The organism is Rahnella sp. AA, assembly GCF_002834385.1.
Lineage (GTDB): Bacteria > Pseudomonadota > Gammaproteobacteria > Enterobacterales > Enterobacteriaceae > Rahnella.
Window position 1 is genome coordinate 173,015 of sequence record NZ_PITQ01000003.1, and the last position, 57,671, is coordinate 230,685.

Sequence of the window (57,671 nt, forward strand, 5' to 3'; positions counted from 1 at the left end):
AGCGTAAGGAAGGCCCGGTCAGCAGGCCAGGCCTTGTACTTCCGTGGGTAAAATTACTTAATCTTACGGGCGTTGTCTGCCTTCCATTCCTCATAGCTTGCTTCGAGGATCCATAAGCAGGTTGCGCCCTTGTCCGTCCCCAGCAGGGCCAGGCGGGTGTGCTGATAAAAATCCTCAACCACCGGAGCTGTTTGCTCAGCCGGAACGCCGCAAACAATATCCGTCCCTATCATATGAGGCCATGTTTTAGCGTCAATGATACCGAGCATGTCCAGAACGCCCGGGGCGTTTTTCGATAGCGCCCTGGCCAGTGCATCCTCCAGACTGATGGCCTGCTTAACGTCCGCCGTGGCCGCCAGTTCCGGGACTTTATCAAGCCAGGTTTGCTCGCCCGACCCGATACCTTTCAGCGAAGCTGACCAGTCGGTGGCATTTCCCCCGGCCCAGACCAGCCAAGGGAACAGCCCCAAAAGTATGAGCGGCTTCATCGGACTACCTCAAGTGTCCCACCTTCACGCAGAACACGTCGCCGGGTTGCCTGGGACATAATAATACAGCCCTCAGACGCGAAGCCCGCAGGCTTGTTGACCCTTTCCCCATGAATGCGGAACGCCGAACGGCCAAAAGAGTCCCCGGATGTCTGCTCCAGGATAATGGTCACCGGGCCTTTTGATATTGAGTGCCCCGCAATTCTGTACGTTCCCCGGGGAAGCGGCCCCAGCCCTTTGACCTGCTGGCGGTCGGGGTTGTTTTTGTTGGTCAGGCTCCGGCCTGCAACATCGACAGAGCCGTAGATATCCGCGTCACCGTCGTCTTTGAGCCATAGATAAGCTGGAATAGCCATAGTTTTAAACTCCATTTTAAAAAGGGAGCCAGCTCGAAGCCTGCTGGCTAACCTGCTGTTTCGCAGTGGAATCAAACTACCCCTAAGCCAAATTATCGTCAATTTTTGTACAGTCTGAAAATCACGCCACCCGGGGCGCAGGCCGCGCCCCGGGTGGGAACCTAACTGAACAGACGGTTTTCCAGCGGATTGATTTTCCCCAGCCGGCGCGCCAGCCACGGCGGCATGTTGCCGGTCAGCATGTTTTGCAATGCGGCAAGCTGCGATTCAATACTGACACCGGGCACCACTTTGACGGGATGAATATTGTGACGGATGATCCGCGCGGCCGCCGGGCCGCCAATGGCTTCGCAGAACAGCAAATGACAGTCATTGATCAGACGGGCACGAGTTTCATTCGATTCTTCACCGTCCTGAGAGGCCGGTGTACGGCGCAGTGCCATCAGGTACGGCCCGTCGCTGTCAAAGGCATAGATGAAAAACAGATGTGACTGACCAAAATGACCGTTTACCGTGATGCCATCCAGAGACGAAAATGCCACCCTTAACTGCTGTGGCTGGCGGCGATTTTCCGTGAGGGTCAGATGCGGCGGTAATTCGCCTTGCAGGCAACTCATCAGCGACTGCCACCGGTTGAGCGTGATGGTGGCGCTGTCTCCGGGAAATGTGGCCTCGAGTTCTTCCAGACTCAGAGACTGCAAATGCGCCAGCCCGATCGTTTCATCATATTCCCGCCCACCCCGGGTGAGCCAGGTGAGCACATCAGGCGGTGGAATTTCGGGAAACACTTGCACCACGGCGAATAAACGCCAGAACAGCAGATCGTCTTTTGACATCGGATTCACTCCTCTCAGAGTTCTGAACGGGTTGCCCGCAGGCTGATGGGAAAGGTCGGCACCGCAGGCTGAGGTTCAACATAATAGGTTTTTCCGCCTTCAAGGCAGACGCGTCCCCCCCACCGCTGCGGGTGGTTGTGCTCCAGTTCTGTCACTTTGGCTTCCATATCCTGTTTGGCGATATAGCAATAAAGACTGTCATTACGCAGTCGGAAAATAACCATCGGCACAGGCACCTCCTGGCGTCTCGCGCCCCATCGGTAAAGGGAAAAACCCCGGAGCGCGAAAGCACCGGGGTCAGGGGGAGTTAGCGGATCAGGTCGAAGTTGTAGTCGGTTTTACCCAGCTTCATGGTTTCGCGATCCAGCTGCTCCAGCACGGCGTTCACCAGTTGGGTCAGCACGCTCATTGCGCCTTCGTATCCCCAGGTCGTCTGACGGTGCAGATGATGCCGGTCGAAAATCGGGAAACCGATGCGGATAAGCGGAACTTCAAACTGTTCACCCTTCGCCAGCGTGTCACGCTGAATGAATTTCCCGTACGAGTTGCCGATCATGAAATCCGGTTTGCGCGTGAACATCAGCGAACGGAAATGCCACAGATCACAGTTCACGTACACTTCGCTGTCCTGCCCGTAAGGTGAATCCGCCAGCATTTTCTTCATCGCTTTCTGCCAGCGTTTGTTGCCGTTATGGCTCAGGATCGTGGTCGGTTCACACCCCAGTTCCAGCAGGAACGCAGTCATGCCCATCACGAAATCCGGATCGCCGTACAGGCCAAAACGCTTGCCGTGCAGCCAGGTGTGCGAGTCAAGCATCATATCGACCAGGCGGCCACGCTCGGTTGCCAGGGCATCAGCAATCGGTTTGCCGGTCAGTTCGCTCACCGCCATCAGCAAGGCATCGGTGGCGGCCAGGCCGATAGGCACGCTGACTTCCGTCGCGGGTTGATTCCAGTCCCCCTGCACCAGTTTTTTGGTTTTCTGCAACTGCCACGGCTGCAACAACAATGTGTCGATAGCATCGGGCGCATCACGCATTTCATCTTGCGTGGTACCGCCTGCGTACATGCGGTAATGACCATCTGCCGGGGTATCAAGAACTTCGGACGGATCAGACAATACGCTACATTCAACGCCCATCTGTTCCATCATCCGGTGGATCACCCGGTAATTGCCCAGATAGGTTTCAAACCCGGTGACGACGTTGAGTTTAGCCAGTTTGCCAGGCTGATATTCACGCGCAGCATCGGTGGTAAATGTGCGGGCAAAACCTTCAAACATGTTGTCCCAGCCGGTCACATGGCTGCCCAGGAAGCTCGGCGTGTGGGCATACGGGACAGGCATACTGGCATCAACAAAACCGTCTTTCTTGGCGTTGGCAATAAAAGCCTGCAAGTCATCACCAATAACTTCGGCCATACAGGTCGTCGATACGGCAATAATGTCCGGTTTGTATAACGCGCTGGCGTTTTGCAGACCGGTGTTCATGTTGTTATTGCCCCCGAAAACGGCGGCGTCTTCGGTCATTGAGTCGGAAACACAGGCCACCGGCTCTTTGAAATGACGGTTAAAATAGGTGCGGAAATACGCCACACACCCTTGTGAACCGTGAACATACGGCAGCGTGTTGGCAAAGCCCAGCGCGCAAAGCACTGCGCCCAAAGGCTGGCAGGCTTTGGCGGGATCGACTGTCAGCGCTTCGCGCGTAAAGTTGAGATCCTGATACTCCTGCGTGGTCGTCCATTCGAAAACTTCACGGACTTTCGCGTCGCCGTAGGCTTCTTCAAGCGCACGCTTCTGGGTAAACATACTCTGATATTCATCCTGCTCGAACAGCGGGAAACAGGATTTTGGGGTGCCAAGATCTTGACTCATGTCTCTCTCCTTCCGCGCCACAAATCTGTGAACTGACGGAATCTCTGCGGCCTGAATCAGGCCGATTTCAACCAGGGGGCGGTCAGCTGGCTCCAGCCCGGATTGTTCAGGGTCATATCCATGTCACGCGCGAAAATACCAAAGCCGTCGTAACCATGATAAGGGCCGGAATAATCCCAGGAGTGCATCTGACGGAACGGCACACCCATTTTCTGGAAGATGTATTTTTCTTTGATGCCTGACCCGACCAGATCGGGTTTCAGCGCTTTCACAAAAGCTTCCAGCTCATAGCTGCTCAGATCATCGAACAGTAATGTGCCTTCTTTAAGCATCGGCAAAGTGCGGTCATAGTCATCGTTATGGCCAAATTCATAACCAGTACCGATGATCTCCATCCCCAGATCTTCATACGCCCCGATGATGTGACGCGGGCGCAGACCACCGAGGTACAGCAGCACTTTTTTGCCTTCCAGACGCGGACGGTATTTGTCGATAACGGCCTGAGTTTGCGCCTGATATTTTTCAATGACGGCCTCAGCGTTTTTCTGGATGGTTTCGTCAAAACGGGCAGCGATTTCGCGCAGGGATTCGGCAATTTTGGTCGGGCCAAAAAAGTTATATTCCATCCACGGAATGCCGTGTTTTTCTTCCATATGGCGGGAGATATAGTTCATCGAGCGGTAACAGTGCACCAGATTCAGCGCCACCTTTGGGGTGTTTTCCATCTCAACCAACGTACCGTCACCGGACCACTGTGCCACCACGCGCAGCCCCATTTCTTCGAGCAAAATACGCGATGCCCAGGCGTCACCGCCGATGTTGTAGTCACCGATAATGGCAACGTCATACGGCGTGGTTTCAAAGGTGTTGCCTTCGCGGTTATCCAGCACCCAGTCGCGGATCACGTCGTTAGCAATATGGTGGCCGAGGGACTGCGAGACACCACGGAACCCTTCACAGCGCACCGGCACAACCGGCTTACCGATTTTGGCACTGCTGGCTTTCGCCACCGCAGAGATATCATCCCCGATCAGCCCCACCGGGCATTCGGACTGCACCGAGATCCCTTTGGTGAGCGGGAATAACATCTCCAGTTCGTCGATCAGTTTGTCGAGCTTTTTATCGCCGCCAAACACGATGTCACGTTCCTGAAAATCACTGGTGAAGTTGAGGGTGCCAAAGCTGTTAACGCCGCTCCAGCCGGTGTAATAGTTGCGACGACCGGCGCGGGAATATTGACCACAGCCAATCGGGCCGTGAGAAATGTGCGCCATATCTTTGATCGGGCCAAAGACCACGCCTTTCGAACCGGCATACGCACAGCCGCGCACGGTCATGACGCCCGGCTGAGATTTGCGGTTAGAGACGATACACTTACCGACGCTTTCCATCGCCGGATCGGTGGTCATCATGTGTTTCTTACGATCTTTGAGCGCTTTCTCGGGGAAGATCTCCAGCACTTCCTGGATCAGCGCCTCATTGCGTTCGCGTGTTTCACTGGTCATAAAGACTCCACTGATTGCCTGAGAAGATGCACATTCCCTGCGGTTTGTGCATCTGCGGTTAAAGGGGAAGCACTCACGCCTCTTCGGCAGCGGTACGACCGACGATAGTCAGGTCTTCTTCTTCCATAATGCCGAATTCCATTAACAGGGCTTCCAGCTCGTCCATGGTGACCGGTGTCGGTACAACCATTTTGGTGTTGTTGACGATTTTGTTCGCCAGCGTGCGGTACTGATCGGCCTGCGCGCAGGTCGGGTCATATTCGATGACCGTCATGCGGCGTATTTCAGCCCGCTGTACGATGTTGTCGCGTGGAACGAAGTGAATCATCTGCGTGCCCAGTTTTTCAGCCAGCGCGATGATCAGTTCATCTTCGCGGTCTGTCTGACGGGAGTTACAAATCAACCCGGCCAGGCGCACTTTGCCTGATTTGGCATATTTCACGATGCCTTTGGAAATGTTGTTGGCGGCGTACATCGCCATCATTTCACCGGAGCAAACGATGTAAATTTCCTGCGCTTTGTTTTCGCGAATCGGCATTGCGAACCCGCCACACACCACGTCACCCAGTACGTCGTAAAACACGAAGTCCAGATCCGGCACATACGCGCCTTCTTCTTCCAGGAAGTTGATGGCGGTGATAACACCACGACCAGCACAACCCACACCCGGCTCAGGGCCGCCGGATTCGGCACAGCGAACGCCGCCGTAGCCGATTTGCATCACATCTTCCAGCTCCAGATCTTCCACAGAGCCCACTTCAGCCGCCATTTCCATAATGGTATTCTGTGCTTTCGCATGCAGAATCAGGCGGGTTGAGTCAGCTTTAGGGTCACAGCCGACAATCATGACTTTCTTCTTCATTTCGGCCAGAGCCGCTACAAGGTTCTGGGTGGTGGTGGATTTCCCAATACCCCCTTTCCCGTAGATTGCACATTGACGCATTGCCATCGTTTTCTCTCCTGTAGTGTCCAGTTGACGTACAGGTATGTGCAGTGTTTGTACCAATGTGCCCAACGTGTGTTGCCATTGAAAAACAAGGGGTTTTATTTGCCACCGCCGACAGGCTTAGAGGCAGAGAGAACAATCTGCGTACAGTTTGTTGTAAAGCGGACAAGTGAGATGGGTTTAGCCCGGGCAACGCCTCCCTGGTGAAGGGAGGCGTTGGGTTGACGTATAAAGGTAAAATCAGAAAGTTGAAGCATGCCCTGACAGAGGTTTAGTCTCTGACTCTGTTCCCTGCTCTGGCGCCTGAAAGGCTTCGCCTGATTTGCGGCGTTGTTCCAAAATTGCCAACACTTCAGCATGTTTATCTTCAGTAAAATCAAAGAACCACATGAAGCCGATACGAATTAATGAGCCGATTGCAGGCAACAGGCTGATACCAAAGAACAGCCCGTTGAGCACGTTTTCCGTTTGAAGTGCAGCCTGAGGGACGTAATGAATCGCGGTGAGAAATATCCCCACCAGCCCGCCACCGACGGCAACAGACATTTTACCGGTGAACGTCTGACCGGAAAACGTAATGGCCGCACAACGTTTGTTGGTTTTGTATTCGGCATATTCGATGGTGTCGACGATCATGGCCGACGTGAACAGATTGCTCATCATCACAAATACCGTGCTCAGCCCCAGCAGAATAAACAGCCAGGTCATGTTGTGGTATCCGCTGAACCACAAGACAATGCGTACCACAATATCCAGTGCGCAAAGCACAATAAACAGGGTGCGTTTTTTATAACGGCGCGTTAATAACGGTGCGGTCAGACAGGCAATCGCCGCTAATATTCCCATCACGCCAATTGCCGCCTGCAATGCCCCATCGCCCATATTATAAATAAAGAAATAGATGTAAATGCCGTTAGCGATATTGTGCAGGACGCAGAAAAAGAATGCCGCCAGAACAAAAAACAGTGGCCGGTTATTTTTCAGGTTATGGAACGTATCGCGCATGGTGACTTTTTCACTGCTGGGCGGCACCCGTTCTTTGATATTCCAGAACCCGTTGATCATCAGCAGCAACCCGATCACCATCATCACCACGGTCGCCATAAAGTAACCGTGGTCACCGGAGCCCGGCGCGAAAAACGCCGTCAGCCGGGGGAAGAAGATCGACGCACACGCGATACCGGCATTCACACCCAGTACGGCGGCGGTGACCGCTTTGGTGCGTTCTTTCGGCTCTGAGCTCATCACCGAACTCATCGACCAGAACGGAATATCCGAAATGGCATACAGCGTGCCCCACAATATATAGGTCGCACCGGCATAAAGAATTTTCGTTCCCATCGGCGCATCAATATTATAAAACGACGCCAGCGTGACCAGCGTAATCAGGAAAGGCGCCAGCAACATAAAATGGCGGAATTTCCCGAAGCGGGTCTGGATGGTATCCATGACGCTGGCAAACAGCGGATCATGAATCGCATCCCATGCACGGGCGACCAGAAATATGGTACTGGCCGCCAGCGCGGAAATACCCAGCACGTCGGTATAAAAATAGTTAATAAACGAACCTACTAACCCGAAACTGAAGCATTGCCCCAGCCCGTAACCAAAATAAGACCACAATTCCCTGGACGGGATTTTCATTGAAATCGTCATTTTTATTCAGCCTCGCACTTCCCTGTGCAGCATGTTGAAGGGTTATTTCATACGCGTTAAACGGCGGACCAGATCCATTTCAGCGCGGCGGAACGGAATACCGTATTCGTCCAGCACATCGTGGAACCACAAATGGGCGTAGTCGTGATTGCCCTTGCGCACTACCGGCCACGGCAGCGTGGTCTGGGTTTTTCCGCGCACCAGCCCCCACTGATAACACCCGGCGTTGAAGGCGCTGAACAACGGCAGTTGCTCTTCGATAACGCTGCCAACGTGGCGCGCCAGCCATTCTGTGCACAGCATCGGGCGGTTGAATTCTTGCCAGAAACGCAGCGCCTGCAAAAGTTTTGGCGTGGCGACGTAGGCGTGAAAACTGATGACATCAGAGAGTTTTGCCGCTGCTACATCAATCGGATGCGTGAAAAACTCGCTTTCCGGCTGATCCGGATCCTGCGAGAAATGCCACGCACCGACGGTCAGCGGTTGCTGCGGGTCTTCCTCACGTGCCCAGATAAACGCCTTTTGCATCAGTTCCAGCGCGAAAACTTCCAGCTTTTCGTCATACAACACTTCTTCCAGTCCGGTCGCAAACGTGCCGCGATTCCCCGGTTCGTTGTACAAATCCCAGATAGCGATGCGGGCGTCAGTGCGGAAATGGCGGATTATGTCGCGCACGTAATCCTCAACCTGCGGCCACATTTCGCGGTTACACACCACGTCGCGCCCCGGACTTGCCGCCGCCTGGCTGTTGTGTTTTCCCGGTTCCGGCGCTTTTTGCGGCCCGAGATACGGCTCGTCACCGGAAAAACCGCAATCGTCCATCAGCGTCAGCATCACTTTTATCCGGTGACGCGCAGCGATATCCAGAAACTGATCGATGCGCGCCAGCAAACCGTCGCGGTCATCCTGCCAGACGATAAACGGCAAATTGATGCGCAGCTGGTTGTAACCCGCGTCGTGCGCCCAGCCCAGTTCCTGATTGATCGTCACCGCATCAAAGGTTTCGCGTTGCCAGAGTTCCGTCCAGTTCACCGCTGTACGCGGTAAATAGTTGAATCCGCAAATCCATCCCTGCTGCTTGCTCCACTGCGCCGCCTGCTGTTCATTCCATTGCTCTTTCATCGCTCTTTCCTCGCGTTATCACTCATTGACTAATATTATTAGCTAATGTTTATTACCTGACTGACATTGCTGCAAATCCGTCATGCGGGTTCTGCAATTGAGATCACACTCTTTTTAGCCAGACTGCGTGGCGGTCGGGCAAAAAAGACCGCTGTGATATAGTGAAAAAGGAGAAATAAATGGCAGACGGGAAAAGGGAAATGGAGAAGAAAAACAAAGTCACGATGAGTGATATTGCGCGTGAAGCCGGGGTTTCGCAGGCCACCGTCTCGCTGATTTTAAACAATTCACGCTCGGTCAAACTCAGCGAAGAAACACGCCAGCGGGTGTTCAATACCGCACTTTCGCTGGGTTATAAAAAAATGCCCGCGCCACACAACGACAACGGACAGGAAGAAATTGCGCTGCTGATCAACGCGATGCCAGGTTATGACCCGTTTGTTGATGCGCTGAGCGAAGCCCGTGAGGCCGCCTGGCGGCAGAATACGCTGCTCACCGTTTATGATTACGGCGATGATGCTGAACTCGCGGTGCGGATTATTTCTCAACTGAACCAGCGCCGCTGTGTCGGGATTATCATCGCCTCTCCGGTGACTCAGGCGATTGATTTCTCACCCTTTGTTAACCAGACGGCGCTGCCTGTCGTTCTGCTGAATGTCTATGATCGCACGTACCCGCTGCTGCCCACTTTCCTGCCGGACGACCGCGCAAACGCATTGCAAATTACCCGCCATCTTATCGATCAGGGTGCCACGCGGATTGCGCACATCATGGGCGATAACTGGATGGAAGCGTGCGAAAAGCGTCTCGAAGGTTACCGTGAAGCCCTGACGCAGGCGGGAATGACGCCCGACGACCGGCTGGTGCAGGCCACCAACTGGTCACTGAATGAAACTTATCGCGCCACGTTACAGCTGATGGATCAGCCCGAACCGCCGGATGCAATTTTCTGCTCCAGCGACTGGATGACCATCGGCTGTTATCAGGCGCTGACCGAGCTGCATCTGCGGATCCCGCAGGACATTCTGATCGCCGGATACGACGACCAGCGCATCGCCGACCAGATGACGCCAAAACTCACCAGCGTCCAGTTGCCCTATAACGAATTAGGCCGGATGGCGGTGGAATATTTGTGCTCCGGCGAAGACGCCGCCACGCGCGTCATTATGGCGGGGAAATTAAAGGTGCGGGCGAGCACGGCGGCAATATAAACTGAAAATCAGACCGGTTTGATGGAAATAAATGCGTCTGATTTTGTTTCAGATCCCGACCTGCAACGATATCAGGGTGTAGTGATTTTATTTATTTCAAACAAACAGATAGCGTTCACATCCATCTCAACGCTCACTTTCCAGCATGCCGCAATATCCTCATCATACAGATGAAGATCGGGCGCGGAATGTACGTCGATAAAAGCCATAACCTCACTGTCGCGCCCAAAGCGCGTTGGCTGGCATTCAAACTGATGACAGAGCGCACCATGTTTCTGGTCAAAAAGGTGCCTCTTGATCTGATAACTGCCCTGTTCCATACCGGTTACGGCCACGTTTATCTGTTTGCGAAAGCCGGTCATCAGATGATTTTGCAACGACAGGCTGGGGTTGAAACTGACACTATGGGTGAGTAATACCCGATATCCCTGCGCTTTGCGCGTCACGATGTAGTTGTCACCCCGCGCTAAAACGACACCGTTTAGCCGCTCACGGAGCCGCAAGACATGAAACATCGGCCTGCGGGTGCTGCCCATATAAAATAATGACAAGCTGCTGGTATCGATTCGTTTATCTTCCCGCGTTTCCTTTTGTACTTCTGAATTGATCCAGAACCCCACAAACGCTATCGGTAAAGGCAGTGAGAGAAGCGTATCCATCAGCAATGCACCACGAAAAAATGAACCATTGGTGAGACGTGTATCGCCGGTTAATGTGTTCCAGGTTTGTAAAAACAGCGGGACAGAAAGATCGTGTTTCTTCAACTGCCCGAGAATATTTCTGGCATGTTGCTCAACAAAAAATTCAGCACCAGCGATATCTTCTTTAGCAAACCCGTCATGGCTGACCTTGTCATTTGCGTTCGCAGAAAATCCTAAAAAATCGATGTTCCTGATGAGGTGGCTGGTGAATAACGGCACCTGAGCCATTGCTTCTTTTTCTAACGGGAAAGGATAAAACACCCCGGTTTTCATCCGCGGCAATATCGCTTTAATCTTGCTACGCAAGCGCAAAAAACGGGCTTCAGAATCGGCGAAAAAATCAACGTTCGGGTGATAACTGAATGCCCATGAGCTGACATAATCATCGCCAAACTGCGTGATGTTATGCGCGACAAAATCAAGAAAGCGGAGAGTGCAACTGCGCATGTCTTCTTCAGACAGTTGAAAATGAATACTGATCAGCAGCGCAATCCCCTGCTTTTTGAGGAATTCAACGGCCATATCGGCGTTGGCATAATGTGAAAAGGAAGGGCATATTTCATCGGTTGGGAACCCCTCGGGCAGCGTGTTTTCCGAAATGATATGTTCAACGTGAATGTATTGCAGCGACATCTGTTCCCGCGCAGTCATAACCTGCTGTTGCACAGGCGCTTTCAGGAGTTCTTCGAGCCTGCCAATGCTTACGATATAGCCCGGATGCGGCAATTCCAGGGACACATCATCAGATGCAGGAAGTTCAATCATCCATTTTTCCGTGGACAGGGGTTCCAGCTCCGCCATTTGTTCATGCGCAGTCAAACTATTGCCCAGAAGTGCCAAAAGCTCTGAGGGGCGGATTTCCCCAAAACGTGCAGGACGTTCAGGCGGAGTCCTCACGGGGAACTCAAACCCTCCGGTCACCGGGGATTTTCCCTCGCGATAGAGCGAGCGATATTTGTTTGGCGTCATCGCGTATCGGGTTTTAAAAAGCGCAGTGAAATTGCGCGTATCGTAAAACCCGTTCTCTTCCACAATTTGATAAAGTGGCTTGTCTGTTTTTTCCAGTGCGTCTATACAGCACATAAAACGAAGTTGTGTCAGGTAGGTTTTAAAGCTGATGCCGACTTCCTGAGAAAATAACCGGGAGAAATAAGCCGGAGAGGTATGGCTAATTTTTGCCAGAAGTGAAAGCGACAGCGGTTTATTGTAATTATCTTGCAGGTAATCGAGCGTGTTCTTAATTCTTACTGAATGCGTTTTTTGCTGAGATTCCGCGATGTGTGTCCTGCTTTGCTTGAAATACATAATCAGCAGGCTCAGTAAATTTGACAGAAGAGCGTTGACCTCAAGCAGACCGGTTTCTTTATTGCTTTGTAATTTACTTATAGCGAGACGCATTATTATTTCGCGTAACAAACCACGATGTTCGTGGCCTTCCTCAACGTCAAGGCAAAAACGGGCCGCCGCATAATTTGTATAATAACGAGAGAAGTATCGATGTGAAATATTCACTTTAATGATGATATTTCCCGTTTCACTGTTGATCTGGTAGCGTTCATATTGGTTAACGACCACCATTTCCTGCTGCCGCAGCGATAATTCTGCGCCCTGCAACACTACCGCTGCCTCTCCTTGCAAAATACAGAAAAGCGTGACGCCATCATACCCCTGGCTCTCTTCCTCGAAAATATTCACAATATCGACAGAATAATTTTTAAATGTTTTCTGATGCATGCTTATCCCTCTGCGTTTATTTCACCCTGCAGGAAAAGACACGCCAACAAATGGTGCATCATTTTTCTACATTCCCGCATATGGCACTGTAAAGTGCGCAAAATTTGCTGCCTATTGGGAAAGTAACCGCCTGTTCCCATTTTCAGGCCGCTTTATAATGCAGGGAGTCCATAAATAAAAGTGAAGGAAAAAATGCTATGTCCAACATCAGGGAAATACTCGAGAAAAACAAAGAAAATTATGTGACATTAAGACACCAATTACATAGTCAACCGGAAACCGGTCTTGACGAATTTTATACCAGTAATGTCGTTGCCGAAAAGCTGGCAACCTGGGGATATGAGGTTCACCGGGGCATGGCTCAGACCGGTGTTGTCGGCACGCTGCGCGCAGGCAATGGCAAAAAAGTGCTGGGGCTACGGGCTGATATGGATGCTTTGCCCATGCAAGAGCACAGCGGCAAAGCCTGGGCCAGCCGTGTTGATGGAAAATTCCATGGTTGCGGGCACGACGGACACACCACCATTTTGCTATTTGCGGCAGAGTATCTCGCTAAAACGCGCAATTTTAACGGTACCCTGAACGTTATTTTCCAGCCGGGTGAAGAATTGCTATACGGCGGGAAAATAATGCTACAGGACGGCTTATTTACGCAATTTCCCTGTGATGCGATCTTTGCTTTACATAATATGCCTGGTTTGAAAAAAGGCACATTTCATTTCAGAAAAGGCGCGATGATGGCCTCTTCCGATACTATTGAAATTGAAGTGACTGGCGTCGGGGGGCACGGTGCATATCCGGAGAAAACCACGGATGCGGCAATGATTGCCTGCCACATCGTTGTCGCGCTGCAAACTATTGTGTCGCGTAATCTTATCCCATTTGAACCTGGTGTTGTTACGGTAGGCAGTATTCAATCCGGGCAGGCACCCAATATTATTAATGCCAGCGCACGTTTACAACTTTCAGTCAGAGCGCTGAACGGAAAGGTGCGCAATTTACTGGTGAAACGCATCACCGAAATTGCAGAAGGACAAGCGAAAAGCTTTGGCGCAACGGTTAAAATACTCCACATAAACAGCTGCCCGGAATTAGTTAACGGCTGCGATGCCACTGATTTCGCCATCAGCGTGGCAAAAGAGTTAATGGACTCCGCCATGATTTGCGAAAACACGCACCCCATGATGGGCAGTGAAGACTTTGCTTTCATGCTGGAAGAAAACCCCAACGGCAGCTATTTAATGATAGGTGCAGGTGATGAACCAGAATGCTGCCCTGTGCATAATCCCGGTTATGATTTTAATGATGACCTGATTATTCCTGGCGCGACCTACTGGTGTTCATTAACCGAAAAATTCCTTAAGTAATAAAATACCGGAGAATGACTCCCTGTTAATTAAGGGCGGGGAGCTTTTGCCATGTACTCAGTGAACATGGCTATTTTTATATTTAATGAAGAGGCCTCTCTATGTCACCCACAAGACTCAATAAATATCATACGCCATTTAAAGGCGGTGACAGGTTAACGTTTGGCATCGTTCTGGGCGTATTAACCTTCTGGCTTTTTGCTCAGTCGATGATGAATATTGTCCCGGCCATTCAGGAAGACATCGATATCCCTTCTGCTTCACTTAATCTTTCTATCAGCCTCACTGCTTTATTTTCCGGTTGCTTTATTGTGGTGGCCGGTGGCGTGGCAGATAAAATTGGCCGCGTTAAAATGACCTACATAGGTTTTATCTTAAGCATTGTCGGCTGCCTGCTAATAATATTCGCCGATAATACCCTGCTCTTTGCCGCCGGCCGTATCGTTCAGGGGCTCTCTGGCGCTTGTATAATGCCCGCGACGCTTGCGCTGATGAAAACGTACTACGAGGGGAAAGATCGTCAGCGGGCATTAAGTTTCTGGTCGATTGGCTCATGGGGAGGTTCCGGCGTTTGCTCGCTTTTTGGTGGTGCGGTCGCCACCACCATGGGCTGGAAGTGGATATTCATCTTTTCAATATTTTGCGCATTATTAGGCATGCTGCTTATTCGCGGCACGCCGGAAAGTAAAGTCGCCGGGAAGAATCAGCCCCGTTTTGACTATTTCGGCCTGTGCGCATTTGTAATCATGCTCATCTCGCTGAATCTGCTGATCACGAAAGGCAGTTCGCTGGGGTGGGTAAGCCAGCCTATGGTCATTCTTTTCGCGGTATTCATTGTTTCCGGCATCGTATTTTTCAAACACAGCTTTGCCAAACAACAAGCCAGTTTCATCGATTTTTCGTTATTCAAAAATAAGCCCTATGCTGCCGCAACTTTCTCAAACTTCATGCTCAATGCTGCGGCCGGAACATTATTAGTCGCCAGTTTGTACGTGCAGCAGATTCGTGGGTTCAACGCGTTCCAATCAGGAATGCTGACAATTGGTTATCTGATTGCCGTGCTTGCCATGATCAGGGTTGGCGAGAAATTACTGCAAAAAATCGGCGCCAAAACTCCCATGATGTTAGGCACCTTTATGACGGGGGTTGGGATCGCATTGATGGCGCTGACATTTTTATCTAACACGTATTATGTCGTCGTCGTATTAATTGGTTATATCCTGTTTGGCCTCGGCCTTGGGTTCTACGCCACGCCTTCGACAGATACCGCCATTTCCAGCGCGCCCGCGGATAAAATAGGGATAGCTTCGGGTATCTATAAAATGGCGAGTTCATTAGGGGGAGCCTTCGGTGTCGCCATTTCAGCGTCGGTTTACACCGCATTACAATACGCTGGCGGCGCGGTTGCTGCGACGGCGGGTTTACTGGTTAACGTATTGTTTTGCCTGCTTTCGCTTATCGCAATTATTGTTATGGTTCCCAAAGAACGCGGGAAATAAACGCCGTGTATCCCGCGTTCATAAACTGTGCTGCGCTTTCGTCAGGGCAGCACAGTTTTTGATTTACCCCAAATCCGCCCCGTTGCTCGCAATCACTTTCTTGTACCAGTAAAACGATTTCTTACGGGTTCTTGCCAGCGTGCCGTTGCCGCTGTCGTCGCGGTCGACGTAGACGAAGCCGTAGCGTTTGCTCATTTCGCCGGTGGAGGCGGAAACCAGATCGATGCAGCCCCACGAGGTGTAGCCGATGACCGGAATGCCGTCGGCGATGGCCTCCCCCATCGCATTGATGTGTTCGCGCAAATAGCTGATGCGGTAGTCATCGATGATTTCGCCCTGCGCGTTGATTTCATCTTTTGCGCCGAGGCCGTTTTCCACCAGGAATAACGGTTTCTGGTAACGGTCGTACATCATATTCATGGTGATGCGCAACCCGAGCGGGTCAATGCCCCATCCCCATTCGCTGGCCTCAATGTGCGGGTTTTTCAGTGATTTTACGATGTTTGCGGCGCTGCTGTTGTTGTCGTTCATGTCAGCGGACGCACAGCGCGAGGCGTAATAACTGAAGGAGACAAAATCGACGGTGTTTTTGAGGATATCGACGTCGCCCGGCTGCTTATCGATAACGATGCCTTTTTCAGCGAACACGCGGCGGGTGTAAGACGGGTAAGCGCCGCGCGCCTGAACATCGATAAAGAACAGGTTTTCACGGTCTTTTTGCAGCGCCGCCCAGACATCTTCCGGCTTGCAGGTGCGCGGATAGAAATTCCCGCCCGCCAGCATGCAGCCGACCTGATTTTCCGGGTTCACTTCATGAGCGATTTTCGTCGCCAGTGCGCTGGCAATCAGCTCATGGTGCGCGGCCTGATATTTAACCTGCTCCTGATTTTCGCCCTCTTCGAACACTAAACCCGCCCCTGAGAACGGGCTGTGCAGCAGGATATTGATCTCGTTAAACGTCAGCCAGTATTTCACCAGCCCGTCGAACGCTTCAAAACAGGTGCGCGCATAACGGGCGAAAAACTCGACCATTTTGCGGTTACGCCACGAACCGTACTCAATCACCAGATGCATCGGCACATCAAAATGGCACAGCGTGACCAGCGGTTCGATGCCGTATTTTTTGCACTCGGCAAAAACGTCGCGGTAGAACGCGATGCCTTCCGCATTTGGCGTTAACTCATCGCCGTTGGGGTACAGACGGCTCCAGGCGATTGAGGTGCGGAATACGCTGAACCCCATTTCGGCCATCAGCGCGATGTCTTCTTTATAGCGATGATAGAAATCAATCGCCTGATGGCTCGGGTAAAACTCTGTCGAGTCCAGACGGAAGCGCTTTTCCTGACCGGTTTTTACCGCCAGACGGTGTGCACCGTGCGGGATCATGTCTACCGTCGTCAGGCCTTTCCCGCCTTCAAAACTGGCACCTTCGGCCTGGTTGGCGGCAATCGCGCCGCCCCATAAAAAGCCGTCAGGAAATAAAGATGCTGTCATGAATTACTTCTCCTTTAATGTGAACGCGCTGCGTTGGGTGCCACCGGCAACGGCGCAGGCGTGGTGGTCTCTGCCGCTTTGCTTTCTTTCGGCGTCACGGTTTCCACGGGAATATCTTCAAATCCGAGTAACAGGGTGATGACAAACGAGAGCACCACCGCGAGGATCATGACGCCCGCCACCCAGACAAGGGTCATCGGATTGGACGGGTCGAAGAACTGGACGCTGGTAAACAGCCCCGGCGACGCCATCGAATGGCTGGCGAGGCCGCCTAAACCGGCAATGCCGCCGCAGATAAAACCGCTGATTAAGCAGGCGATGAGCGGACGTTTAAGCCGCAGCGCCACGCCGTAAAGCGCAGGTTCTGAAATCCCGGCCACAATCGCAGAAGCCGCCGCCGCCAGCGCGGTCTGACGCAGTTCCGGGTTTTTCGTCCGCCACGCCACCGCCAGCGATGAACCGCCCAGCGACAGGTTTGCGCCGATTTCTGACGGCATGACCATGCCTTCTTTTCCGGTTTCCGCAATGGTCTGAATAATGGTTGGCGTGAACACGCGGTGCATGCCGGTCATCACCAGCAGCGGCCAGGCCGCGCCCATAATCGCCACCGACAGCCAGCCGAGATAGCTGTGAACGGTGTACACCACCGCCGAAATACCGGTACCAATCCAGATGCCCAGCGGCCCGATCAGCACGATGGCGATCGGGGCGGCAATCAGCATAATCAGCATCGGTTTCAGGAAGTTTTTGGTGACGACCGGCGTAATGCGGTCTACCCATTTTTCGATGTAAGACAGCAGCCACGTCATGCACAGCGCGGGGATCACTGTGTAGGTGTATTTCACCGCCGTGACGGAAATGCCGATGAATTCGACTTTCTGCCCCTGCGCGGCTTTTGCCATCAGGTCGATAAACGCCGGATGTACCAGGATCCCGGCAATCGCAATCGCCAGCGACATGTTGGTTTTGAATTTCACCGCCGCCGACGCAGCCACCATCACCGGCAGGAAGAAGAACGCACCGTCGCCGATGGTATTGAGGATCACCAGCGTCGACGCGCCCTTTTCAAACACGCCGGTCATATCCAGAATCATCGCCAGCAGTTTCACCATCGAACCGCCGATAATCGCCGGGATCAGCGGTGACATGGTGCCGATCAGTGCATCCAGGATCCCTGCGCCAATCCGTCTGAACGTAATCTTGTTTCTGACAGGCGCATCACTGGCCGCAGAAAACCCCTCCGGCAACAGTTTCAGCACTTCGGCGTAAGCCTGTGACACGTTATTGCCGATGATCACCTGGCACTGTTTTTCATTGCGCACTACGCCCATCACGCCGGTGATGGATTTTAGCGTCGCCGCATCCACGGCAGATTCGTCATTGAGCACAAAGCGCAGCCGCGTCATACAGTGCGTAACCGCTGCCACATTCCCTGCACCGCCGATTGCCGTGACAATCGATTGTGATATTGCTGCAAAATTCTTAGCCATGAGCGATAACTCTCTCAGATTCATAGGGTTATGAATAATCTTCTTTCCGGAAAACCTTTTTTATGAAACGCCGGGGTTCTTTTCCGAAACAGTAGGTAACCGGTTTCACATGAGAATGTTCAGTTCCTCTCCTGACTTCAACAAAAAATGATAACGCTGTTTCATTTTTGTGATGGTGATCTCCCGCCTGACCTCCTCTGCGCCAAAAACGTCGCAAAACGCGTGGAATGTGTAGAATGACAAATCATTTTTCTCTTTCAGGTGTGCCTGATGTCGACAATGCAGGAAGTGGCAAATAAAGCGGGCGTATCAAAAGCCACCGTTTCCCGTGTGCTTTCCGGTAAAGGCTATGTAAGCCAGGAAACTAAAGATCAGGTGTTTAAAGCCATTGAAGAGGCCGGATACCGCCCTAATTTACTGGCAAGAAATCTGGCGACCAGCAAATCAATGTGTATCGGTCTGGTTGTCACAAACACGTTGTACAACGGCAATTACTTCAGTGAGTTAATTTCCCAGGCGGCCAAAAAGCTTGATGCGAATGGCCGTCAGCTTATTCTGGTGGATGGCAAGCACAGCGCTGAAGAAGAACGGGAAGCCATTCAATTTCTGCACGATTTACGCTGCGACGGCATTATTATTTACCCGCGTTTTTTATCGGTCGATGAAATGGATGAAATTATCGATAAATATAAAAAACCGGTCATGGTGGTTAACCGTAAATTACGCAAACATCAGAGCCACTGTATTTATTGTGACCACAAAGGTTCTGGTTTTCAGGCTACGCAGGCGCTGATTGAACGCGGTCATCGCAATATTGCATTTATTACCGGCTCAATGGATTCCCCGACTGCGATTGAACGCCTTTCCGGTTATAAAGAGGCCCTCACCGCAGCGGGTTTACCGGTACGGGATTCGCTGATTGTTCAGGGGAAATGGTCTGCCTCCAGCGGCGCGGCGGCCACAGAGACTTTGCTGGCGGCGGGTGACTCTTTCAGCGCTATCATCGCCAGCAATGACGAAATGGCGATTGGCGCGATGAAAAGGTTAAACGACGCCGGAATGGCAGTCCCGGCACAAGTTTCGGTGATCGGGTTTGATAATATTCCGACCGCACCGTTTCTTATTCCGGCGCTGTCAAGCGTGAGAGATCCGGTGAGCGATATGATAAGCGAAGTCATCAGCCAGATGATTTCAATGCTCGATGGCGGCTATTTGTCTGAGCAGAATAAGTTCTCCTCCGTGCTTATTTTTCGGGATTCCGTGGCTGACGGGCCGTTTTCTGTCAAAAAATGAGCGCCTCGTAAACCCGCCCCTTTATACGCTGCGGGTTTACGGACTTCGCCTTTTTCAGGCTTTTACAGCGCTGACCGGCTCCGCATGCAGCGCCGGAGGCTTATCGTGCAATGAGTAATTTCGCAGAATAAAAATCAGGCTGAGGATCAGCAGCGCCGGGATCACCGTAAATATCAGGCGAATAACCAGCACGGCATCGTCGGCCTGATGCGGGGCTTTCCCGACGTATCCGCCCCAGGTCAGCATCCAGCCGATGGTCGCGCCGCCAATGGCAATACCCACTTTGATGGCAAATAAGTTGGTGGAAAACACCAGCCCGCTGAGGCTGCGGCCCATACGTTTTTCAAGGTCGTCGATAATATCGCTGAGCATACTCCACTGTAACGGCGTTGCGCTGGAGTTAATCAGATGGATCACGCCAATCAGCAGGCAAATTACCCAGACATGCTGCGCCCCGACGAAAAATAAGCCGATCATAATGATAGCCTGTATACACATCGCCAGTTTATAAGCAAAAACGCGATCCAGTTTTTTATAGACTACCGGGGTAAGCAGCGAGCCAATAAATTTCGCCCCCAGAATTATGGTTAATATGACACTCACGAGATCAGGGCGGTTAATATAATAATTCACAAAATAAATAGCCCCGCCGGTTTTTAATATCCCCGCGACCAGATTGACCACATTTAATGTAAACAGGCTCAGCCAGTTTTTATCTTTCGCCAGAACACCCAGATCACTCATGACACTTTTCATCGAACTGGCTTGCATATCCACCGGCGGAATCCGGGTTTCGCGCGTCATAAAGAAACACATCAGAAACAGAACAGTGCTGATGGACCCCATAATGATCATGGCGTAAAAATAGCCCCGTTGCAGATTGTCACCGCCCAAAATATGCGTGAGCGGCATCGCAACCGACGAAACAACCACCCCGCCCAGCGCGGCGCAGGCGAAACGATAGGATTGCATGGATACCCGTTCCACCGGATCGCCCGAGAGATTATTGATCATCGCGCAATAGGGTACGTTAACCAGCGTGTATAACATTGACAACGCGGTATACGAAACCCAGGCATAAATAATTTTCCCGGTATCACCGATTGCGGGCGTATAAAACGTTAATGCGCCACAAATTCCAAAAGGCAACGCGAACAATAATAAATAAGGCCTGAACTGACCGAGACGATGGCGGGTGCGATCTGCCAGTGAGCCAATAAATATATCAAACAACGCATCAAACACCCTGACAAATAGAAACATGGTTCCCATATGAAATGCATCCAGCCCGTACACATCTGTGTAAAAATAGGCCATGAATAACATAATCGTTTGCCAGATAATATTACTGGCACCGTCACCCAGGCCATACCCCACCTTGCCAGGAATTGACAATTTTTGCGTAGTCATACGAACCTCAATAAAAGAGCAGGCATTGGCTGCCGGATGATAGTTCCGGCAGAGGGAATTTATTTATTCTGAAATAATAAACGTATTCACTGACTGTGGTTTTAACCCGACCATGTAATGACGACCTGCCAGTGCAAAGACCAGTTCGCGTTCTGTCTGACGCGGATTATTGACCACGATTACCGTCTCATTCTGTGGATTGCGGTAGCAGACCGCGTTAGCGCTGTGGCGTCCCGTCACATTCACCCGTTTTGCGCCCGGTTTAATAAAATGAGAAAAATGGCGCATGACGTAATATTCAGGGTTATAAGTCACCGTTTTATTTTCTGTATCAATGGAAATCATACTGTTTTGCTTCCAGCCCCAGGTACTTTCGCCGCCCTGCGCCAGCACCATATTCCAGTACACATAGCTGTCAGCACCGGCTGTCAGATAATGGCGCAGCAACTCAAAAACGTAGTGCGCATGCTCCCAGCTGTTATCGCCAGTTCCGCACTCATTTTCGGTTTGCATATAGCGCAGCTCAGGGTAGCAATCCACATTGCGTGCAATCGCATTTTTGCCAGCCCACTGATAACCGACACCCGCAACGTAATGGTATGTTTCGGCATCTGACAACACAAAACCGGCGTAATCATCATAGTCCTGCCCGACTTCTTTCTTGAAATTCGGTGCGTTAATGGTGCCCAGCCAGATTTCGGCTGGCACATGATGCTGATGAAAGCGCGGCCCGAGGTAATCGCGTATAAATATCTGGAGTTGTTCACCACTCCACAGACAGGTTGGATAAACCGCCGCGGCTACCACTTCGTTCTGAATGTGCACCTGCCGGATCTTGACCCCCTCATGCGCGTAAGCGGTGACAAATTTCTCAAAATACAGCGCATAGGCTGAGAGTGTTTTGGCATCGTCTTTGAGCTTTCCGCCGTTATAGCGTTGTGGTGTTTTCATCCAGACGGGCGGGCTCCAGGGAGAGGCGAATAACGTCAGCGCCGGGTTGTACTGTAGTGCGTGCGTGATGTAGGGAAGCAGACAGCCTTTATCACGCTCAATGGAGAAATGCTCCATGGCGTAGTCCCCTTCAGTTTCGTTAAAGCTGTACCAGGCCCGGGCATAGTCGCTGGCTCCCATCGGAACACGCCCGTGAGTGAAACAGCACTCGCCCTGCGGGTCAAACAGCGCCGCCAGGATCGTATCCCGTTGTGCGTCATCCAGCGTGCCGAGGGCGTCCCACCCCAGCTCATTAAAACATCCACCAAAACCCTCATGAACCCGCGATGACAAATCTGTTATAACCAAGGTCGCCTCTGAACTGGCTGGCCGGAGTTCGGTGCCCGTCCCCCATGCCTCATCGGGTGTGGTGAAAATATGCTTTATTTTCAATTCTCTGGTCATTTATTTCTCCATTACGCTTTTATATTTTGACGGGTAACAAAACCTGAGTCACAACAACTCAGATGCCATACCGATAAAATTAAGCGCAATGGCAGATTAAAAATGTATAAATCCCCTTTCTCTGTATAAGAAAATTGCTCGCTATGTGGAATCAGGATCACTTTTTCGAAAAAATCGATAATCTGGAACGCGATGGTTTTATGTTACGCGACGGTGAAGGCGTGCCGGAGAATGGGGTATTTATCCGCCCGCACATGCATCTGCAATATGAAATTATGTGGTTCCGGCAGGCGAGCGGCGCGTATACCCTCGGCAATGAGAAATTTCCGCTGCGCGATAACACGCTGGTAGTGGTTGCCCCGCTGACCTTGCATGATATGGAACTGAATTACAGCGACGGCCATGAGCGCTTTTTATTGCAGTATGACGCAAGCCTGCTCAACCATCTCAAAGTGCCTGGCGCTCGCCGTTTTACCAGCCACAGCGGCGTCATCCCGTTATCTGATGTCGACGCCAGCCGGGTGCAGATGTTGTTTAGCTGGTTGTCCGAGCAGGTTCACCGTGGCGTGCCGCAGGAAAGTATCGCTCCCCTGCTGAACCTGCTTTTTTCAACGATCTACCAGCACGCTGCGCAGGCTGTCTTTGCCGTGCTGCCCTCAGGGGCGGAAAGTACCTTTGATAAGATCATCCGTTTCGTCGGTCACCTCGAAACCTTGCCTACAAACATATTCTCGCTTTCAGAAGCCGCGCATCACTGCGACCTGTCGGTGTTTCATTTTTCGCGCAGCTTTAAAGCCATCATGCATGTGAATTTCAAAGATTATCTGCTGCGCCGGAAAATCGCCCGGGCTGTCCATCTGCTCACCCAAACTGACATGGCCGTGACTGAGATTGCCTACCGCTGCGAATTTACCGACAGCGCCTATTTTTGCCTGAAATTTCGCCTGATTGTCGGCGTGACGCCTAAAACCTATCGCCAGAACAGCCGCACCACGAAACAGCTTTCCTCGCGGCACGATAAGCCAACACGTTAGATAACGTCACGTCCCGGATATCCATCAGCTTTGCGTAAACAAGGTATAAATTTTCCGTTAAACACAATGAATTAAGCCTTCTCCTGATTGTCGTTTCCATTTCTGCCCTGCACAGTGCGCGTGAACAAGAACCACCGTTATTACGGGACAGAGGAAATAAAATGAAGACGTCAGGAATCATCACGCTTTGCGCACTGCTGTTAACCGCCAGTCTGACTGCTCGTGCTGAAGACCCTCACCATGAGCCAGTTAAAGAGCCACATCCGGTACACAAAACGCATAAACCGGTCATCAAACATGAGGCACCGCACCGCAAAGAAAAACCGGTTCCCGTGCATCATAAAATGCAGCCGAAACCGCCCGTGAAGCACGATATGCATCCGGATCACGCATAAAAATAACGAGAAGCCGCATCATGTTGCGGCTTTTTTATGAATTCTTTAACCATCTGTAACCATTAAACATTTCGTGCCATTTTATTAAAGTTCACACCATAACCTGCCGATAACGTTTCTGATAGCTAAAAACCAAAAACTCAATTTCACTTAAGTCCGATCTTTTTGCTGAAAACGCTTAATTTTAAGCATGTTAGAAGCAAAATTTGGCGAACTAAGAATTATCTTATGCTAACGTTTCACACGCACCACAGCAAAAATGCGCCGGGAACAGGCGCGCTATTTAGCCGGACTCTGATTTGGATGGACCCCGTGCAGAGACGGCCAGCTATCAGGCAAAAAAAATGAGCGAAGATTCTGATGTACTATATCGGTTGCTGGTTCAACGCGTAGAAGACTACGCCATTTACATGCTCAAACCCGACGGCACGGTAGCGAACTGGAATGCCGGTGCGCAGCGTGCGAAAGGCTATTCGCCGGAAGAAGTTGTCGGTAAGCATTTTTCTTGTTTTTACACCGAGGAAGACAGGTTAGAGGGATGGCCCCAGCGCGGGCTGGAAACGGCGCGCAAAACCGGTCGATATGAATCCGAAGGCTGGCGGCAACGCAAAGATGGCTCGCGCTTTTGGGCTCACATCATTATTGAGGCCCTGCGTGAAGCCGGTAAAATCATCGGGTTTGCCAAAATTACCCGCGATGTCACTGAACGTCGTGAAACAGAACAGGCGCTGCTGAAGGCGAAAGAACTGGCCGAATCTAACAGCGAGCAACTCTCTTCCCTGTCGCAATTCCTGAATACTGTCATAGCCAATATCCCTTCATCGGTGATTGTCGAGAATGCCGTCTCACGTGAAATCTTGCTGGTTAACCGCCAGGCTGAGCGCCTGCTGGGGATTTCACGCGACAAAATGCTGGGCAAGCGCCCGCAGGATTGTATGGGTATCGGGCTCAGCACGTTCATTAATAAGCAGTCGGACGAATGCCTGCGCGCCGAAGGCGTACACAGAAGCGAGCAGCAACTGCTGACGGCTATCGGTGACCGGACATTGCAAACCACCAGTTCGGTTATCCGCGGGAACGATCCGCAGACCAGTTATGTGATGATGATCGCCGATGACGTAACCGATCAGCAGGCCGCTCACGCCCGTATTCACCATATGGCGCACCACGATAACCTGACCAGCCTGCCTAACCGCATCCTGTTCAGCCAGCGTCTCAACGAGGCGTTGCAGCGTGACAGTTACAGCCACAGCCATACCGCCACCTTATGTCTGGATCTGGATAATTTCAAAAACGTCAATGACGCACTCGGGCATCAGATCGGTGACGAACTGCTGCGTGCGATCTCCAAACGTCTGCGCATGACGCTGCGCGATGACGATACGCTCGCACGCATTGGCGGGGATGAGTTTGCCGTGGTGCTGCCGGGGCTGAAAGATATCGCTGCCGCGCATCAGATTTCCAAACGCCTGATCGAATCCGTACGCCCGCCGGTCATTATCGACGGACATTCGCTTTCCGTCGGCCTGAGTATCGGTATTGCACTGGCTGATTCCGCAGAAAACACGCCGGATCAGTTGTTACGCTGCGCGGACATGGCGCTTTATGAAGCCAAGCGCAATGGCCGTAACCGCTATGAAGATTTCCGTATTGAGATGGACGCGGCTGCACGTAAGCGTCGTCTGGTGGAAATGGATTTACGCGATGCCATCACCTGCAATCAGTTGCGTCTTTACTACCAGCCGATCACCGATGCAAGGCATGATGAAGTGATTGGTTACGAGGCCCTGATGCGCTGGCATCACCCGGAAAACGGGCTGATCATGCCGGTTGATTTTATCCCTATCGCGGAAGAGACAGGGCTGATTCACAGCCTGGGGTCTTTTGCGTTGCATGAAGCCTGCCGCGAAGCCACCACCTGGAAGGGCAACCAGACTGTTGCCGTGAACCTTTCGCCGATCCAGTTTAAAAACAGCGGGCTGGTTTCCGTTGTGGAGTCAGCACTGGCCGCATCAGGGCTTGAGCCATCTCGTCTGGAAGTGGAAATTACAGAATCCGTTCTGCTCGATAACACTCTCGGGAACATCAGCACGCTGCGCCAGCTGAAAGCCCTTGGTGTACGCATAGCGCTGGACGATTTCGGCACCGGTTACTCTTCGCTCAGCTATTTGCGGTCATTCCCGTTCGATAAAATCAAAATCGACCGGTCATTCATTAATGACATGCAGGACAGTCGCGAGGCGCTGGCAATCATCCGGGCGATCACCGGCATGAGCCGCAGTCTGGATATCCAGACCACCGCCGAAGGCGTTGAAACCGATGAGCAATTCCGGCGTCTGAAGGAAGAAGGTTGTACGCTGTTCCAGGGGTATTTCTTTGGGCGGCCTCAGCCCTCAGAGTTACGATTAACGGGATTTTCACCCCTCTGATGATAGGTATTAAACACCCGTCGGGGTAGGAGTAATCGGGAGATAAACGTTTCATTTAGCGGTTAATTCTGGCGATGGGTTTTTCACTTGCCGTGAGGGCTGGATCGAGAAAATTTCGGTTTCTCAATAGCAGCGTTCACATAGCTCGCCGCGCCGAAACCGACCAAAGGAGGAAAGGACTTTCCCTCCTTTGGATCCCTCCCCGCTTTTTCAACATGCGCTTTCGCTCGCTGGCTATTTTTCAGGTGCTTCAGTTATTGCCACGAAAACTTGCCGCTGCGCGGTGCCTTCATTTCGGTGTTACCCGGCCTGCGGGTCGTCACTTCGTGACGTTGTCTCGCTTCGCTCGGCTCAAGCCTTTCGGTCTCGAAACACTCATTCAGCAAGCTTTCGGGAAGTGGCCGACGGCTCATCTAAATTCAATGAGAGACTGGTTTTATCTGGCAGACCTCCAGATAGTAAATATTTTTTCGAGAACCATCATTATCGCAATTGTTGGGATCAGCCCGGTAAAAAACAACATCAAACAAAAAATATCATCCTGTAAATCCGGGTAAGGCATGGAGCCGTAATCGGGTCTCATGAATTCATGGAAAAAATCAGCAAAAGCGAGAGATTGCGTAAACTCAAAATCGATTAGCCACTGCGGGAACGGGGAAAATATGTAGTAATCAATAAATATAAATAACGCCACCCGAACTGCAATTTTAAACCATAATACACGGCGCATTCATATCCCCTAAAACTTCAATTTCCCCATAGGCTTTCTGATGAATAATCGGGATATCTGTGACATGTGCACGCATAAGAGCATAACGAAGCATGTCAAAGTCGTTTTGGTTGTAAAATGTCACACAACCGTCAGAAACACCGGTGCCGTCTGGCCGTAAAGGATGTAAACGAAAGCTATTTCGCAACGTTTCATCAATGTAGCTGGAGTCGTCAATCAACCCGTCCTGGCGATATAAGGCAAACCACGACGAATAATCATTACCGGTACGATAATGCTTTTCCTGTTCCTTCAACCAGGAACGTAGTCCGCCACGAGGTCGATCCACAATCCAATATTTACCTGTTGGGATTGGACCATTTTGATATCGGGCACATCCAATTCTATTTGTGTGTGGAAATAGCCCTGAGAATACTGGAAATATCCCGACGCCTGCGCAATACAATTTTGCGATTTTGCCACCGTCAAAGAGTTGGTTGAAATCCACCTTGCATGAAATCAATATCTGCCACTCCCTGTTATGCGTAAACTCTTGAGTTCCATGTATCTGTAAAGCTGATATTCCCATCAAGATAAAGCCAGGTGATCTTTTCGTAACCCAGCCCTATTGATTCCGTGGGTGCGCTGACATGCCCGCTAGGATCTTTGAAGTTATGCATATGTGGGTTGATATTGAGAAGCCGTACGCTTTCCATCACGATGTGCAAAAATTCTTCTTCCATCCCTGAATCGTTTATCCGATACCATTTAATAATAGCTTTCTGAAGCTTTTCACTCGTAGCAACGCCTCGGTAAATATAGGGGGTCGATTTATCAAACTCTTTCACAATGCCCATCGATTGATGCACACGCGTAGATGTCAATCGGCCAGTGTTTCCATCAAATGGCACCGAAAGACCATGTGTGAAACTTTGTACCTCAATGGCCCCTTCTCTTCCAATCACCAGAGAGCCGCCATTGATTAATGCACCACTTTGGTCGTATAGCCATAAATAAGCCGGGATTGCCATTTGAATCACCCCCCTCCATTTGAATTAAGTCGGATTCTAGCCCTATAGCCATATTTTATTCATGGTTATTTTTTGATTATCTTTACCCACCTCTCAATAGTTCTGATAAAAATTTCCCTGTTTGAAATTTTCACTTTTACGGCTACAAAATGCCCTTAAATTTTTTACCAAAGAGACGCTAATAAGAAACAGGAATCACCTCCCGATTTTGAATTTAAAAATACCGCCAGCCTCTTTCAGAAAACTTGCCGAGCGATAGCGCGCAGTTCCCCCTTCTGAACCAATTCAAACTTGTTCATTTCTTTGACCGACCTCTCATCCCTAAAATTCCTGCACCACAACAACACAGTAACATTCCTGCAACGCACTACACTTGTGCATACCTGCAATATTTCAATAAGTTAACGCTCTAGTTTGAAACTATTTGTCAGAAACGCTCAAGTTTCAACCATTTGAAATCTAAAACAAATTCACATCTATGCGAAATTCTCATCCGAACCATTACAAAATTGGTTCGGAAAATGCAAAACATCACTAACAGACATATTTGATAAGGGAAGCGTGCCGCATGACCGCAGAATCTGAAAATTATCCTCCGGCTGGCGGAACGTCGAATTCAGCGCTGGAGCAGTTGCGCCAACTGATTCAGCAGCATCCCGATCACACGCAACCGCTGCCCGCTGAGCGCGATCTGATGCAGAGGTTTAACGTCGGTCGCCGTGAAGTCCGCCGCGCGCTCGACGTGCTGGAAGAAGAAGGTCGCGTGTGGCGCAAACAAGGCAAAGGCACGTTTATTGGCCCAAACGGCCCCGCTCAACCGCTGATCCTGCAAGCGCTACCCAGGCAGTCCAACTTGCAGGAAGTGATGGAAGCGCGTTTGCAGATAGAACCGGGGTTAGCGAAATACGCCGCCCTGCGCGCGACGCCGGAACAGGTCCGGCTGATGCGCCGTTTGCTGGACAAGGTGAAAACCATGTCACGTGGCGATCCGGATCAGATCGAGCTGTGGGACAGCGCCTTCCACCGCGCCATTGCCGAGGCAGCCGGCAACCGTTTGTTACTCGGTTTATTTGATGCCGTTGATGCTATCCGCCGCGATCCGAGCTGGCTGGCCGTGCGCAACGCCGCACGAAATCAGGAACGTCTGAACCGTTACGACGACCATCACGAACGCATCGTAGAACACATTGCAGCACGCCAGCCGAAAGAAGCGGCAAAAGTCATGCGCGAGCACCTGCTGGCGCTGCAACAGGCGTTTCTTTCCACCCTGAATGATGATGAGGATTTTACTGATGACTGATCAGGCCGAACCTGCCCCGCCGCTTTTACATATCAACAACCTGCAGGTGCAGTTTTCCGGCTCTCCGGCCACGGTGCTGGACGGTATTTCCCTGCAACTTGAGGCCGGTAAAACACTGGCGCTGGTGGGTGAGTCCGGGTGTGGAAAAAGCGTAACGTCACTGGCGCTGATGGGATTACTGCCTGCCAGCGCGAAAGTCTTACAGGGCGATATCCGCCTTAATCAGACCTCCCTTCTCGGGCTTTCTGAACGTCAGTACGCGAATTTGCGCGGTCAGGAACTGGCAATGATTTTTCAGGAACCGATGACGTCTCTCAATCCGGCTCTGCGGCTGGGCGAACAGCTGGCTGAAGCCGTGATCCGCCATCAGGGGCTCGGCAAAAAACAAGCACGCGCTCAGGCGCTGGAAATCCTTAAAAAAGTGCAGATCCCGGCACCGGAACTGCGCATGGAAGCCTATCCGCATCAGCTTTCCGGCGGGATGCGTCAGCGCGTGATGATTGCGATGGCGCTGATCAACCGCCCGCAACTGCTGATTGCCGATGAACCGACCACCGCGCTGGACGTCACCATTCAGGCGCAAATCCTCGCGCTGCTTAACCGTATTCAGGCAGAAACCGGCAGCGCGCTGCTGCTGATCACTCATGATCTTGGCGTCGTCGCCGAAGTGGCTGACAGCGTGGCGGTGATGTACGCCGGGCAAATCGTGGAACAGGGCGCGGTTGAAGATATTTTTAACAATCCTCAGCACCCTTACACCATCGGGCTGATGGGGTCGATGCCGTCGCTGGCGTCCCGTCAGGGCGCGCTTTCTACTATCCCCGGTGCGGTTCCGCTGCCACGCGATATGCCAAAAGGTTGCCGTTTTTCAACACGCTGCCCGTTTGCCGAACCGCGTTGCCAACAGGAAAGGCCACCGTTGCGCGCACTGCCTCAGCCCTCTCACCGCGTGGCCTGTTTTTACGCGCCGCTGGAAAATTTCTTCGCATTAACCGCTAAAGGAGCCTGCGCATGAGCCTTGCACCCCGCCCCATTCTGGAAGCCGCCGGGTTGAGTAAAGTGTTCAAAGGACCCGCGTCATTGTTTGGCAAACCGAAAATTGTCCAGGCGGTCGATCGCGTTTCGCTGCGCGTCTGGCACGGCGAAACGCTGGCAATTGTGGGGGAATCCGGTTCCGGGAAATCCACGCTGGGCCGGTTGTTGTTGCAGTTACTCAACGCCAGCGAAGGTGATGTTTTTTATGAAGGCGAGAATCTGCGGCAGTTTTCTGCCGCTCAGATGAAAAACCTGCGCCGCGATTTGCAGATCATTTTTCAGGACCCGTTTGCCTCGCTTAACCCGCGTATGACGGTAGAAGAAATCGTTGGCGAACCGCTGTGGCTGCACAACATTGTCAGCGGCAAAGCCGACCGTCAGGCGCGGGTGCGCGAACTGCTGACCACCGTCGGCCTGCCCGCCGCGTTCAGCAACCGTTATCCCCATGAGTTTTCTGGCGGACAGCGCCAGCGCATTGGTATCGCCCGCGCGCTGGCCTCATCACCAAAACTGCTGCTCGGCGATGAGCCGGTTTCTGCACTGGATGTTTCAGTTCAGGCGCAGGTGGTGAATCTGCTGGAAAACCTGAAACAGCAGTTTGGCCTGACGATGATTGTCGTCGCCCACGGTCTGGCGGTGATCCGCCACATGAGCGACCGCGTGGCGGTAATGTACCTCGGGCAAATCGTCGAACTGGCCAGCACGGACGATATTTTTGATCAGCCGCTGCATCCGTATACGCAGGCGCTGATTGCCTCCGCCCCGCTGCTGACGCCCGGCGTAAAACGCCCGGTGCCGCTGCTTCAGGGGGACATGCCCAATCCGTCCAGTATGCCTTCCGGCTGCCGGTTTCATACCCGCTGCGCGTACGCCACCGACGAATGTCGTCTGGTCGAACCGCCGCTGGAAACCGTCAGCAATAACCGCATGGTGGCCTGCCACCGCTGGAGTGAATTACAGCACGACCGGACTTCCGTGCTGGTTCCGCCGCCATCTGCCGCTTTTATCTTACGGCGTGCGCTGTTTGAACAGGCGAGCCAGTCACGGCTTTCATCCTCAACGTCAACATCAACACTGGGAACCCGACCATGAAATTTTCACCCCGCTTAAGCGCCTGCATTCCGGCGTTACTGTTGCTGACCTCCGCTGGCCTTGCGCATGCAGAAAGCACCCTGCGTATCGGCCTTGGCAGCGATCCGGACATGCTGGATCCGGCCACGGCACGCACCTATTACGGGCGTTTTGTGTTCAGCGCGATGTGCGAACGGCTGGTGGATGTCGATCAGCATCTGCAGATCGTGCCGGGTCTGGCGAAAGACTGGGCATACAGCGATGACGGCAAAACGCTGACGATGAATCTGCGCGAAGGCGTGACGTTCCATGATGGCGAAAAATTCGATGCGGCGGCGGTGAAATTCAATATTGAGCGCTATCTGACGTTGCCGGGTTCCCTGCGCAAAAGCGAGCTGTCTTCGGTGGATTCCGTGGAAGTGACTGCGCCGTACACCGTGGTTTTCCACCTGAAAACCGCCGATGCCGCCCTGCTGATGCAGCTGACTGACCGTGCGGGTACCATTCTTGCACCGGAGGCGACGGCCAAAGGCAATGTGGCCGCGCATCCGGTGTGTTCCGGCCCTTATGAATTCGTCAGCCGTGTGCAGCAGGACCGTATCGTATTGAAACGTTTTGATAATTACTGGAACAAAGGTGCCTATCACTTCGATAAAGTGGTGTTTCTGCCGATCCCGGATGCATCCGTACGTCTCGCTAACCTGCGCGCGGGGGATCTGGATATCACCGAAGGGATCGCGGCCAGCGATACGGCGACGGTCAAAGCCGACAGCAACCTGCAACTCGCCAGCACCACCGGCCTGGGCTATATGGGCCTGACCCTGAATATCGCCAACGGCACCACCAATACCAATACGCCGCTGGCGAAGGATGCCCGCGTACGCCAGGCGCTGTCGCTGGCGATTGACCGCGACGCCCTCAATCAGGTGGTTTTCCAGGGGCAATACACCCCGGCAAATCAGGCATTTTCGCCTGCCAGCCCATATCACGCCGATATTCCGGTGCCCAAACGTGACATTGAAAAAGCCAAAAAATTACTGGCCGAGGCAGGGGTGAAAACGCCGCTGACCATTGATTTCCTGGTGGCGAATAACCCGACGTCCCAGCAGGTCGCACAGGTGCTTCAGGCGATGGTCAGCGAAGCGGGCATCAACCTGAATCTGCAAATGACTGAATACGCCACGCTGCTTGACCGCCAGCAAAGCGGCGCTTTCCAGATGAGCATGTCCGGCTGGTCCGGTCGTCCGGATCCTGACGGCAATATTTTCTCGTTCCTGAGCACCAAAGGCGGCCTCAACGACGGCAAATACAGCAATCCGAAAGTCGATCAGTGGTTGCAGGAAGCCCGTCTGACCAGCGATGTGGCGCAGCGTAAAGCGCTGTACAAACAGGTGGTTGAGCAGGAAAACATCGACGATCCGCTGGTCTATCTTTATTTCGAACCGCGCATTTTCGGTATCAGCAAGAAAGTCACCGGTTTTGTGCCATACGCCGACGGGTTAATCCGGTTGCAGGGCCTGGCGCTGAACAAATAATTGCCGAGGATTTCTGATGTTAGAACTGGTGGTTAAACGGCTGATATCAGCCATACCGACGCTGTTTCTGGTCACGCTGATGGTTTTCTCAATGCAGAAATTACTGCCGGGCGACCCGATCACGGCGATGGCGGGCGAAGAACGAGACCCGGCGGTGATTGCTCAGTTGCGCGAGCAATATCATCTCAACGATCCAATCCCCAGCCAGTATTTCCACTGGGTGGGTAACGCGCTGCGCGGTGACTTTGGTACGTCACTGCGCACGCAGGAACCGGTGTTGCAGCTGATTGCCAGCAAACTGCCGGTGACGCTGGAGCTGTCGATGCTGGCGATGATTGTCGCACTGATTATCGGCATCACGATGGGTGTGCTGGCGGCGGTCAATAAGGGCACCTGGATTGATAACGGCACCAACTTTCTGGCGCTGTCGGGGATTTCGATCCCCCATTTCTGGCTCGGGGTTCTGCTGATTATGTTCTTCTCGGTCAAACTGCACTGGCTTCCGGCGTCCGGCTACGTGCCGTTCTCGGAAGATCCGCTGCAAAACCTGAAAACCATGCTGCTGCCTGCGGCGGTGCTCGGTACAGGGCTTTCTGCCACGCTGATGCGCCATACCCGCGCAGCGATGATTGCGGTGCTGAAGGCCGATTACATCCGCACGGCACGCGCCAAAGGGCTGTTGCCGAAAAAGGTCATCATGAAACATGCGCTGCGCAATGCGCTGGTGCCAATCATCACGCTGACCACGTTGCTGTTCGGTGAACTGCTGGGCGGCGCAGTGCTCAGCGAGCAGGTTTTCACCATTCCCGGCTTCGGCAAGATGATTGTTGATTCGGTCTTTAACCGTGATTACGCGGTGGTTCAGGGCGTGGTAATGGTCGTGGCGGTCGGTTTTCTGCTGATGAATCTGCTGGCCGACGTGCTGTATGTGCTGGTTAACCCACGTATGCGGAGAGCCTGAAATGAGTGTTTCCGTTATTACCGTGACCACCTCACTCAGCGCCCGCGAGCCGAACCGCGTCCTGCGTAAGTTTTTGCGTAATAAGAGCGCGGTCATCGGCGCGGTGCTGGTGCTGACTTTCGCTTTGCTGGCACTTCTGGCACCGTGGATATCGCCGTTTGATCCGATCAAAGCCGATTTCATGGCGGTGCGCAAAGCGCCTTCCGCCCTGCACTGGCTGGGCACCGACGAGCTGGGGCGCGATATCTTATCGCGTCTGTTCTGGGGCGCGCGCACTTCGCTGATGGCCGGTTGCGTGTCGGTGATTATCGCGATTGTGATTGGTGTACCGCTGGGCCTGATTGCCGGTTACTGGCAGGGCTGGCTGGACGGGATTATTTCCCGCGTAGTCGAAGCGCTGCTGTCCTGCCCGTTTCTGGTGCTGGCGATTGCGCTCGGCGCATTTCTCGGGCCAAGCCTGGGCAATGCGATGATTGCTATCGGGCTTTCTGCGATGCCAATTTTTGCCCGTCTGACCCGTGCGCAGGTCATGAGCATCCGCAATGAGGAATACATTGAAGGCGCGCGGGCAATTGGTCTGCCTGACCGCTGGATTTTGCTGAAATATGTGCTGCCCAACGTGCTGTCACCGATTCTGGTGCAGGCCACGCTGGCGGTGGCATCGGCCATTATTACCGAAGCCAGCCTGTCGTTTCTCGGGCTGGGGCAGCAACCGCCGGACGCCTCGTGGGGTGCGATGCTCAATACTGCGCGCAGCTTCCTCGAACAGTCGCCGTGGATGTCGATTTTCCCCGGACTGGCGATTTTTATGACGGTACAAGGTTTTAATTTGCTGGGCGACGGGCTGCGCGATGCGCTCGATCCCCGCGCTGAATAATGCGTTTTCTAAAAGGAATAAAGATGTCTGAGAATTACGATTTTAACGTCGCTTATCCTACGTTGCGCCCGACGATGATGGGGGCCAATGCGGTCTGCGCTTCCCAGCCTTTGGCCGCACAGGCCGGGATGAAAATGCTGATGCTCGGCGGGAACGCCGCCGACGCCGCCATCGCCACTGCGATGGCACTCACCGTACTGGAACCCAGCGGTAACGGCGTGGGCAGCGACGCCTTTGCGATTATCTGGGACGGCAAAAAAGCTCACGGCCTGAACGCGTCTGGGCGCTCTCCCGCCGCGTGGACGCCGGAATATTTTGCAGCCAAAGGGCATGAAGCGGTGCCAACCTATGGCTGGGACGCCGTCACCGTGCCCGGCGCCGTCTCCGGCTGGGTAGCCGTCGCGAAACGCTTCGGCACCCTGCCGCTGACCACGCTGGCACAACCGGCGATCGACTACGCCCGCAACGGCTTCCCGGTATCGCCACTGATTGGCCGCCTGTGGGAAATTGCGGTGAAAAAATTGAGCAACCAGCCGGGCTTCAGCGAGTGTTTCGCGCCTGAAGGCCGCGCGCCAAAAATCGGCGAAATCTTCCGTAATCCGCAGCTGGCCGACACGCTGGAGCTGATCGCCAAAACCGAAGGAGAAGCGTTCTACCGTGGCGAACTGGCCGATAAAATGATCGCCCACAGCCGCGAATTTGGCGGCGCGATGACGCACGATGACCTGGCGAATCACCAGGCCGACTGGGTAGACACCCTGCAACAGTCTTTCGCGGGCGGCTCGGTTCACGAACTGCCGCCAAATGGTCAGGGCATCGCCACGCTGATTGCGCTGGGCATTCTCGATAAGCTTAACATCGGCGATAAACCGGTGGATTCCGTCGAAACCACGCATCTGTGCATCGAGGCGATGAAACTGGCGCTGGCCGATTTAGATCAGCACGTTACCGACAACGACCATATGCAGTTCGACCCGCAACTGTTCCTGAACGATGCATATCTGGAAGAACGTGCGCGCCTGATTGACCGCACAAAAGCCAGCGACGTGACCTACGGCGCACCGCGTCCGGGCGGCACGGTTTACCTCACCGCCGCCGACTCCAGCGGCATGATGGTGTCATTTATTCAGTCCAACTATATGGGTTTCGGTTCCGGCGTTGTCGTACCGGGAACCGGCATCAGTATGCAAAACCGGGGTTGCGGCTTCACGCTCGATCCGCAGCATGCCAACTGCGTTGCGCCGAATAAACGCACGCTGCACACCATTATTCCGGCATTTGCGCAGGACGGCGAAGGCAAACCGCTGATGTCCTTCGGCCTGATGGGCGGCCCGATGCAGGCGCAGGGGCATCTGCAACTGGCGCTGCGCATTATGCTGTACAAACAGAATCCGCAGGCCGCCATCGACGCACCGCGCTGGCGGATCAACGGTGGCCGTCAGGTGGCGATGGAAGCCACTTATGACCACAATACGCTGGCGGCGCTGCGCGCAATGGGGCATGAGCTGATTGTGGAAGACCCGCTTGGCGGCCATTCGTTTGGTGGCGCACAGGTGATTGTGGCAAATCCGGCGGGCGGGTATCTGGCGGGGACAGAATCAAGGAAAGACGGCCAGGCATTGGTGATGTGAGAAATTTTCGGTTTTTCACTTACCGTGGGGAGCTCATATAAGTCAACACCTTGGGTTGCCACCCAAACGGTCCTCAGGTCAAAATCGACGTCAAGGTCGTGGGCGTCGGCCCACACCGACTTGGGGGCGGCATATCGCCACCGCCCCCAAGACCCCCGGGCTCTTTCACTGCGCGCTACCGCTCGCTGGCACTGTTTCAGGCACAACAGCTATTGCCGCAAAATCCCGCCGCTCCGCGGTTCCCTCCACTCGGGTTACAAACCGCGCGGTAAAGATACGCGGTTTTCCACCTCTCATTACGGCGTGATTTTTGAAAGCGGCCACAAACTTTCTAATTCACAACCTCACCGCTTATTGTTATCCAAAATGCCGTTGAATGTAGATAAGCCTTGGCCGCTATCAGAAAGCTTGCTGAATGAGTGTTTCGAGACGTAAGGCTCGAAGACCGTAATGAAGGTACCGCGCAGCGGCAAGATTTCGCGGCAATAGCCGGAGTTGCTGAAACATAGCCAGCCAGCGACAGCGCGTGTTGTAAAAAGACGCGGAGAGTCCAGAGAGGGGCCGTCCTGGCCCTCTCTGGTCGGTTTCGGTGCGAAAAACCATGTGATAACAGTTATTGAAAAACCGAAATTTTCTCGATCCAATTAAAAACTAAAATCGGTGTGGGCCGACGCCCACGACCTTGAAGTTGAAGTTGAAGTTGAAGTTGAATTTCCCCTTTGATCCCACATCCTCTGTGACACCCCTTCCAAATTTCACCTAAAAAAATGTAATTCGACGCCGGTCGTTTAAAAATTTGAAACACCGTTCTATAAATGGAGTGTTGAGTTTTTCGCACTTTCATATGGAGAACAAATCTATGACCCGTCCACTGTTTCATGGCGTGATCCCGCCGGTTTCGACCATCCTGAATGAGAATGAACAGCTTGATCGCCAGGGAATGGCGCGTCTGATTGATTTCGCCATTGAAGGTGGCGTTAACGGTCTGTTTTTCCTCGGCAGTGCGGGCGAATTTGCGCATATGTCCCGCGAACTGCGCCACGAAGTCGCCGAATTTTGCACCAGACACGTCGCCGGACGCGTGCCGGTGCTGATTGGCGCGGCGCATCCCGGCACGGCGGAAACGCTGGCGTTTGCCCGGCACGCCAGAAGTGTCGGCGCGGACGGCGTAGTGGTGGTGAACCCGTATTACAATCCGATTACGGAAGAAGCGTTGTACCTGCACTACAAAACCATTGCCGAAAACGCCGGCCTGCCGGTGGTGATGTATAACTATCCGGGGCTGACCGGCCAGTCAATTCCCGTAAATCTGATTAAACGCCTGGCGCTGGATTGCCCGAATATTGTCGGCCTGAAAGATACCGTCGATAGCCTGAACCATATCCGCGAAACGCTGGCGGCGGTCAAACCGGTGCGCCCGGATTTCGCGGTGTTTTCCGGCTATGACGAATACCTGTTCGGCACGCTGATCCTCGGCGGTGACGGCGCCATTCCCGCCAGCGCAAACTTTGCGCCACAGCTCACCTGCGGTATTTACCGTGCGTTTAAAAAAAAGGATTTCGCGACCGCCGTTGAGCTGCAACAACGTCTGTCATTCCTGCCGCCGCTGTATTCGCTGGATACGCCGATTTACAACGTCATCAAATACGCCATCTCGCAGGCCGGCATCGAAGTGCCTGTTTATTCGCTGAAACCGGCGTTGCCGCTGAGCAATGACAAACAGAAAATCGTCCGTGAAATCCTTAAGCAGGCGGGCATTCTGAACTGATTGAATACCCTGACATCCTCCCTCCGCGATGAGGGAGGAACCCCCCTGACAGATCTAAATCGAAATCATTACTATTCCTGTTTGATATTCGTTACTCTATCCGCATGATTTATCGAACCGAATATCTTTCATAACGTCATGATGCAAACACTTCTCGACAGTTTCCGCGATACGCCTGTGAGCTGGGTGGCCGATACGTTTAAGCCGCTGACGCCGCTGGTCACCAACGCGATACCGATGTCACATCTGACCACCGCCGAAGGCTGCGGCATCGTGCTGAAACGCTATCTGGATGCCAATGCCGCCGACGCCGCCCAGTGTGATAAACGCCGGGCGCGCATTTCGATGTGGTCACAGTGGTATTTCGCTACCCTGCTTCCGGCCTGGGTGATTGTGTCGTTACGCCACGGTTGGCAGTTGCCGATTGCGGCTGAAAATGTCTATCTGTGCATGCAGGAAGAAGGTTTACCGGCACAGATTTACCTGGACGGTGAAGGCGAAACGCTGATTTCGCAGGAGCCTATGGCACGGTTTGACGTGATGATCGAGCAGCAACTGCGCCCGATTTGCGAAGCTCTGGCAGAATTCTCCGGCCTGAAACCCGGCATTTACTGGAGCAATGCGGCCATCCGCGTCGGCTGGGGCGTGCAGCAGGCTGAGCTGGCCAATGCGGATATCTCCGATGGCACGGCACTGATGGAATCCCGCGAGCTACGCTACGGCGGCAAAAACCCGCTTTTTCAGCCGATGCGTGCGGAAAACCCGGCAGACCCCGAAAGCCCGCAATACCGTAAACAGTGCTGCCTGCGCTACGATCTGGAAGACCACGCGATGTGCCCTTCCTGCCCGTTATTGCTAGCAGAGCGTAAATCCGGCAAAAGACGCAAAACCGTCGCGGAGTAATTTGCTGATGCGCCAGCCACTTACCAAACGGTAATAAGTTAAGCGTAAAAAATGATTGGATCTTAGTCTCATATAATTATAAGAATTACGTTATATAGACCAACGAGGCATTCATCATGACAATGAAAAAACCTAAGAGCTGGCCATCCGCTCTGAACTCGCTGGCCTCAGAGGTTATTGATACTCTGGCGCAACCCGTTAACCGCGTATGGAACACGTTAACCGGCAACCAGCAGCCGCTCAGAGCAAGGATTGTTCATCGTTATGCGATTCCGTCTACCCGTACCATCAGCGTAACGGAAGGATTCTTCGGGTTTATTCCGGTGGAATCTTATGAAAATGAACGTTTTATTCTGGAAGTCGCGTACGCCGACAAACAGTATCAGGTAGAAGTACCACGCGCTTACTACCAGAGAAGTAACATCGGCGACGGTATCGATATCCACACGCTGTAACGCCCTCTTCTTTAAACAGGCTGCACCTTCACGGGCGCAGCCTTTTTTATGCGCTGAACTCTGCCGTTTCTGCCAAAAAATCTGCCTTACCCCACAGATTTCGCTTTTATTTTGTTCAATACATGAAAATTATTGACATAATAATCACCTGAATTTAGAAAATTATTTACATTCTATTCCCACCGTTTGTTTCCTTTTATGAGGTTAATGATGACCCGCACCGGACAGCTTTCCCCTGCCTCTGCCAGCCAGTCACGCCGCGCGTTAGTCGCCGGTTCGGTGGGCAACTTTATCGAATGGTACGAATTTGGCGTTTACGGCTATCTGGCGACACTGATCGCCGGTAACTTTTTTACCCTCGAAGGCCAGACCGGCATGACCGGTTTGCTTCTGACGTACGCGTCGTTCGCGCTGGCCTTTTTCTGCCGCCCGATTGGCGCCATTATCTTTGGCCGCATCGGCGACCGCATTGGCCGTAAGCCCACGCTGATTGCAGTGGTGTTACTGATGACGCTCGCCACCGCCATCATCGGTATCCTGCCGACTTACGCTCAAATTGGCGTCACCGCGCCGCTGTTACTGACACTAATGCGTATGTTCCAGGGCCTGTTTGCAGGTGGTGAATTTGGCGGCGCAGTTTCACTGATGACGGAATTCGCCCCGAAAGGCAAACGCGGGATTTACGGCGCATGGCAGTCTTTCACCGTGTCACTCGGCCTGCTAACCGGCGTGGCGCTGGTGGCCATTCTGGTGCAGTGGCTGCCGGATGCTGAAATGAAAGCCTGGGGCTGGCGCATTCCGTTCCTGCTGGCCCTGCCGATGGGGCTGGTGGCACTTTATCTGCGTCTGAAACTCGACGAAACGCCGACCTTTATTGCCAGCCAGAAACCGGAAAAAAACGCGCCGCGCACGGAGGAAGAAAAAGCCTCAGCGCTGGCGACCGCCAAAGCTATCGCACTGGGGATTGGCCGCATGATGGGCTGGTCGGCAGGCGGTTACACCTTTCTGGTGGTCATGCCGTCTTATCTGCAAACCTCGCTTCAGGCCACGTTTTTACAGGCACTGGTCGCGACCGTGCTGGCGAACGTCGGTTTCGCGATTGCGATCCTGCCATCGGGCTGGCTGAGCGACAAAATCGGCCGCAAAAAAGTGATGATGATTGCCGTGCTGGCGGTGATTATTCTCAGCTTCCCGCTGCTGCATCTGCTGCAAAACCCGGAAAGCAGCCTGCTGGCAAAAGGCGTCGCCGTGCTGATTGCCGGTGCAACCATCGGCATGATTGCAGGCCCCGGCCCGGCGATGCTGGCGGAAATGTTCCCGACCCGCGTGCGTTATACCGGTCTCGGCCTGTCTTATTCGCTGTCAAACGCCGTGTTCTCCGGCTGCGCAGGGCTGATCATCACCGGCCTGATTAAAGAAACCGGGAATCTGGATATTCCTGCGTATTACGTGGTGGCGACCTGCGTGGTCAGCCTGTTTGCGCTGATGACGCTGCGCAAAGACGACCATCTTCGCGAACTGGAAAAATAACCGATGAATCTGCAATCGCGCTTACAGGCTTTGCAGGGCAGCTTTTCACCGGCTGAAAAGCGGATTATTACCCTCATTATGCTGAGCCCGCCGGATGTCGCGAAATTGAGCGTCACCGCACTGGCGAAGCTTGCCGAAACCAGCACCGCCACGGTCGTGCGAACCAGCAAACGGTTAGGGTTTGAGGGGTATCCCGCGCTGCGGCTGGCGCTGGCGGCAGAACTGCCACTTGCGCTACCGCCCGCTGAATCGCCGCTGGCGGCAGACATTAATGAAACCGACTCCCCGAAGCAAATCCTGCATAAGCTGCTGGCGTTTGAGGTAGAAGGCGCGACGGCGACGGCGCAGTTGCTGAAAGGCGAATCGCTGGAAGAAGCCGTTGCAGCGCTGGCTCAGGCGCGGCGGATTGACGTCTACGGCGCAGGCGCGTCTTCGCTGGTGGCACAGGATTTTTGCCAGAAACTGCGCCGCATCGGTTTTATCGCCCAGACGTTCGGCAGCACCGATGAAAGCCTGGTCAGCGCCTGTCAGTTAACGGCGGCAGATGTCGCGCTGGCGATTTCCCATTCCGGCGAAACGGCGGGCGTCCTGGATGCACTCCTGCACGCGAAAAACACCGGTGCGACAACGCTCGCTATCACCGCCAGTGGCCGGTCACCGCTCGCGCGCAAAGCCGATATTGTGCTGCTCACCAGCAGCCGCGAACTGGGTTTTCGCGCCGCCGCGATGGCGAGCCGCACCAGCCAGTTGCTGATTATCGATTGCCTGTATATCGGCGTCGCGCAGCGCTTCCCGGGCGCGCGGGAAGCCTTACGCAAGACCCATGACGCCGTGCGCCAGCGCCGCCGCTGATATTCCGGCACTTCACAACACGCCTTCTATACTTCATAAAACACTCCGTTTTATGCGTTTATCTGAGGGCAGCCATGTTCACCCACCGTTTGGTTTTTCCTGCCAGCGTGCTTCGCGGACGCGGCGCGATTAAACATTTAGGCGCAATGTGCGGACGTCTCGGCCAGCGGGCCTTATTGGTCGGCGGTAAACGCGCGATTGACAGCGTTGAAGCTAAAGTCGCCGATCAGCTCGAACAACAGATGGTCAGTTATCTGGGCAGTGAAATCTTCAACGGAGAATGTTGCCAGCAGGAAATCAACCGGCTGGCGGACGTTTTCCGCACGCAAGGCGTTGAAGTGATTATCGCCACCGGCGGCGGAAAAGCGCTGGATACCGCCAAAGCGGCGGGGGTCGCCTGCAATATTCCGGTCGTGACATTGCCGAGCATCGCGGGCACCTGCTCCGCCGTTACTTCACTGGCGTTTCGTTATCATGAAGATGGCGAGTTCCGCGATATGTTTCCGCTCCCCTGCGGCCCGGCAGCCGCCGTTATCGATGCTGATTTGCTTGCAGCCTCCCCGCTGGCCTGGCTTTCAGCCGGTATCGGCGACACGCTGGCAAAGTGGTACGAATACCGTGCTATCAGTGATCTGACCCAGCTCACCGGCCTGGCGGGTGTCGCGAGAACCAACAGTGAACTTTGCTATACGCTGATCGAACACTTCGCCGCCGACGCCTGTTTCGCGGTACAGGACGGCAAAGCCAGCAACGCCCTCGAACAGGTGCTTGATGCGATTTTCCTCTACGCCGGGCTGACATCCATCATGAGCAACGGCGCACACACCGGCGCGTCTCATGCCTTATACGAAGGTTTCACTGCCTGCGCCAAAACCCGTCACGTCGCGCACGGTCTGCTGGTCGGCTACGGAAATCTGTGCCTGCTGGCACTGGAAGGCCGCAGCGATGAGGAGCTGCAAACTGCCATAGCCCTTGCACGTGCCAGCGCAATCCCGACGCAGCTTTCGCACATTGCGCAAGGCCTGACGGAGCAGGATCTGGCAGCAATCATTGACCGGAGCCTGAGTACACCGGATATGGCAAACATGCCGGGAGATATTTGCTTCGCAGATGTGAGAAGTGCAATTGAGAGAGTGGAAGGACTCGCCGCCCAAACGGGTCTTGGTTTTAAATAACTGATCAAGTTTCGGTTTCTCACTCGCCGTGGGGCTGGATCGAGAATATTTCGGTTTCTCACTCGCCGTGAGGGCTGGATCGAGAATATTTCGGTTTCTCACTCGCCGTGAGGGCTGGATCGAGAATATTTCGGTTTCTCAACAACTGTTATCACATGGCTTTTCGCGCCGAAACCGACCAAGCGAGGGAAGTGCGTTCCCTCTCTTGGATCTCTCCCCGCTTTTACAACACGCGCTCCGCTCGCTGGCTATGTTTCAGTTGCCGCAGCTATTGCCGCGAAAACTTGCCGCTGCGCGGTACCTTCATTTCGGTCTTCGAGCCTTACGTCTCGAAACACTCATTCAGCAAGCTTTCTGATAGCGGCCAAAGGCTATTAAGTCAAAAGCTGATCAAGCATATATTTTCTTTTTATTCTGAAACGGTGAGGTTGTGAATTAGAAAGTTTGTGGCCGCTTTCAAAAATCACGCCAAAGCGAGAGGTGGAAAACCGCGCATCTTTTCGCGCGGTTTGTAACCCGAGTGGAGGGAACCGCGCAGCGGCGGGATTTTGCGGCACTAACGGTGGCTGCTGAAACAGTGCCAGCGAGCGGTAGCGCGCAGTGAAAGAGCCGGAGATTCTTAAGAGGCGCGGCGATAGGCGCCTCTTAAGGCCAGTTTGGGTGGCAACCCAAGGTCTTGATGTCGAATGAAGGATTCAAAAAGCCCCCTTTTTAAACCACAATCACCGCTCTCGGCAGTCGACTCATCCTTACTCCCCCGTCTTCCGTCACCACCACCGTCTCACTAAATGCAATCCCCGCGGCTGAGGTGTACATGTGAAAAACCATATTCTCTTCCAGAATCCAGTCAGCCGCTGGCGTGAAGCAGTGCGAGAAATCGCTCGGGCGCGGGGTTCGCGTATAAAGCCCCAAAGAATAACCGGTGACATTGCCGTATTCCGCGCGCAGCCCGGCTTTGAGAACAGCGTTACGCAAAATCGCGTCCACGTCGCAGGCTCTGACGCCAGGTTTCATGGCGGCAATTTGGGCATCCTGCATCGCAATAAGCTGTGTGGCGACGTTTTGCCGCGCCGGGCTTAACCCACCGAAAATAAACGGGCGCATCAGGCGCGCGCTGTAATGCCGGACTTTCGGGATAAGCTCGACGTGCAAAATATCATCATCACACAACTGTTCTTCATGCGTCTGCGCATGCAGGAAGCCGCTGTCTCCGCCCGAAAGAACAATCGGGCCGGTTTCTCCCGTGTCCGCCCCTTCGGAGAGGAAAATGCGCGCGGCAAGAGCCGCCACATCACGCACCCGCCAGCCCGCTTTCACCTGCTCTTTCAGCGCCAGAAATGCCCTGTCGGCGATATGTGCCGCTTCGCGCAATGCATCCAGTTCATACGAAAACTTAACCTGCCGCAGCCGGTCACTGATGCCCGGCATTGGCCGCCAGATAACGTCAGGCAACCGTTCAGCAAGCTGGTGCCAGGTTTCCACCGTCATGCCGTAAGAATGCGTATCAGCACCCAGATAAGTCTGCTGATAACCCCGGGCCATCAGGCTCCCGGCAACGCATTCCCACGGATCCTGATGGTCATCATAGGTGACAATGTCACGTAACCAACTACTGCGTCTGCACGGTGCTTCGTCGAGCTTGCGCAGAACCATCCACGGCTCGCCAGTCAGCGGGACCAGACAGGCGCGGTACATCGTTTCCGAAACGGTATAACCGGTTAGCCAGGCCAGCAGTTCACCGCTGTCAACCAGCATCACTTGTGCATCCGCCATTCGCATGGCGTCCCGCAGCCGGCTTAATGCGGCCAGATTCACGGCCATAGACATCGGCTTCTCCCCCAGTGTTATGCTTCGTCGGGCTGACAAATTTCAAGGATCGCCAGCAGGTAAACACGCACCGTATCCAGGAAATCTTTGATGTGAACGCGCTCGTCCGGCATGGTGTTAAACTTACCGCCCGGCCCGCAAACCACCCCTTCCATGCCCAGCATCTGATAAAAATGTGCCGCATCGGTGCCATAAAATGCCGGGGGCGTAATCACGCCCGTCGGCTGTTCTTCACCACGAACCGCCTGATAGGCACGGTTGACGGCTTTCACGATCGGAGACTCCACTGAGACTTCGAAGGGCAACATGGTCGGGCGATGACGTTTGCCATCATCAAACAACTCAGCCTGCAAGCCGGGGAATTCAGCACACAAATCATCGAGCAGCGCCTGTAAATCGGCCAGCACGGTATCGACCGTCTGCCCCGGCGCAAAGCGCGCCGAGCCGCTGAGACGGGCAAAATCCGCCACCTGCGGCGGACGCCACTCTTGCAAATCACGCCCCAACGCACCGTGAACGGTACCGATATGGCCGCGATTAATTTTACGGTGGTCGTCCGTTTCTGCACCGGTAAACGTGATGTTGTTAATACGCGGGATCAGCGCGATCGCCGCCTGAATGGCATCGACCGCTTCTTCACGCTTGGAGAGATGGCGCGTATCACCGGTCAGTTCGATGGTAAACATCAGCGACCCGGCGTGCATGGTCATGGCCTGCACGTCAGTCGGCTCCGAGTTGATGAAATAATCCGCTTTCACGCCCTGCTCGATGGCCGCAATGGTGCCGATCCCGCCCTGCAATTCCCCCACCACATAAGTGAGGATCACATCGCCTTTCAGTTTCACACCGTTGTCGATAAGCGTTTTAAGCGCGCAAAAATAGGCCGCATCGCCGGCTTTCATGTTGGAAACGCCGATGCCGTAAATAAATTCATCGTCAATTTTTCCTTCCCACGGATCGACCGTCCAGCCTTCGGTCACCGGGTTGGTGTCAAGGTGGCCGTTGAACAACAGGCTTTTCCCGCTGCCGGTTCCGCGCAGCGTACCGATGGCGTTCAGACGCTCACCCGGAACGGGTTGCAGTTGCGTTTCCAGCCCCAGCATCTGCATCTGACTGGCCATATATTCCGCCAGTTTCCGTTCGCCGTCGGTTTGGCTGTAACTTTTGTGCTGGACCATTCTCGCCAGAAAATTCAGGCAATACTCGTCGTCAATTGCAGCCAGTAATTGTTGAGAATTCATAGGTAACCCTTTCAATTTCAGATATTTTATTTCACAGCCGTTTCTGGCGCATGCACCGCCGCCAGCAACGCCCTGGTATAATCGTGGCTGGCGTGCTGCGCCATCGCATCCCCCGGCAGCACCTCCAGTAAATCGCCGCGATACATCACTGCCACGCGGTGTGCAATCTGGCGGATCAGATTCAGATCATGGGTAATAAACAGGTAAGCCGTACCGTAGCGACGGCGCAATTCCAGCAGAAGCTCAATGACCGTGGCCTGTACCGAAACGTCCAGCGCAGCCGTAATTTCATCGCAAATCACCAGCTCCGGCGGATGGGCGAACGCCCGGGCAATCGCCACGCGCTGCTTCTGACCACCGGACAGTTCATGCGGAAAACGCCGGGCGAAACTGGCGGGTAGCCGCACGTCCTCAAGTAAACGAGTCACCGCCTGCGCTTCGGTTTCCCCTTTTGGCAGGCCGTACAACCGCAGTGGCCGCGCGATGATTTCGCCGATGCGCTGCCGTGGATTGAGCGAAGCATCCGGATGCTGGAAAATCATCTGCACACGGCGACGGTAGTCTTTATCCATTTCTGCACGGCCAAAAAGGTTGTAGCCGTTAAAATCGATTTTTCCGCTAAACGGCACCAGGCCGGTCAGGGCTTTTGCCAGCGACGATTTGCCGGAACCGGATTCCCCGACAACACCGACAATTTCACCGCGATGCACCGTCAGGCAGATGTCCGATGCGGCGCGTGTTTTACCGTTTTCACGCCGGAACAGTTTGTCCAGCAGGCCGTGACGGCCATAGTCGATATTGATGTTTTCCAGGCTAAGCAGGGGCTGAACAGAAACCGGTGCCGGGTCAGTCAGACGTTGCGCCGGATCGGGCACCGCAGCGACCAGCTTTTGCGTATAGGCGTGCTGCGGTGCGAGGAATAACGTTCGCGCCGCGGCTTGCTCAACGATGTGGCCTTTTTCCAGCACACAGACACGATCGGCAACAGCTGAGACCAGCGCCAGATCGTGAGAGATATACAGCGAGGCGACGCCCGTTTTTTCACGCAGGCGGGCAAACAGCGCCAGAATCTGCGCCGAGCTGATCACATCCAGCGCGGTAGTCGGTTCGTCGAAAATCAGGCATTGCGGTTCACAGGCAAACGCGGTGGCAATCAGCACACGTTGCTTTTCCCCCCCGGACACCTGATGCGGATAGCGTTTCATCATCGCTGCCGGATTTTTCAATTCAACATCACTCAGCAGCCGGATGCCCAGCTCCAGTGCCTGTTTCGCATCCAGCCCGCGATGGCGGATCAGCACTTCGCTCACCTGCTCGCCCAGCGTCAATGTCGGGTTAAGGGATGCACTGGGATCCTGAAAGATCATGCCCAGTTTGCCGCCGCGCAGATTTTCTATCTGCGGTTTCGGCATCTGACAGAGGTCCTCCCCGGCCAGCAGAATTCGCCCGCCGCGTTCACGGGCGTTAGCGGCCATGTACCGCATGATTGACCAGCCCAGCGTGGTTTTGCCTGAACCGGACTCACCGACCAGCCCGACCACTTCGCCACGCTGAACGCTAAGGGAGATATCCTGCAAAACCTGTAATGGCTGTCCATCGGGCAACTGGTAATCGAGGCTGTAATTTTCAATGGCTAACAGGGCTTCAGTCATCAGTGGCTCCTCGGATTGAGCGCATCACGCAGGCCGTCGCCCAGCAGGTTAAAACCAATCGCCACCAGGGCAATCGCCACACCGGGGATCAGCATCATCCACGGGGCATTAAAGAAATAGGCGCGGGCTTCGGACACCATCAGCCCCCACTCCGGCTCTGGCGGCTGCGCACCCAACCCGAGAAAGCTCAGGGTAGCGAACAGCATGATGGCGAAGGCCACGCGGATCGTCGCCTCAACGATAATAGGCGCGACAATATTGGGCAGCATTTCACGCAAAATGATGTAGTGCGTGGCTTCACCCCGCGCAATGGCCGCGCTGATGTAATCCTGCTGACGCGCCGCCAGCGAGACGCTGCGGGCGATGCGCACCATGCCGGGAACAAACGCGATGGTGATAGCCAGCACGGCATTGAAACTGCTCTGGCCGAGCGTGCTGACGATTAACAAGGCAAACAGCAGGCTCGGAATCGACATCACCGCGTCCATCGTGCGCATAATCGCTTCGTCTGTTTTGCCCCCCAGATACGCGCTGGCGGTGCCGATCACCGCGCCAATGACCATTGAAATAAAGGTCGCCAGCAAAGACAGCACAATCGTGGCCCGTGCGCCAACCATGACACGGCTGAAAATATCGCGCCCTAGCTGATCGGTGCCAAACCAGTGATCCAGAGAAGGCGCTTTGTAGCGCGCCAGAATCGAAATAGATTCCGGATCATAAGGCGCAACATGCGCCCCACCGCACACCATCAGCGCGGCCAGAAATAAGATAAACAACCCGACAGCGCCCTGCGGCGAACGGATTAAATGCTTCATCACATCACGCATAACTGATCCGTTTATCGAGGAAAACATAGGCCAGATCGGCCAGGAAATTAACGACGGAATAGGTCGCCGCCAGGATCAGCACGCCGGCCTGAATGGTCGGCAAATCCCGTGCCTGCACCGCCACAATCAGCTCACGGCCAATCCCGGGGATCGCAAAGATTTCTTCCACGACGACAATGCCGCCGAGCAGATAACCGACATCGAGTGCCACAATGGTAATCGTCGGCAAAAGGCCATTACGCAGTGCGTGGCGCCACAGGATCCGGCGGCGGGACAACCCTTTCAGGTGCGCAGCGCGGATATAGTCCGTCTGCAAAACGTCAACCATTTCCGAGCGAACCATACGGGAAACGTGGGCAACCAGAATCATCGCCACGGTGACGGAGGGCAGGATCAGATGGCTGATACCGCCCCAGAAATCCTCGGTCAGCGGCACGTAGCCCGTAGCGGGGAGAATTTGCCAGACATCAGCAAACAGCAGCAAAAGCAGCGTGGCAGTCACGAATTCCGGAAACGAAATGCCGACGTACGACAGCACGCTGACCAGCATATCGGCCAGCTTTCCGCGTCGCACCGCCGCCCAGATGCCGAGCGGGATGGCGACGACCAGCATCAGCAACAGCGCGCAGGCCGCCAGCAGCAACGAACGCCCGAGTGCGGCCATAATCACAGGTGCCACCGGCAAACCGTTGCGCATCGACTGGCCGAAATCACCGTGCAGCACGCCACTGAGCCAGTGCCAGTATTGCAGCCACGCCGGGGCATTCAGCCCCAGACGCGCACGCACTGCCGCCAGCGCTTCCGGCGTGGCGTTCTGGCCCAGCAGCGTGACGGCAGCATCTGCCGGTAAAAGTTGCGTGATGCCAAACACCAGCAGCGACACCACCAGCAGCGTGTAAATCACCAGCATGAAACGTTTAAACAGATAACTCGCCGTCACAATAAATGCCCCCTGTTATTTCCGGGTCGGGGCTTTCGCCGTCAGCCACACATGATCAAGGCGGAATACGGCACCGCGCGGATGCAGCTGATAACCGGCGACGTAATCACGCCCTGCCGCCAGCAAATCAAAGAAAGCCGGGATCAGCGAAGGCACTTCGTCATGCATCAGTTTCTGCGCCGTAGCATAAAGCCCGGTGCGTTTTGCCGGGTCGGCGGTTTCACGCGCGGCTTTTACAGCGGCATCAAACTCCGCATTGTTCCAGCGGGTTTCGTTCCAGGAGGCGGTTGAGGTGTACAACAGCGAGAAAACGGCGTCCGGCGTCGGTTGCATATTGTAGAAACCGACATAGAAATTGCCCTTTTTCCAGACCTGATCGAGATAGGTACTGTGCGCCATTGTCTGCACATTGATACGAAAACCGCCCGGTTTAGCCATTTCACGCAGCGCAATACCGAGCTGTGTGCGGGTTGATGGTTTATCGGACGCAATCAGCGTCAGATCCAGCCCGTCAGGATAGCCGGCGTCTTTCAGCAGCGCTTTAGCTTTGGCGTAATCCGGCGCTTTCAGAGGTTCGTTCAGATAATACGGATAAGCTGAGTTCAGCGGCGTATCGTTGCCCGGCGTGCCGTAGCCTTCGGCCACGAAATCGACGGTGGCTTTGCGATCAACGCACAACGCCAGTGCCTGACGGACACGCACATCGTTGAAGGGTTTAACGTCGCAACCCATATTAACGTTGAGGAACTGGCCGGACGGCACGCGCAGCGGCACGACACCGGCGGATTTCGACAGGCGTGCAAATTCGGTAGACGCCGCGGACAACATCAGATCGGTATCACCGGCAATCAGTGCGGAACCTTCGGCGATAGCGTCCGGGTAGACCACCACTTCCACGCGGTCCAGATGCGGGCGGGACGGGTCGTAATAATGCGGGTTACGCTCAACGACAATCAGGCGTTCGGGGTCAAATGACACCAGTTTGAACGGCCCGGTCCCGATGGCTTCTTTGCTCAGGCGTTCCAGCTGCCCATTCGAAATCGCCGCAGGAATAATTTTGGCATCGGGGTACGCCAGCATGACCGGCAGATCGGCGTAAGGCCCGTCGGTACCAATCACGACTGTACTGGCATCCGGCGCGCTCACGGTTTTGATGGGGCCGATATTGTGCTGGCCCGGCGAGGCATTTTTTGCATCGAGGATAGCGTTCAGGCTGGCAAGCACGTCGGCAGAGGTACAGGCAGAACCGTCATGGAAACTGAGGTTTTTTCGCAGGGTGAACGTCCACTGCGTTAAGTCATCACTGGCTTTCCAGGATTCGGCCAAATCCGCTTCGGCTTTCATGTCCTGCGTCAGACGTGTCAGGCCGCTGTAAAGCAACTCAGCCACCAGATATTCCGGGTTAACCCGAGCCTGTTGCGGATTAAGCATTCCCGCCGCCTGATCGACGCTGATACGCAGCACGCCGCCCTTGCGCGGTGCACCGCTGGCATCGGTGGCGCTGGAAACGGCAGCGGCAACATTCCCTGACCACGGCAACATGGCCGCGCCGGTGAGAATAGTGGATCCTGCGATAAACTGACGGCGGTTAACGCCTTTCATTGCACACATTATTAAACCCTCTCTGCAGAATGAAAAAAGCCCTGGGTTGGCGAATTTTCTGTGGGAATAAAATCAGAAGCTAAATAAGCAAGAATGGACTGCGATAACGCGACTACGTCCTGCATCGTTGTGTATTCGTCCGACGCATGGATACGGTTTTCCGGCCGGGCCAGCCCGCCGAGTAAAATTTCCTGAATGCCTGCCTGCTGAACCCAGCCCATGTCAGAACTGGTCGATGATCCCCACACCGCGAAATCGTTTGCGTGGAAGCCAAAACCCCGGCTCAGCGCCGCAAGCCAGCGCGGCCAGTGCGGGCCGGTCGGATCGCTGACCGGTGCCAGATGCCCGATAAGGTGATACTCCACGTTCAGTGCTGCAGAATTTTTCATCGCCTGATCAATGCAGTCGGTGAGTTCTTTGAACACCACGTCAAAAGGTTCTTCCGGCGAATAGCGGCGGTTAACCAGCACCTCAAAACGGGCGGGAATGGTGGAGCCTTTACCTCCGCCCTGCGCGGCGGCGAGCGTGAGGCGCGACGTCAGCGGACGCCCCTCAAAATGCGGCGGCGCAGGCATTGCTGAAGCACGCTGTTCAACGTCACGTTTCAGCGCGTACAGTGCATTCATCAGCGGCAGGCTTTCTTCGATGGCATTAATCCCACCTACCGGATCGCCGGAATGCGCCGAGCGGCCGGTGATAGAAATTTTGAGATCGAGACTGCCGAAACAGCCGCCCCAGATACGCGGCACCGCTCCGCCATTGAAGCTCAGCATATGGCCGGAAAATAGTTTTTGTTCGGCAAGATAGCGCACGCCGGGATACAGCCCGCCTTCTTCATCGGTGCATAACAGCAGAACCGGATTAAATTTCAGCACCAGCCCGTAACGCTGTGCCGCGCGGATCGCCGCCAGCGTCGCGACAATAGTTCCCTTCATGTCAGCCGCGCCGCGGCCAATCAGTTTGCCCTCCGCCTGCGTCAGTGCCAGTGGCGGATAGTTCCAGCCATCTCCAGCCGGAACCGTATCGACATGGAAATAGAGATTGCAGGCCTGCGCCGCTTTACCCGGCAAGGTGGCAATCACGTTGACCCGTTCGCCCTGCGCACTGCCGTCCGGCGTTTGCCACAGTGATTGCGGCACACTGACCCGCTGGCACTCAAAACCCATCGGTTCGAGCAGAGTTTCCATCAGACGGGCAAAAGCCGGATAACCGGAACCTGGCGGGAAGCAGGTATCAACCTCCAGCATCTGGCTGAGATCCTGTAAAATGGCGGCTTCGTCCTGCCGGATGGAGTCCAGAGCAATTTGCAAACTTCCTTCACACGACATGCTATACTCGCTTTATTCTATTTCTATATAGTTTATAGATAAAGCAGATGTCCGTTCAGGTCAATAGGTAATCAGGTATGACACAAGAAAATAAAACAGAGCAGGACGCTTCCCCTTTTGCCCGTCTGAGTGAGAGGGAATCCGCACCGTTATACGAAGTGGTGAAACGCCATATCAGCGAATCCATTCTGATTGGCGATTTACCGCCTGGCACGGTTTTGCCGAGTGAAAATGCGCTGGCGGCAGACTTCGGGGTTTCCGTTGGCACTGTGCGCAAGGCGCTTTCAGCGCTGACCACGGAGGGGATGCTGATGCGCCGGCGCAAAACCGGCACGGTTGTCACCGGCTGGGCACCGCTGCATAACCTGAGCTATTTCTTTCAGTATTTCCGCATGCATGGCCGCGACGGTGCCCTGCTCAATTCCGAAACTATTTTGCTGGATTACCAGACCGGGGAAGCCAGTGCGCACGAAGCGGAGAAACTGCAAATTGGCTGCGGTGCGGCAGTGATCCGTCTTAAGCGTTTACGGCGCGTTAAGGGGATACCGGCGATGCACGAACGGCTGGTTTTACCGGCTGAACGCCTGCCCGATTTCCCCGCTGCTGATGCATTACCGCCGTTGTTATACCGGTTCCTGCTGGAAAAATACGGCGTGCGCGTAGCCGCCGTTCGCGAGCAGTTAATTGCGGAAATGGCCGATGCCGACGACCTGAAATGGCTGGAACTGGAAGCCCCGCACGCGGTGATGGTGATTGACGAGGTGTCATTTGATCAGAGCGCAGTACCGGTGATCATGGCGCATCACCGGTTTAGTACAGACCATTTTATGTATGTAAATGAGATCCGGTAGAGGCAACGGGGCGGCTTTAAAAGCCGTTAAGTTTTGGTTTTCTCACTCGCCGTGGGGCTGGTAACGGATCGAGAAAATTTCGGTTTCTCAACAACTGTTATCACATGGCTTTTCGCGCCGAAACCGCCAAAGAGGGAGGAAAGCGCCTCCCTCTTTGATCTCCCACGCTTTTTTAAAACACGTGCTGTCGCTTGCTGACTATGTTTCAGGTGCCACTGTTATTGCCGCGAAAACTTGCCGCTGCGCGGTTCCCTTTCTCGGTTTCGAGCCACAGGTCTCGAAACGCTTCGCGCGGCAAGCTTTCTGAAAGCGGCTAATGGCTTTTTCAATTCAAAAACGGTCTGCTTTTATCTTTAAGAAAGGTAAACTGGCGCGCTCAGAAATTTTGCTGACCGAGAGTTCGAGACCTCAGGCTCGAAGCCCGTAGGGAAGGAACCGCGCAGCGGCAAGATTTCGCGCCACTCATCGGAGTAACAGAACATGTCCATCGTTCCAGCGGCAGCGCGCAGTTAAAAAAGCGCAGAGTCCAGAGACCCGCGCGTTACCGGGTCTTTGGTCGGTGTGGGCCGACGCCCACGACCTTGAATTTGAATTTGAATTTGAATTTGAATTTGAATTTGAATTTGAAGCAGACTCCGAATCAGGGATTCAAAAGCCCCCTTTTGTCCTCCCCCAGCTCCCACAATTTCCTGCGAATCAGCTGTTTAAGCTTTAACGCCGCCTGCGAAGCAGGTTGATCCTTCCTGCTCAGCAGGATCACCTCAAACGGCAGTGCCTCCACGACAGGCACAATCTTCAACTGATCGACATACCGCCGGGCGGTAAACGTATCAACAACGCCGACACCGCCGCCTGCCAGCACCATGTCGGCAATCACGGAATAGGTTTTAATGAACAAGGCTGAATGCGGCATCAGGCCGTTTTCACGCAGGACGCGGTTGAGCACCTGTCCGAGCGGATCCTGCTGCTGGAGCATCAGTAAGTCGTTTTCACATAACCATGCCAGCGACACCGGGCCTTCGACCTCAGAATCTTTCGGTAATAACGCCACCATGTTGGCCTGATAAATCGACTCAGCGACCAGCTCCTGCGTGGCCTGCTCGCCGAACGCCAGGGCGAAATCCATTTTGTATTGCAGCAGATCCTGGCTCAGCGTATTGAAATGCCCGGTCACCAGTTCGACGCTGCCGCCGGGCGTCTGGCGGCGAAAATCTACCAGTACCGGAGCCATCACGCTGTGCCCGAGCGCGTGCGCCGAACCGATGCGCACGTGCTGGCCTTCGCCCTGACGCAACTGCTCCGCCAGTTCGCCAATCGCCTGAATATGGCTGAACAACGCCTCTACTTCCGGCATCAGACGGCGGCCTTCGGGCGTGACGATCAGCCCCTGCGGCGTGCGGTCAAAAAGCGTAAAACCCAGTTGCTGTTCGGCATGGTTCAGTACGCGGCTGACGTTGGGCTGCGAAACGTTGAGCAGGCGGGCCGCACCGCTGACGCTGCCTGCCTGTAATACCGCCTGAAAGACTTCAATGTGGCGTAAGCGCATTTATTTCTGCGTCGTCGCAAGGTAAGAAAACGCGCTTAACAGGCTGATAATATTGGCGACGTTCGGGCTGTGATAGCCCACGGTGACGGCGTCAATACGCTCAACCCCCGGGATCAGGCTGAATAAGTCGGCCAGCACCGGTCTGGCGGCCATCAGCTCAAGATGGTACGGGCCGCTGAATCTTCCGGCGGTGAGCGGCGCGGGTTTGCTGACAGCAATCGTCGCCTGTTTACGGATTTTTGCGCAGGCAATTGACGGGCTGTCGGATTCGGCAGCGTTGGCGGAAATCGCGCGTTTTACGCAGACGTACTGGGATTCCGGGTAATGACGGCGGATCCAGGTTTCGAGATGATCGTCACCGGTCACCAGCCACAGCGGAACGTTCAGTTCGGCACCGGCGGCGGCGTACAAATCACTTTCACCGACCACGTTGCCATTGAGTTTGACGCGGTAGAAGGCACGGCCATTAATGGTATGCGCCAGCACGCCATTTTCCCCGGCGGCGGTGTGGTAGCCGACAAACATCAGTCCGTCGTATTGCTGCTGTTGCAGGCCTTCAACCATCGATAATCCGCGCGGTTTACCCTGCACCAGCCGGGCGCGCGGGTCGATTTTTTCCGCACGCAGGTTCTGCATCATCGCGTGGCTGTCAGCGACCGTGACTTCGGTTGCGCCACCGGCAAATGCACCGTCAATGGCCGCATTCACTTCGCCTTCCATCAGCGCCCGCGCGGCGTCGTAATCCGCATTGCCCGGGCTGCATTGCTCGGGGCGCATCACGCCCGCAATACCTTCGATGTCAGCAGAGATAAAGATTTTCATTATGGGTTCCCTTTCAGTTTATTTGCTCCTCCCCCTGCTAAGGGGGAGGTCGGGAGGGGGTTTGGCAAAAGACTACTTTGCCAGATTATCAAGGAGATAAGCCAGCCCCAGCCGGTAATGTCCGTCGAATCCGCAGACGGTTTCTGCACTCAGTAAGGCATCAATAATAGCGTGTTCTGTAGCATCTGCTGCCAGCGCCAGCAGCGGTTCTAATCTGGCATCCGGTAACGTGGCACCTTCACGCTCAGTTGAAAAGGCCAGTGCGATATCACCGGAACCGTGGCCCCAGTAGCTGCCCAGACGCCCTAACCCGGCTCCGGCGCGTTTGGCGATCCGCCCGAGCTGGCGGCTGTCGAGATAACGGTCGCAGGCCATGATGATAATGATGGAACCGGCGTCCACCTGCGGAGCAAGTTGTGGCTGGATTTGCGCGATGGCGCCCCCGACGCGCACGCCGTCGAGCGTCAGTTCGGACAGCTTGCCGAAATTCGCCAGCACCAGCACGCCGAGCGTTGCGTTAAGCTCTTCACACCAGCGCGATGCCGTGCCGATCCCGCCTTTGAGGCCGAAACTGCTCATGCCACGCCCCGCCCCCACGCTGCCACGGGCGAACGTTTTTGCCGCGCCGTCGAGTGCGGTCAGCGCGTCGTCTTCGCTGACCGCCATCGCCTGAATATCGTTAAGATAGAAGTCATTACATTCCAGGATCACCGGATTAATGGTCGCGTCCGGTCGGCCAATTTGCGGGAACTGTTCGCAGCTGCGCTTCACCAGCGCGTTGAACAAGGTGCCGGTGGCGAAGGTATTGCTGAGCAGAATGGGCGTTTGCAGTTCGCCCAGTTCCATTATCTGAATCAGTCCCATGGGTTTGGCAAAACCATTCAACACCGCCGCGCCGCACGGCAACGGGGTTTCATAAAGGTTATCGCCCGGCGGCACAACCGCGGTGACGCCGGTCTGGATATCCCCCGCCGCCAGCGTGCTGTGGCCGACGGTCACGCCCGCGACGTCAGTGATGGAATTGGCCGGCCCGCAGGGAAAACGCGGGTGAAAGATCTGACGCGTTTTGCGCCAGCGTTGCAGCAAGGTCGCCAGCGCCTGCTGCGTGAATTCGTCTTCATTATCTTGCAGGTGCATCACTCTTCCGTTTCATGTCATGAATTCAGTCAGAAATTACTTCTTCAGTTTAGGATCAAGCGTGTCACGCAGCGCATCGCCGAGCAAATTAAACGCCAGAACCGTGAGGAATATCGCCAGACCCGGGAAAACGCTGACGTTCCATTTGCCCGCCATCATCATGTTACGGCTCATCGCCAGAATATTGCCCCACTCCGGCACGTCCGGTTCCGGGCCAAGGCCGATAAAACTCAAACTGGCGGCGGTGAGAATGCTGGTGCCGATGCGCATGGTGAAATAGACAATCACGTTCGAGAGCGTGCCCGGCAGAATATGGCGCAAAATCACCACGCGGTCAGGCGCACCGACGCAGCGCACTGCTTCCACGTAGGCACTTTGTTTGATGGATAACGTTGCCGCGCGCACGATGCGGGCAAAAACCGGCACGCTGAACACCGCCACGGCGATAATCACGTTATTCAGCCCGGGGCCGAGAATGGCGACCACGGCTATCGCCAGCAACATGCCTGGGAACGCGAACAGAACGTCGGATCCGCGCATGATCAGCATGTCGGCCCAGCGGCCATAATAACCGGCCAGCAACCCGAGCAAAACACCGGCAATCATGCCCAGCGTGACCGAGAAAATGCCGACGTAGAGCGAAATCCGTGCGCCATAAATAATACGGCTGAGCACGTCGCGGCCTAAATCATCGGTGCCAAACCAGTGTTCCGGCGTCGGGCCGACGCCCAGCGCCATCCAGTCCGGCGTCATCGGATCATAAGGCGCGAGCCACGGCGCAAAAATGGCCACCAGGATCAGCAGCAGAATGAATCCGCCGGACACCAG

49 protein-coding genes (1 of these 49 cut by a window edge) are annotated in these 57,671 nt (G+C 54.2%); 21 read left to right on the plus strand and 28 right to left on the minus strand.

All coding sequences use genetic code 11. The features are described from left to right. Positions 1 to 53: 53 nt before the first annotated feature. The 9 genes from CWS43_RS09120 to CWS43_RS09165 all read right to left on the minus strand — a co-directional run bounded on the left by CWS43_RS09120 (position 54) and on the right by CWS43_RS09165 (position 8,785). Complete coding sequence (locus CWS43_RS09120; protein ID WP_101076628.1) at positions 54 to 488, minus strand: hypothetical protein; 435 nt, start codon at positions 486 to 488, stop codon at positions 54 to 56. Then, the gene (locus tag CWS43_RS09125; RefSeq protein ID WP_369825855.1) at positions 485 to 844 is read right to left on the minus strand and encodes a tlde1 domain-containing protein; all 360 of its coding nucleotides are present in this window, start codon (positions 842 to 844) and stop codon (positions 485 to 487) included. Before CWS43_RS09125 ends, CWS43_RS09120 begins: the two co-directional genes overlap by 4 nt. Before the next feature lie 161 nt (positions 845 to 1,005). Beyond that, positions 1,006 to 1,680 carry a NifB/NifX family molybdenum-iron cluster-binding protein gene (locus tag CWS43_RS09135; RefSeq protein WP_101076629.1) on the minus strand — a complete coding sequence of 225 codons (675 nt, stop codon included), beginning with the start codon at positions 1,678 to 1,680 and terminating at the stop codon, positions 1,006 to 1,008. A gap of 14 nt (positions 1,681 to 1,694) precedes the next feature. Then, on the minus strand, positions 1,695 to 1,910 hold the full coding sequence (gene nifT, locus CWS43_RS09140; RefSeq protein ID WP_101076630.1) for a putative nitrogen fixation protein NifT: 216 nt from the start codon (positions 1,908 to 1,910) through the stop codon (positions 1,695 to 1,697). 77 nt (positions 1,911 to 1,987) lie between these two features. Beyond that, positions 1,988 to 3,556: a nitrogenase molybdenum-iron protein subunit beta gene (gene nifK, locus CWS43_RS09145; RefSeq protein ID WP_101076631.1), complete on the minus strand. Its 1,569-nt coding sequence runs from the start codon at positions 3,554 to 3,556 to the stop codon at positions 1,988 to 1,990. Positions 3,557 to 3,612: 56 nt separating this feature from the next. Further along, a complete protein-coding gene (nifD, locus tag CWS43_RS09150; RefSeq protein WP_101076632.1) occupies positions 3,613 to 5,061 on the minus strand; it encodes a nitrogenase molybdenum-iron protein alpha chain in 1,449 nt (482 codons plus the stop codon). A 73-nt stretch (positions 5,062 to 5,134) separates the two neighbouring features. Further along, complete coding sequence (gene nifH, locus CWS43_RS09155; RefSeq protein ID WP_101076633.1) at positions 5,135 to 6,010, minus strand: nitrogenase iron protein; 876 nt, start codon at positions 6,008 to 6,010, stop codon at positions 5,135 to 5,137. A 237-nt stretch (positions 6,011 to 6,247) separates the two neighbouring features. Next, a complete protein-coding gene (locus CWS43_RS09160; RefSeq protein WP_101076634.1) occupies positions 6,248 to 7,663 on the minus strand; it encodes an MFS transporter in 1,416 nt (471 codons plus the stop codon). Between the two features lie 42 nt (positions 7,664 to 7,705). Beyond that, a complete protein-coding gene (locus tag CWS43_RS09165; protein ID WP_101076635.1) occupies positions 7,706 to 8,785 on the minus strand; it encodes a cellulase family glycosylhydrolase in 1,080 nt (359 codons plus the stop codon). Positions 8,786 to 8,985: 200 nt separating this feature from the next. Between CWS43_RS09165 and CWS43_RS09170 the strand changes: the two genes are divergently transcribed. Then, a complete protein-coding gene (locus CWS43_RS09170) occupies positions 8,986 to 9,996 on the plus strand; it encodes a LacI family DNA-binding transcriptional regulator (protein WP_101076967.1) in 1,011 nt (336 codons plus the stop codon). Positions 9,997 to 10,067: 71 nt separating this feature from the next. On the opposite strand, the gene CWS43_RS09175 is transcribed toward CWS43_RS09170, so the two are convergent. Beyond that, positions 10,068 to 12,275: a helix-turn-helix domain-containing protein gene (locus CWS43_RS09175; protein ID WP_157825368.1), complete on the minus strand. Its 2,208-nt coding sequence runs from the start codon at positions 12,273 to 12,275 to the stop codon at positions 10,068 to 10,070. Between the two features lie 353 nt (positions 12,276 to 12,628). Here CWS43_RS09175 and CWS43_RS09180 point away from each other — a divergent pair, with 353 nt between their 5' ends. Next, positions 12,629 to 13,798: a M20 aminoacylase family protein gene (locus CWS43_RS09180; RefSeq protein ID WP_101076637.1), complete on the plus strand. Its 1,170-nt coding sequence runs from the start codon at positions 12,629 to 12,631 to the stop codon at positions 13,796 to 13,798. A 101-nt stretch (positions 13,799 to 13,899) separates the two neighbouring features. Continuing rightward, positions 13,900 to 15,297 (plus strand): MFS transporter, encoded by a 1,398-nt coding sequence (locus CWS43_RS09185; protein ID WP_101076638.1) that lies wholly within the window; start codon positions 13,900 to 13,902, stop codon positions 15,295 to 15,297. Between the two features lie 63 nt (positions 15,298 to 15,360). On the opposite strand, the gene CWS43_RS09190 is transcribed toward CWS43_RS09185, so the two are convergent. Together CWS43_RS09190 and ascF are read right to left on the minus strand one after the other, a co-directional pair. After that, the gene (locus CWS43_RS09190) at positions 15,361 to 16,791 is read right to left on the minus strand and encodes a 6-phospho-beta-glucosidase (RefSeq protein WP_101076639.1); all 1,431 of its coding nucleotides are present in this window, start codon (positions 16,789 to 16,791) and stop codon (positions 15,361 to 15,363) included. A 14-nt stretch (positions 16,792 to 16,805) separates the two neighbouring features. Beyond that, positions 16,806 to 18,281, minus strand: coding sequence for a PTS cellobiose/arbutin/salicin transporter subunit IIBC (ascF, locus tag CWS43_RS09195; protein ID WP_101076640.1), 1,476 nt, complete (start codon positions 18,279 to 18,281; stop codon positions 16,806 to 16,808). Between the two features lie 270 nt (positions 18,282 to 18,551). On the opposite strand from ascF, the gene CWS43_RS09200 reads away from it, so the two are divergent. Beyond that, complete coding sequence (locus tag CWS43_RS09200; RefSeq protein WP_101076641.1) at positions 18,552 to 19,574, plus strand: LacI family DNA-binding transcriptional regulator; 1,023 nt, start codon at positions 18,552 to 18,554, stop codon at positions 19,572 to 19,574. 54 nt (positions 19,575 to 19,628) lie between these two features. Here CWS43_RS09200 and CWS43_RS09205 read toward each other — a convergent pair whose 3' ends face one another. After that, positions 19,629 to 20,984 carry a glycoside-pentoside-hexuronide (GPH):cation symporter gene (locus CWS43_RS09205; RefSeq protein ID WP_101076642.1) on the minus strand — a complete coding sequence of 452 codons (1,356 nt, stop codon included), beginning with the start codon at positions 20,982 to 20,984 and terminating at the stop codon, positions 19,629 to 19,631. Positions 20,985 to 21,047: 63 nt separating this feature from the next. Continuing rightward, on the minus strand, positions 21,048 to 22,379 hold the full coding sequence (locus tag CWS43_RS09210; protein WP_101076643.1) for a glycoside hydrolase family 30 beta sandwich domain-containing protein: 1,332 nt from the start codon (positions 22,377 to 22,379) through the stop codon (positions 21,048 to 21,050). Between the two features lie 143 nt (positions 22,380 to 22,522). Here CWS43_RS09210 and CWS43_RS09215 point away from each other — a divergent pair, with 143 nt between their 5' ends. The 3 genes from CWS43_RS09215 to CWS43_RS09225 all read left to right on the plus strand — a co-directional run bounded on the left by CWS43_RS09215 (position 22,523) and on the right by CWS43_RS09225 (position 26,237). Then, complete coding sequence (locus CWS43_RS09215) at positions 22,523 to 23,413, plus strand: AraC family transcriptional regulator (protein WP_101076644.1); 891 nt, start codon at positions 22,523 to 22,525, stop codon at positions 23,411 to 23,413. Positions 23,414 to 23,574: 161 nt separating this feature from the next. Further along, on the plus strand, positions 23,575 to 23,808 hold the full coding sequence (locus CWS43_RS09220) for a hypothetical protein (RefSeq protein ID WP_101076645.1): 234 nt from the start codon (positions 23,575 to 23,577) through the stop codon (positions 23,806 to 23,808). Positions 23,809 to 24,152: 344 nt separating this feature from the next. After that, positions 24,153 to 26,237: an EAL domain-containing protein gene (locus CWS43_RS09225; protein WP_101076646.1), complete on the plus strand. Its 2,085-nt coding sequence runs from the start codon at positions 24,153 to 24,155 to the stop codon at positions 26,235 to 26,237. A gap of 436 nt (positions 26,238 to 26,673) precedes the next feature. Here the strand turns inward: CWS43_RS09225 and CWS43_RS09230 are convergent, their stop codons facing one another. From CWS43_RS09230 to tssD, 3 genes are read right to left on the minus strand one after another with little or no spacing between them, the layout of a single operon-like run. Beyond that, a complete protein-coding gene (locus CWS43_RS09230; protein WP_101076647.1) occupies positions 26,674 to 26,967 on the minus strand; it encodes a hypothetical protein in 294 nt (97 codons plus the stop codon). Next, positions 26,945 to 27,535 carry a DUF2778 domain-containing protein gene (locus CWS43_RS09235; protein WP_232776823.1) on the minus strand — a complete coding sequence of 197 codons (591 nt, stop codon included), beginning with the start codon at positions 27,533 to 27,535 and terminating at the stop codon, positions 26,945 to 26,947. The genes CWS43_RS09230 and CWS43_RS09235 overlap by 23 nt, the downstream gene beginning before the upstream one ends. After that, entirely contained in the window at positions 27,486 to 27,977 is a 492-nt protein-coding gene (gene tssD, locus CWS43_RS09240; RefSeq protein WP_101076649.1) for a type VI secretion system tube protein TssD, read from the minus strand. The genes CWS43_RS09235 and tssD overlap by 50 nt, the downstream gene beginning before the upstream one ends. Before the next feature lie 568 nt (positions 27,978 to 28,545). On the opposite strand from tssD, the gene CWS43_RS09245 reads away from it, so the two are divergent. The 13 genes from CWS43_RS09245 to CWS43_RS09305 all read left to right on the plus strand — a co-directional run bounded on the left by CWS43_RS09245 (position 28,546) and on the right by CWS43_RS09305 (position 43,070). Further along, positions 28,546 to 29,277 (plus strand): FadR/GntR family transcriptional regulator, encoded by a 732-nt coding sequence (locus tag CWS43_RS09245; RefSeq protein ID WP_101076650.1) that lies wholly within the window; start codon positions 28,546 to 28,548, stop codon positions 29,275 to 29,277. After that, positions 29,270 to 30,292, plus strand: a complete 1,023-nt coding sequence (locus CWS43_RS09250; RefSeq protein WP_101076651.1) for an ABC transporter ATP-binding protein — start codon at positions 29,270 to 29,272, stop codon at positions 30,290 to 30,292. Before CWS43_RS09245 ends, CWS43_RS09250 begins: the two co-directional genes overlap by 8 nt. Then, positions 30,289 to 31,404 (plus strand): ABC transporter ATP-binding protein, encoded by a 1,116-nt coding sequence (locus CWS43_RS09255; RefSeq protein WP_101076652.1) that lies wholly within the window; start codon positions 30,289 to 30,291, stop codon positions 31,402 to 31,404. Before CWS43_RS09250 ends, CWS43_RS09255 begins: the two co-directional genes overlap by 4 nt. After that, positions 31,401 to 32,918, plus strand: coding sequence for an ABC transporter substrate-binding protein (locus CWS43_RS09260; RefSeq protein WP_101076653.1), 1,518 nt, complete (start codon positions 31,401 to 31,403; stop codon positions 32,916 to 32,918). The genes CWS43_RS09255 and CWS43_RS09260 overlap by 4 nt, the downstream gene beginning before the upstream one ends. 16 nt (positions 32,919 to 32,934) lie before the next feature. Continuing rightward, positions 32,935 to 33,879, plus strand: a complete 945-nt coding sequence (locus tag CWS43_RS09265; RefSeq protein WP_101076654.1) for an ABC transporter permease — start codon at positions 32,935 to 32,937, stop codon at positions 33,877 to 33,879. Between the two features lies 1 nt (position 33,880). Continuing rightward, entirely contained in the window at positions 33,881 to 34,756 is an 876-nt protein-coding gene (locus CWS43_RS09270; protein WP_101076655.1) for an ABC transporter permease, read from the plus strand. A 23-nt stretch (positions 34,757 to 34,779) separates the two neighbouring features. Next, on the plus strand, positions 34,780 to 36,387 hold the full coding sequence (locus CWS43_RS09275) for a gamma-glutamyltransferase family protein (protein ID WP_101076656.1): 1,608 nt from the start codon (positions 34,780 to 34,782) through the stop codon (positions 36,385 to 36,387). 859 nt (positions 36,388 to 37,246) lie between these two features. Continuing rightward, a complete protein-coding gene (locus CWS43_RS09280; protein ID WP_101076657.1) occupies positions 37,247 to 38,155 on the plus strand; it encodes a dihydrodipicolinate synthase family protein in 909 nt (302 codons plus the stop codon). Between the two features lie 138 nt (positions 38,156 to 38,293). Further along, positions 38,294 to 39,058, plus strand: coding sequence for a siderophore-iron reductase FhuF (fhuF, locus tag CWS43_RS09285; RefSeq protein WP_101076658.1), 765 nt, complete (start codon positions 38,294 to 38,296; stop codon positions 39,056 to 39,058). Between the two features lie 116 nt (positions 39,059 to 39,174). Continuing rightward, positions 39,175 to 39,513 carry a hypothetical protein gene (locus CWS43_RS09290; protein WP_101076659.1) on the plus strand — a complete coding sequence of 113 codons (339 nt, stop codon included), beginning with the start codon at positions 39,175 to 39,177 and terminating at the stop codon, positions 39,511 to 39,513. Between the two features lie 210 nt (positions 39,514 to 39,723). Beyond that, on the plus strand, positions 39,724 to 41,043 hold the full coding sequence (locus CWS43_RS09295; RefSeq protein WP_101076660.1) for an MFS transporter: 1,320 nt from the start codon (positions 39,724 to 39,726) through the stop codon (positions 41,041 to 41,043). Positions 41,044 to 41,046: 3 nt separating this feature from the next. After that, entirely contained in the window at positions 41,047 to 41,895 is an 849-nt protein-coding gene (locus tag CWS43_RS09300) for a MurR/RpiR family transcriptional regulator (protein WP_101076661.1), read from the plus strand. 74 nt (positions 41,896 to 41,969) lie between these two features. Beyond that, positions 41,970 to 43,070, plus strand: coding sequence for an iron-containing alcohol dehydrogenase family protein (locus tag CWS43_RS09305; RefSeq protein ID WP_101076662.1), 1,101 nt, complete (start codon positions 41,970 to 41,972; stop codon positions 43,068 to 43,070). A 711-nt stretch (positions 43,071 to 43,781) separates the two neighbouring features. Here the strand turns inward: CWS43_RS09305 and CWS43_RS09310 are convergent. Genes CWS43_RS09310 through CWS43_RS09340 form a run of 7 tightly spaced genes read right to left on the minus strand, consistent with a single transcriptional unit; the run spans position 43,782 to position 52,487 of the window. After that, complete coding sequence (locus tag CWS43_RS09310) at positions 43,782 to 44,897, minus strand: Xaa-Pro peptidase family protein (RefSeq protein WP_101076663.1); 1,116 nt, start codon at positions 44,895 to 44,897, stop codon at positions 43,782 to 43,784. A gap of 17 nt (positions 44,898 to 44,914) precedes the next feature. Continuing rightward, on the minus strand, positions 44,915 to 46,138 hold the full coding sequence (locus tag CWS43_RS09315) for a M20 family metallopeptidase (RefSeq protein ID WP_101076664.1): 1,224 nt from the start codon (positions 46,136 to 46,138) through the stop codon (positions 44,915 to 44,917). A 26-nt stretch (positions 46,139 to 46,164) separates the two neighbouring features. Beyond that, the gene (gene nikE, locus CWS43_RS09320) at positions 46,165 to 47,790 is read right to left on the minus strand and encodes an ABC transporter ATP-binding protein (RefSeq protein WP_101076665.1); all 1,626 of its coding nucleotides are present in this window, start codon (positions 47,788 to 47,790) and stop codon (positions 46,165 to 46,167) included. After that, the gene (locus tag CWS43_RS09325; RefSeq protein WP_101076666.1) at positions 47,790 to 48,617 is read right to left on the minus strand and encodes an ABC transporter permease; all 828 of its coding nucleotides are present in this window, start codon (positions 48,615 to 48,617) and stop codon (positions 47,790 to 47,792) included. Before CWS43_RS09325 ends, nikE begins: the two co-directional genes overlap by 1 nt. Continuing rightward, positions 48,610 to 49,557: an ABC transporter permease gene (locus tag CWS43_RS09330; RefSeq protein WP_101076667.1), complete on the minus strand. Its 948-nt coding sequence runs from the start codon at positions 49,555 to 49,557 to the stop codon at positions 48,610 to 48,612. Before CWS43_RS09330 ends, CWS43_RS09325 begins: the two co-directional genes overlap by 8 nt. 15 nt (positions 49,558 to 49,572) lie before the next feature. Beyond that, on the minus strand, positions 49,573 to 51,168 hold the full coding sequence (locus CWS43_RS09335) for an ABC transporter substrate-binding protein (protein WP_101076668.1): 1,596 nt from the start codon (positions 51,166 to 51,168) through the stop codon (positions 49,573 to 49,575). Positions 51,169 to 51,170: 2 nt separating this feature from the next. Beyond that, complete coding sequence (locus CWS43_RS09340) at positions 51,171 to 52,487, minus strand: M20 family metallopeptidase (RefSeq protein WP_101076669.1); 1,317 nt, start codon at positions 52,485 to 52,487, stop codon at positions 51,171 to 51,173. 77 nt (positions 52,488 to 52,564) lie between these two features. Between CWS43_RS09340 and CWS43_RS09345 the strand changes: the two genes are divergently transcribed. After that, positions 52,565 to 53,338, plus strand: coding sequence for a GntR family transcriptional regulator (locus CWS43_RS09345; RefSeq protein ID WP_101076670.1), 774 nt, complete (start codon positions 52,565 to 52,567; stop codon positions 53,336 to 53,338). A gap of 640 nt (positions 53,339 to 53,978) precedes the next feature. Here the strand turns inward: CWS43_RS09345 and CWS43_RS09350 are convergent. The 4 genes from CWS43_RS09350 to CWS43_RS09365 all read right to left on the minus strand — a co-directional run. Continuing rightward, positions 53,979 to 54,884, minus strand: coding sequence for a LysR family transcriptional regulator (locus tag CWS43_RS09350; protein WP_101076671.1), 906 nt, complete (start codon positions 54,882 to 54,884; stop codon positions 53,979 to 53,981). Continuing rightward, positions 54,885 to 55,706, minus strand: coding sequence for a M55 family metallopeptidase (locus CWS43_RS09355; RefSeq protein ID WP_101076672.1), 822 nt, complete (start codon positions 55,704 to 55,706; stop codon positions 54,885 to 54,887). It abuts the gene before it with no gap. A gap of 72 nt (positions 55,707 to 55,778) precedes the next feature. Further along, on the minus strand, positions 55,779 to 56,843 hold the full coding sequence (locus CWS43_RS09360; protein ID WP_101076673.1) for a P1 family peptidase: 1,065 nt from the start codon (positions 56,841 to 56,843) through the stop codon (positions 55,779 to 55,781). A 36-nt stretch (positions 56,844 to 56,879) separates the two neighbouring features. Beyond that, positions 56,880 to 57,671, minus strand: partial view of an ABC transporter permease subunit gene (locus CWS43_RS09365; protein ID WP_101076674.1) — the 3' portion only. 120 nt of this gene lie beyond the right edge of the window; 792 of the gene's 912 nt are visible here — the last part of the coding sequence; its start codon lies off the right edge, out of view; it ends in the stop codon at positions 56,880 to 56,882.

What these genes read in the sequence shown, in the direction of transcription:
- CWS43_RS09190 (WP_101076639.1), bottom strand. Translation starts at nt 16,791, where the DNA reads ATGACAGCATCTTTATTTCCTGACGGCTTTTTATGGGGCGGCGCGATT.
- CWS43_RS09275 (WP_101076656.1), top strand. Translation starts at nt 34,780, where the DNA reads ATGTCTGAGAATTACGATTTTAACGTCGCTTATCCTACGTTGCGCCCG.
- CWS43_RS09250 (WP_101076651.1), top strand. Translation starts at nt 29,270, where the DNA reads ATGACTGATCAGGCCGAACCTGCCCCGCCGCTTTTACATATCAACAAC.
- tssD (WP_101076649.1), bottom strand. Translation starts at nt 27,977, where the DNA reads ATGGCAATCCCGGCTTATTTATGGCTATACGACCAAAGTGGTGCATTA.
- CWS43_RS09160 (WP_101076634.1), bottom strand. Translation starts at nt 7,663, where the DNA reads ATGACGATTTCAATGAAAATCCCGTCCAGGGAATTGTGGTCTTATTTT.
- CWS43_RS09280 (WP_101076657.1), top strand. Translation starts at nt 37,247, where the DNA reads ATGACCCGTCCACTGTTTCATGGCGTGATCCCGCCGGTTTCGACCATC.
- CWS43_RS09310 (WP_101076663.1), bottom strand. Translation starts at nt 44,897, where the DNA reads ATGTCTATGGCCGTGAATCTGGCCGCATTAAGCCGGCTGCGGGACGCC.
- CWS43_RS09235 (WP_232776823.1), bottom strand. Translation starts at nt 27,535, where the DNA reads ATGGGAATATCAGCTTTACAGATACATGGAACTCAAGAGTTTACGCAT.
- CWS43_RS09305 (WP_101076662.1), top strand. Translation starts at nt 41,970, where the DNA reads ATGTTCACCCACCGTTTGGTTTTTCCTGCCAGCGTGCTTCGCGGACGC.
- CWS43_RS09185 (WP_101076638.1), top strand. Translation starts at nt 13,900, where the DNA reads ATGTCACCCACAAGACTCAATAAATATCATACGCCATTTAAAGGCGGT.
- CWS43_RS09215 (WP_101076644.1), top strand. Translation starts at nt 22,523, where the DNA reads ATGTGGAATCAGGATCACTTTTTCGAAAAAATCGATAATCTGGAACGC.
- CWS43_RS09270 (WP_101076655.1), top strand. Translation starts at nt 33,881, where the DNA reads ATGAGTGTTTCCGTTATTACCGTGACCACCTCACTCAGCGCCCGCGAG.
- fhuF (WP_101076658.1), top strand. Translation starts at nt 38,294, where the DNA reads ATGATGCAAACACTTCTCGACAGTTTCCGCGATACGCCTGTGAGCTGG.
- CWS43_RS09300 (WP_101076661.1), top strand. Translation starts at nt 41,047, where the DNA reads ATGAATCTGCAATCGCGCTTACAGGCTTTGCAGGGCAGCTTTTCACCG.
- CWS43_RS09175 (WP_157825368.1), bottom strand. Translation starts at nt 12,275, where the DNA reads ATGGTGGTCGTTAACCAATATGAACGCTACCAGATCAACAGTGAAACG.
- CWS43_RS09170 (WP_101076967.1), top strand. Translation starts at nt 8,986, where the DNA reads ATGGAGAAGAAAAACAAAGTCACGATGAGTGATATTGCGCGTGAAGCC.
- CWS43_RS09260 (WP_101076653.1), top strand. Translation starts at nt 31,401, where the DNA reads ATGAAATTTTCACCCCGCTTAAGCGCCTGCATTCCGGCGTTACTGTTG.
- nikE (WP_101076665.1), bottom strand. Translation starts at nt 47,790, where the DNA reads ATGACTGAAGCCCTGTTAGCCATTGAAAATTACAGCCTCGATTACCAG.
- CWS43_RS09165 (WP_101076635.1), bottom strand. Translation starts at nt 8,785, where the DNA reads ATGAAAGAGCAATGGAATGAACAGCAGGCGGCGCAGTGGAGCAAGCAG.
- CWS43_RS09245 (WP_101076650.1), top strand. Translation starts at nt 28,546, where the DNA reads ATGACCGCAGAATCTGAAAATTATCCTCCGGCTGGCGGAACGTCGAAT.
- CWS43_RS09315 (WP_101076664.1), bottom strand. Translation starts at nt 46,138, where the DNA reads ATGAATTCTCAACAATTACTGGCTGCAATTGACGACGAGTATTGCCTG.
- CWS43_RS09120 (WP_101076628.1), bottom strand. Translation starts at nt 488, where the DNA reads ATGAAGCCGCTCATACTTTTGGGGCTGTTCCCTTGGCTGGTCTGGGCC.
- CWS43_RS09205 (WP_101076642.1), bottom strand. Translation starts at nt 20,984, where the DNA reads ATGACTACGCAAAAATTGTCAATTCCTGGCAAGGTGGGGTATGGCCTG.
- CWS43_RS09360 (WP_101076673.1), bottom strand. Translation starts at nt 56,843, where the DNA reads ATGCACCTGCAAGATAATGAAGACGAATTCACGCAGCAGGCGCTGGCG.
- CWS43_RS09340 (WP_101076669.1), bottom strand. Translation starts at nt 52,487, where the DNA reads ATGTCGTGTGAAGGAAGTTTGCAAATTGCTCTGGACTCCATCCGGCAG.
- CWS43_RS09325 (WP_101076666.1), bottom strand. Translation starts at nt 48,617, where the DNA reads ATGCGTGATGTGATGAAGCATTTAATCCGTTCGCCGCAGGGCGCTGTC.
- CWS43_RS09180 (WP_101076637.1), top strand. Translation starts at nt 12,629, where the DNA reads ATGTCCAACATCAGGGAAATACTCGAGAAAAACAAAGAAAATTATGTG.
- CWS43_RS09220 (WP_101076645.1), top strand. Translation starts at nt 23,575, where the DNA reads ATGAAGACGTCAGGAATCATCACGCTTTGCGCACTGCTGTTAACCGCC.
- CWS43_RS09125 (WP_369825855.1), bottom strand. Translation starts at nt 844, where the DNA reads ATGGCTATTCCAGCTTATCTATGGCTCAAAGACGACGGTGACGCGGAT.
- nifD (WP_101076632.1), bottom strand. Translation starts at nt 5,061, where the DNA reads ATGACCAGTGAAACACGCGAACGCAATGAGGCGCTGATCCAGGAAGTG.
- CWS43_RS09290 (WP_101076659.1), top strand. Translation starts at nt 39,175, where the DNA reads ATGACAATGAAAAAACCTAAGAGCTGGCCATCCGCTCTGAACTCGCTG.
- CWS43_RS09225 (WP_101076646.1), top strand. Translation starts at nt 24,153, where the DNA reads ATGAGCGAAGATTCTGATGTACTATATCGGTTGCTGGTTCAACGCGTA.
- CWS43_RS09335 (WP_101076668.1), bottom strand. Translation starts at nt 51,168, where the DNA reads ATGTGTGCAATGAAAGGCGTTAACCGCCGTCAGTTTATCGCAGGATCC.
- ascF (WP_101076640.1), bottom strand. Translation starts at nt 18,281, where the DNA reads ATGGCTAAGAATTTTGCAGCAATATCACAATCGATTGTCACGGCAATC.
- CWS43_RS09295 (WP_101076660.1), top strand. Translation starts at nt 39,724, where the DNA reads ATGACCCGCACCGGACAGCTTTCCCCTGCCTCTGCCAGCCAGTCACGC.
- CWS43_RS09135 (WP_101076629.1), bottom strand. Translation starts at nt 1,680, where the DNA reads ATGTCAAAAGACGATCTGCTGTTCTGGCGTTTATTCGCCGTGGTGCAA.
- CWS43_RS09345 (WP_101076670.1), top strand. Translation starts at nt 52,565, where the DNA reads ATGACACAAGAAAATAAAACAGAGCAGGACGCTTCCCCTTTTGCCCGT.
- CWS43_RS09350 (WP_101076671.1), bottom strand. Translation starts at nt 54,884, where the DNA reads ATGCGCTTACGCCACATTGAAGTCTTTCAGGCGGTATTACAGGCAGGC.
- CWS43_RS09355 (WP_101076672.1), bottom strand. Translation starts at nt 55,706, where the DNA reads ATGAAAATCTTTATCTCTGCTGACATCGAAGGTATTGCGGGCGTGATG.
- CWS43_RS09255 (WP_101076652.1), top strand. Translation starts at nt 30,289, where the DNA reads ATGAGCCTTGCACCCCGCCCCATTCTGGAAGCCGCCGGGTTGAGTAAA.
- CWS43_RS09210 (WP_101076643.1), bottom strand. Translation starts at nt 22,379, where the DNA reads ATGACCAGAGAATTGAAAATAAAGCATATTTTCACCACACCCGATGAG.
- CWS43_RS09200 (WP_101076641.1), top strand. Translation starts at nt 18,552, where the DNA reads ATGTCGACAATGCAGGAAGTGGCAAATAAAGCGGGCGTATCAAAAGCC.
- CWS43_RS09230 (WP_101076647.1), bottom strand. Translation starts at nt 26,967, where the DNA reads ATGCGCCGTGTATTATGGTTTAAAATTGCAGTTCGGGTGGCGTTATTT.
- CWS43_RS09265 (WP_101076654.1), top strand. Translation starts at nt 32,935, where the DNA reads ATGTTAGAACTGGTGGTTAAACGGCTGATATCAGCCATACCGACGCTG.
- nifK (WP_101076631.1), bottom strand. Translation starts at nt 3,556, where the DNA reads ATGAGTCAAGATCTTGGCACCCCAAAATCCTGTTTCCCGCTGTTCGAG.
- nifH (WP_101076633.1), bottom strand. Translation starts at nt 6,010, where the DNA reads ATGGCAATGCGTCAATGTGCAATCTACGGGAAAGGGGGTATTGGGAAA.